A 57,227-nucleotide genomic window follows, 5' to 3' on the forward strand; every position below is an offset into this window, starting at 1 on the left:
AGGCCGAGGACTTGACTACAAAGAAGCTACGCGTCCACTGTGCAACTCCCGACAAACGAACACCCCCACCATGTGGGTTGGGTGTTTGATAAGTCGATAGAGTTACGGCGGTCATGGCGGAGGGGAAACGCCCGGTAACATTCCGAACCCGGAAGCTAAGCCCTCCAGCGCCGATGGTACTGCACTCGGGAGGGTGTGGGAGAGTAGGACGCCGCCGGACAACCATTCCATTCAGGCCCACCCCTATAAGGGGTGGGCCTGAATGCGTTCCCCAACAAATCTCCAGCACGGCCCCGCAGAGCCCCGGAAGCGGGCACCGGAACCGGCCGGCCCACTCGACCCGTCGCTCCCGGCCTCGACGCCCGCGCCCCCGGCCACGCGACTTGGGGCCCAGGCAGCCCGGCGTTCGGCCCGTGCCCGTGGGGCGTGGGTGGGGCCGGCGTCGAAAAGGCCATGTCCGTTCGGTGAATCGGCTGGCGGCCGTTAGGGGTCGTCGCCGGAGTGACGGGGCCGTCTGCGACGTGTCCCAGGGTGATGGCGAAACGTGTGCACACATAAGCGGCGAGAGGTGCCCGCGCATAAGCCTGAGAGCTGTGGCCGTCGGCCGGGAAAGCAGGCCGCGGCGAGCGGGCCGTTGAGCCGTCGCCGCGGCGGGAGACGTCAGTCGCGGGTCTGGACGACGTCGCGGATGTCCCGGAAGAGCTGTCCGGCGTCGTCCACGGACCGGTTGGGGAACATGGCCATCGCGACGCTGCCGTGGTCGGCCCAGCCGCACACCGCGAAGTCGCCGCCGTCGCCGCTGGTTGTGCCGCACTTCATCACGCCGCCGTGCCCACCTGCCGGGACGTCGCGTACTCCGGTGACCTTGCCCGTCTCGTCGGCCATCAGGCCGAAGAGGGTGTCCAGGTCCCGCTCCGGCTGCCAGAGCAGGGTGGTGCCGCCGAAGAGCAGCACGACCCGCTTCTCGTCCGCCGGATCGCGGTAGACGGTGCCGAAGCTGCGGTCCAGGTCGATGTCCGCGGCGAACCCGCTGCGCAGGTAGTCGGCGGTGCTCCGGGCCCGCTCCGAGTCGTCCCGTACCAGCCCGGCCACCCGCTCGGGGGCGGCGAGGCGGGTGTCCTTCTGCTGTGCCACCCGCCAGCCGGCCGTGCCGAGGGCGGCGGCGCCGGCGAGACCGACGAGGAGCGCCACGGCCAGGGCGACCTTCCGCCGGCGGGAGGACCGGGGGCGGCGCTCCGGGTCCTGCTCCGGGTCGGCGCCGCGCAGTCGGATCGGTTCCTCGGTCAGCTCGACCGGTTCGGGGCCTCCGACGAGCTGACGCTCGGTGAGATGTGCGTCGGACATGTCCGCCACCGTACGCGAATGACAGGTGGCGCACGTCAGGTCCGTCGAAGCGCTCCGTAGACTTTCAGGGTGACCGAGAGACTGGATGCCCGACGCCCCGACGCCCCGACCCTTGCCGGCCAGTACCAGCCCGGCGAGGTAGAGCAGCGACGGTACGAGCAGTGGGTAGCCGCCGGCCACTTCCGGGCGTCGGCGGAGAGCGACAAGCCGCCCTTCACCATCGTCATCCCGCCGCCGAACGTCACCGGCTCGCTGCACATGGGCCACGCCTTCGAGCACACGCTGATGGACGCCCTCAACCGGCGCAAGCGGATGCAGGGCTTCGAGGCGCTCTGGCTGCCCGGCATGGACCACGCCGGCATCGCCACCCAGAACCTGGTCGAGCGGCAGCTCGCCGGCGAGGGGCTGTCCCGCCACGACCTGGGCCGGGAGAAGTTCGTCGAGCGGGTCTGGCAGTGGAAGGCGGAGTCCGGCGGGGCGATCCTGGGCCAGATGCGCCGCCTCGGCGACGCCGTGGACTGGGACCGCGAGCGCTTCACCATGGACGGGGGCCTCTCCCGGGCCGTGCAGACCATGTTCAAGAAGCTTTTCGACGACGGCCTGATCTACCGGGCCAACCGGATCATCAACTGGTGCCCGCGCTGCCTGACCGCCCTGTCGGACATCGAGGTGGAGCACACCGACGACGACGGTGAGCTGATCTCGATCCGCTACAGCGACGAGGTGGTGGTCGCCACCACCCGGGCCGAGACGATGCTCGGCGACACCGCGGTGGCCGTCCACCCGGACGACCCGCGCTACCGGCACCTGATCGGCACCGAGGTCGCTGTCCCGCTGACCGACCGGCGGATCCCGATCGTCGCCGACGAGCACGTCGACCCGGCCTTCGGCACCGGCATGGTGAAGGTGACCCCGGCGCACGACCCGAACGACTTCGAGATCGGCCAGCGGCACGACCTGCCGGCGCTGACGATCATGGACGAGCGGGGCATCATCACCGCGCACGGGCCCTTCCAGGGCCTGGACCGGTACGAGGCCCGCCCGGCGATCGTCGCCGCGCTGCGCGAGCAGGGCCTGATCGTGGCCGAGAAGCGGCCCTACGTGCACGCGGTGGGGCACTGCTCCCGGTGCAAGACCACCGTCGAGCCGCGGCTGTCGCTCCAGTGGTTCGTCAACACCGCGCCGCTGGCCAAGGCGGCCGGCGACGCGGTCCGCGACGGCCGGGTGAAGATCGAGCCGGCCGACCTGGCCAAGCGCTACTTCGCCTGGGTCGACAACATGCACGACTGGTGCATCTCCCGACAGCTCTGGTGGGGCCACCGCATCCCGGTCTGGTACGGCCCGGACGGCGAGATCGTCTGCGTCGGCCCGGACGAGGCGCCGCCGAGCGGCGAGGGCTGGCACCAGGACGAGGACGTCCTCGACACCTGGTTCTCCAGCGGCCTGTGGCCGTTCTCCACTCTCGGCTGGCCGGAGCGCACCCCGGACCTGGCCAAGTTCTACCCGACCAGCGTGCTGGTGACCGGCTACGACATCCTCTTCTTCTGGGTCGCCCGGATGATGATGTTCGGCCTGTACGCGATGGACGGCGTCCAGCCCTTCGACGTGGTCGCGCTGCACGGCATGGTCCGCGACGAGCACGGCAAGAAGATGTCCAAGTCGTTCGGCAACGTCGTCGACCCGCTGGACTGGATCGACCGGTTCGGCGCCGACGCCACCCGCTTCACCCTGGCCCGCGGTGCCAACCCGGGGCAGGACGTGCCGGTGAGCGAGGAGTGGTGCCAGGGCTCCCGCAACTTCTGCAACAAGCTCTGGAACGCCACTCGGTTCGCCCTGATGAACGGCGCGCACACCGACGGGCCGCTGCCGGCCCCCGAGGAGCTGTCGACCGTCGACCGGTGGATCCTGTCCCGGCTGGCGCACGTCACCGCCGAGGTGGACGAGCAGTTCGAGGCGTACGAGTTCGCGAAGGTCTGCGACCTGCTGTACCACTTCGCCTGGGACGACGTCTGCGACTGGTACGTGGAGCTGAGCAAGCCGGTGCTCGCCGAGGGCGGGGCGGCGGCCGACGCCACCCGCCGGGTGCTCGGGCACGTGCTGGACCAGTTGCTGCGGCTGCTGCACCCGGTGATCCCGTTCGTCACCGAGGAGCTGTGGATCGCCCTCACCGGCGGCGAGACCGTCATGACCGCCGCCTGGCCGGTCGCCGACCGTACCCGGATCGACGACGCCGCGGAGGGCGAGGTCGGCACCGTCCAGCGGGTGGTGACCGAGATCAGGCGGTTCCGCTCGGACCAGGGGCTGCGGCCGACCCAGCGGGTCGGGGCGCGCCTCGACGGCCTCGCCGTCGCCGGGATCGCCGCGCACGAGCCGCTGATCCGGTCGCTGGTCCGGCTCGACGCCCCGGGCGACGACTTCCAGGCCAGCGCCACCCTCGCCATGCCGGGCGAGGTCAGCGTCGCCCTGGACACCCGGGGTTCGATCGACGTGGCCGCCGAGCGGGCCCGACTCACCAAGGACCGCGCGGCGGCCGAGAAGGAGGTCGCGCAGGCCCGGGCGAAGCTCGACAACCCGGCCTTCGTCGGCAAGGCCCCCGAGCCGGTGGTCGCCAAGATCCGTGACCGGCTCGCGGTGGCCGAGGCCGACCTGGTCCGGATCGACGCTGCCCTGGAGGCGCTGCCCTCGTGAGCGACCACACCGAATTCGCCGCGGTCGACGCCGAGCTGACCGGGCGGGGCTTCACCCGCATGGTCTTCGAGCTGGACCGGATCTCCAACCTGCTCGACCTGCTCGGCAGTCCGCAGCGGGCGTACCCGTCGATCCACCTGACCGGGACCAACGGCAAGACCTCGACCGCCCGCATGATCGACTCGTTGCTGCGGGCGTTCGGGCTGCACACCGGGCGGTACACCAGCCCGCACCTGGAGACGGTGCGGGAACGGATCAGCCTGGACGGGCAGGCGGTCAGTGAGGAGCGCTTTGTCGCCACGTACCGCGAGGTGGCGCCGCTGGCCGAGCTGGTGGACCGGAGCTCGTCGGAGCCGCTGACCTACTTCGACATGACCACGGCGCTGGCGTTCGCCACCTTCGCCGACGCGCCGGTCGACGTGGCCGTGGTCGAGGTGGGGCTCGGTGGCGCCGAGGACGCCACCAACGTGCTCCAGGCCGGGGTGGCCGTGCTGACCCCGATCGGCCTGGACCACACCGAGTGGCTCGGCGACACGCTGGAGGACATCGCCCTGCACAAGGCGGGGATCATCCATCCCGGCGCCACGGTGATCTGCGCCGCCCAGGACGACGAGGCGGCCCGGCCGATCGTGGAACGCTGCGTCGAGGTGGGCGCCACCATCGCCCGGGAGGGCACCGAGTTCGGGGTGCTGCGCCGCGCCGTCGCCGTCGGCGGGCAGGTGCTCAGCATCCAGGGCCTCGGCGGGGTCTACGACGAGGTGTTCCTGCCGCTGCACGGCGCCCACCAGGCGCAGAACGCGGCGGTGGCGCTCGCCGCGGTGGAGGCGTTCCTGGGGGCGGGGAACAAGCGGCAGCTGGACGTGGATACGGTCCGGGAGGGCTTCGCCACGGCCAGCTCGCCGGGGCGGCTGGAGAAGGTCCGCACCGCGCCGACGATCCTGCTCGACGGGGCGCACAACCCGCACGGCATGACCGCGACGGTCACCGCGCTGCAGGAGGAGTTCGCGTTCAGCAAGCTGGTCGGCGTGCTCGCCGTACTCGCCGACAAGGACGCGGCCAGCCTGCTGGAGCTGCTCGAACCGGTGCTGGACTCGGTGGTGGTCACCGGCAACAGCTCGCCCCGGGCGATGCCCGCCGACGAGCTGGCCGAGCTGGCCCGGGAGGTCTTCGGACCGGAGCGGGTGGAGGTCGCCGAGGAGATGCCGGACGCGATCGAGGCGGCCGTCGCCGAGGCCGAGTCCGACGTGCCCGGTGAGCTGTCCGGGGTCGGCGTGCTGATCACCGGTTCGGTGGTGACCGTGGCCGACGCCCGCCGGCTGCTGAAGCGATGAGCGTCCCGGACGAGGACCGCCCGACCACGGGCGCCGGGCAGCCGGCCCCCGACGGTGGGGAGGGGCCCGCGGGCCGGCGACGCTCCGGGCTGCGGAATCCGACGGCCGCCGTACGGGGGCTGGGGGCGGGCACGCTGGCGCTGGAGGCGCTGGTGCTGCTGCTGGCCATCCAGCCGATCCGGGTGGTCGGCGGCGACCTGAGCGGCGCGGCGATCGCGGTGATCGTCGCGCTGGCGGTGGCCTGCGTGGTGCTCGCCGGCATGATGCGCCGGACCTGGGCGTGGCACGCCGGCACGGTGGTGCAGGCGCTGCTGCTGCTCTCCGGGCTGCTGCACTGGTCGCTGTTCGGGCTGGGTGTCATCTTCGCCCTGGTGTGGGCGTACGCGCTGCACGTGCGCCGGGTGATCCTCGGCTGAGCGGCGAGGCGTCGACGGGAGGGCCACCGGGTGACCGGCGGCCCTCCCGTCGTATCAGGCGTCGGCGCGTTCGCGCCACTGGGTGAGGGCGATGCCGTGGCCGTCGGGGTCGCGGAAGGCCGCCGCCCACACCTCCAGCCGGCTGCCCCGGTTGACCACCCGGGGAGCGTAGGTGAAGCGCACCCCGGACTCCTTGAGCCGCCGGTACGCGGCATCGATGTCGCTCACGTCGAGGTTGACGTGCACCAGCCGACGGCTCATCGGCGCGGCGCCGGTCACCTCGCGCAGCACCAGCCGGGTGTTGCCGGAGGCGAGCACGGCGTTGCCGGAGCCCCGGTCGACCTCGGTGAAGCCGAGCCGGTCGCGGTAGAAGTCCAGCGACCGGGACAGGTCGGTGACCAGCAGGGTGAGCCCGACCCCGCTGATCGGGGCGGCCGGGTCGTCGGGGTCGCCGTCCGGGTCGGCGGGGCCGGCGGCCGGGTCGTAGCCGAAGATCGCCTCGTCCAGCTCGTCCGGGTCGGGTCGCCGCTCCGCGGCCGGGTCGTCCAACGGCACGTCGACCGGGTCGACGATCGGCGCGTCGAGGCGCTCCTCGGCGGGCGTACGCGGGGACGGGGTGGCCGCCCGGCGGGGCAGCGGCCCGGCCGCCGGCTGCTCGACGAAGGTGCCCTCCAGCACGACCGGGCCGCCGGCGCGCTGGTGCATCACCACCGGTTCACGCTCCTCCGGCAGCACCACCGGCTCGTCGCGCAGCGGGTCGGCCGGCGGCGGGTCACGGAGGTCGTCGCGGAGGTTGTCACGCAGGTCGTCGTGGAAGTCGTCGTCGGCGGTCCGGCCGGCCCACGGCGGGGCCTCCTGCGGGATGAGCACCTCGTCGACCACCGGCTCGGCGCCCGCGTACTCCGGGGGAAGGTCGGCGGCCGCGGCGGCGGTCTCGGCGTGGGTGGGCACGTCGTCCCAGAGCACCCGGACGTGCCGCTGGTCGTCCAGGGCCACCCGGATCGGCAGGGTCTGCCCGAGCGACGGCCACTTCGCCACCGGCACCCGCGGCTCGATGATCTTCTTGGAGCGGGGCGGCAGACCCGGCGCGTCGATCACCAGTTGCAGCTCGCACCGGCCGAAGGCGTACTGGGTGGGGGGCTCGGAGGCGCTGTGCACGTGCCCGACGCCGACCACCCAGGTGCGCCCGCCACCGCGGACCGTGGCCATGGCGATCGCCAGCACCAGCAGGGCCACCCCGAGGGCCACGATGGCCCAGCTGGTCATGCCCAGCCCGAACAGGACCACGAAGGTGGCCACGGTGCCCAGTACCGCGGCGATCAACTTGCGTACCGGCGCGATGGTGCGGTTCCCGCCATTCGCCACAGTGGACCTCCCAGGGGTCAGGGCCAGGCTAGGCCGGACCGGCAACCGAGGGAAAGAGCAGCCGCCGCGCCGACGCCGGGACCGGGTCGCTAGGCTGACCGTACCCAGCCGAACCGCCTTCCGCGCACAGGAGGAACCCAGCGTGTCCAGCAGCAGCCCGGATGAGCGCACGCTCGTACTGATCAAGCCCGACGCGGTCCGCCGCGGCCTGGTGGGCGAGATCGTCTCCCGCTTCGAGCGCAAGGGCCTGCGGATCGACGCGATGGAGACCCGGACGTTGGACGGGGACTTCGCCGACCAGCACTACGCCGAGCACGTCGACAAGCCGTTCTACCCGCCGCTGAAGGCGTTCATGACCGGTGGTCCGCTGGTCGCGCTGGTGCTCTCCGGCGACCAGGTGATCGAGGTGGTGCGGGGCATGATCGGCGCCACCGACGGCCGGAAGGCCGCCGCCGGCACCATCCGCGGTGACCTCTCCCTGTCGAACCGGGAGAACCTGGTGCACGCCTCGGACTCCACCGACAGCGCCAAGCGCGAGATCGGCCTCTGGTTCCCCCAGCTGGGCTGAACGCCACCGGCCCCGACCCCGGTCGGGGCCGTCTGCTGTCTCAGGCGGGCAGCCGGGACAGCTTCGTCGGGTTGCCGACCAGGTAGAACCCGGTGATCCGCCCGTCGGCCGTGGCCACGGTCAGCGTGTAGCGGGCCCCGTCGGACCAGCGGATCAGCAGCGCCGGCTCGCCGTTCAGCTCGGCGGGCGTCGCCGTCACGGCGCGCGGCCGGGCGTAGATGCCGGCGAAGAACCGGGCGATGCGGTCCGCGCCGTGCACCGGGTTGATCGCCGCGCGGGCCACGCCGCCGCCGTCGGTCCAGGCGACCGCGTCGCCCGCCACCAACCCGGTCAGTCGCCCCAGGTCCCCGTCGCGGGCGGCGGCCAGGAAGGCGTCCAGCAGCCGCCGCTGCTCGGCGGGGTCGGCGGTGAACCGGCGGCGGTCGTCGGCGATCCGTGCGGCCGCCCGGTGGTGCAACTGCCGGCAGTCGGCCGCCGACCGGTCCAGGATGTCGCCGATCTCGGCGTACGGCATGGCGAACGCGGTGTGCAGCACGTAGACCGCGCGCTCCGGCGGGGTGAGCCGTTCCAGCAGGTGCAGCAGCGCCATCGAGACGGAGTCCCGCAGCTCGACGCTGTCCAGCGGGCCGAACGGCGACGGCTCGGTCGGCACCGGCTCGGGCAGCCACGGCCCGACGTACGTCTCCCGGGCGGCCTGCCGGGCCCGCAGCCGGTCCAGCGCCAGCCGGGTCACCACCCGGGACAGGTAGCGGCGCGGCTCGGCCACCGACGCCCGGTCCACGTCGAGCCAGCGCAGGTACGCCTCCTGGAGCACGTCCTCCGCGTCGTGCAGGCTGCCCAGCAGCCGGTACGCCAGCCCGAGCAGCATCGGCCGGTGCGCGGTGAGCGCACCGGCCGCCTGCGCCGCCCCGCTGGTCGTCACACCTCGAGCGGCGGCTGGCTCTGACTGGTCACGGCGATCCGGTTCCACACGTTGATTGTCGCAATCGCGATGACCAGGTCGGCCAGCTCCTTCTCCGACCACACCTTCGCCGCGGCGTCCCACACCTCGTCCGGCACGCCGTGCTGGCCGAGCTGGGTGACCGCGTCGGTCAGCGCCAGCGCGGTCCGCTCCTTCTCGTCGAAGAACGGCGCCTCGCGCCAGGCGGCGACGGCGAAGAGCCGGCGGCTGTCCTCGCCCGCCGCGAGCGCGTCCCGGCTGTGCATGTCCACGCAGAACGAGCAGCCGTTCAGCATCGACGCCCGCAGCTTCACCAGCTCCAGCACGGTGTGGTCGACGTTCGCCTGGGCGTACTTCTCCAGCGCGAACACCGCCCGGTACGCCTCCGGCGCCACCTTCGCCATGTTGATCCGACTCATCTCGGCCTCCCTCAGCAGGTACGGATTCACCCGTACGACGGAACGCGGCGGCGGCGATGTGACGGCTTGGAGCTGTGACGGTGGTCATGTCGCCGCGCCCCGGGGCGGGGGGATTACTCGGGGGCGATCTTCGAGGCCGATCGAGTACGCTTGTGCACACAGGCGACGACCCGGCCATCACCGGTGAGCCTCCGGAAGAACAGCCGGGTGACCGGCCCAGTAGAACCGGACGGGACGGCCCGTCACAGCCGGCCAACGAGCGGGCGGTCGCACCTCGACCGCCAAGCGGGGTGGTACCGCGGGCCGCTCGGGCGACGCCGTCGAGGCGTACCCGAAGGGCTCGTCCTCGCAGACCACAGATGAGTGAGCTGCGCGAGGAGAGCGACCCCCGATGGCCTATCCGTTGCACGACCCGACCGCCGCCGGTGTCCCGGCGAGCCCGGACCTGCCCGCGGTCGAGCGCCGGGTGCTGGAGCACTGGACGGCCGACAAGACCTTCGAGGCGTCCGTGGAGGCCCGTCCGGCCGGCGCGGATGGTAAGAACGAGTACGTCTTCTACGACGGCCCGCCGTTCGCCAACGGCCTGCCCCACTACGGCCACCTCTTCACCGGGTACGTCAAGGACGTGGTGCCGCGCTACCAGACCATGCGCGGCCGGCACGTCGAGCGGCGCTTCGGCTGGGACTGCCACGGCCTGCCCGCCGAGGTGGTCGCCGAGAAGCAGCTCGGCATCACCAGCAAGGCCGAGATCCTCGACCTCGGCGTGGCCCGGTTCAACGAGGCGTGCCGCACCTCCGTGCTGGAGTTCACCCAGGACTGGGAGCGCTACGTCACCCGGCAGGCCCGCTGGGTCGACTTCGCCAACGACTACAAGACCCTCGACCTGGACTACATGGAAAGCGTCATGTGGGCCTTCAAGACCCTGCACGACAAGGGCCTGGTCTACGAGGGTTTCCGGGTGCTGGCGTACTGCTGGCGCTGCGAGACGCCGCTGTCGAACACCGAGACCCGGATGGACGACGTCTACCGGGACCGGCACGACCCCACGCTGTCGGTCTGGTTCGGTCTCACCCCGGACGAGAACGCGCCGGAGCTGGTGCGCGGGCCGGTGAAGCTGGGCGTCTGGACCACCACCCCGTGGACCCTGCCGTCGAACCTGGCGCTCGCCGTCGGCCCGGACATCGAGTACGCGGTGCTGGAGCGCGACGGGGACCGCTTCGTCGTCGGCGCGGCCCGGCTGGCCGCGTACGCCAAGGAGCTGGAGTCCTACGAGCACCTCGGCACGGTGTACGGCCGGGACCTGGTCGGGCGCCGGTACACGCCGCTCTACGACTTCCTCGTCGAGCAGGCCGGGGAGAACGCGTACCAGGTGCTCGGGGCGGACTTCGTCACCACCGAGGACGGCACCGGGATCGTCCACTTGGCCCCCGCCTTCGGTGAGGACGACCAGAACGTCTGCAACGCCGCCGGCATCCCCACCGTCGTCACCGTGGACGACCACACCCGGTTCACCGCGCTGGTCCCGCCCTACCAGGGTGAGCAGGTCTTCGACGTCAACAAGCCGGTGATCCGGGAGCTCAAGGAGCGGGGGGTGGTGCTCAAGCAGGACACCTACACCCACTCGTACCCGCACTGCTGGCGCTGCGACACCCCGCTGGTCTACAAGGCGGTGTCGTCCTGGTTCGTCGCGGTGACGCAGTTCAAGGACCGGATGGTCGAGCTGAACCAGCAGATCAACTGGACGCCGGGGCACATCAAGGACGGCTCGTTCGGCAAGTGGCTGGCCAACGCCCGCGACTGGTCGATCAGCCGGAACCGGTTCTGGGGCTCGCCGATCCCGGTGTGGAAGTCCGACGACCCGAACTACCCGCGGGTCGACGTGTACGGCTCGCTGGAGCAGATCGAGCAGGACTTCGGCGTACGCCTGACCGACCTGCACCGGCCGGCGGTGGACGACCTGGTCCGCCCCAACCCGGACGACCCTACGGGTGCGTCGATGATGCGCCGGGTGCCGGAGGTGCTGGACTGCTGGTTCGAGTCCGGCTCGATGCCGTTCGCCCAGGTGCACTACCCGTTCGAGAACCGTGACTGGTTCGAGCACCACTACCCGGGCGACTTCATCGTCGAGTACATCGGACAGACCCGCGGCTGGTTTTACACCATGCACGTGCTGGCCACCGCGCTGTTCGACCGGCCGGCGTTCCGCAACTGCCTCAGCCACGGCATCCTGCTCGGCTCGGACGGGCGCAAGATGTCCAAGAGCCTGCGCAACTACCCGGACGTCTACCACGTCTTCGACGCGTACGGCTCGGACGCGATGCGCTGGATGCTGATGTCCTCGCCGGTGCTGCGCGGTGGGGACATGGCGGTCACCGAGGCGGGCATCCGGGACGCCGTCCGGCAGGTGCTGCTGCCACTGTGGAACGTCTGGTACTTCTTCTCGCTCTACGCCAACGCGGACTCGTACCAGGCGCGCCGGCGTACCGACTCGACGCACCTGCTCGACCGGTACGTGCTGGCCAAGACCCGGGAGCTGGTCGAGACGGTCCAGGGGCAGATGGAGGCGTACGACATCTCCGGCGCCTGCGCCACCGTCCGGTCATACCTGGACGCGCTGACCAACTGGTACGTGCGCCGCTCCCGGGACCGGTTCTGGTCCGGTGACGCGGAGGCGTTCGACACCCTGTGGACGGTGCTGGAGACGCTCTGTCGGGTGGTGGCGCCGCTGGCGCCGCTGACCGCGGAGGAGATCTGGCGCGGCCTCACCGGCGAGCGTTCGGTGCACCTGACCGACTGGCCGTCCGCCGAGGAGTTCCCGGCCGACCACGACCTCGTCGCGGCGATGGACGCCACCCGGGAGGTCTGCTCGGCGGCGCTGTCGCTGCGCAAGGCCAAGGGGCTGCGGGTGCGGCTGCCGCTGGCGAAGCTGACCGTCGCCTCGCCGGCGGCGGACCAGCTGCGCCCCTTCGCCGACCTGGTCGCCGACGAGGTCAACGTGAAGGCCGTCGAGTTCACCGGGGAGGTGTCCGCGTACTGCCAGCAGGTGCTGACCGTGGTGCCCCGGGCCCTCGGCCCGCGGGTGGGCAAGCAGGTCCAGCAGGTCATCAAGGCGGTCAAGGCCGGGGAGTGGGAGCTGGTCGACAGCGCCCCGGTCGCCGCCGGGGTGACCCTCGCCGAGGGCGAGTACGAGCTGCGCCTGGTCGCCGCCGACGCCGAGCACTCCGCGCCGCTGCCCGGCGGTGAGGGTGTGGTGGTGCTGGACACCGAGGTCACCCCCGAGCTGGCCGCCGAGGGGCTCGCCCGGGACGTGGTCCGGGTGGTGCAGCAGGCCCGCCGGGACGCCGACCTGGACGTCTCCGACCGGATCGCGGTGCTGGTGTCGGCCTCCGAGGAGGTGCGCGCGGCGGTGTCGGCGTACACCGACTTCGTGGCCCGGGAGGTGCTGGCCGACACCGTCGGCTTCGCCGCCGACCTCGAGGGCTTCGCCGGCGAGGTCGGCGAGGGCGAACCGGTGACGGTGGCCGTCCGCCGGGTATGAGATGACGGTGTGAGCAGGGGGCCCCTGAGCGTCGCCCCGACGCGAAGGGGCCCTCGGCCACCCCCGCTCACCAGTCGGCGGGCGCCGTCGCCACCGGCGTCAGGGCAGCGCGCCGGCGTCCGCTACGGTGACACCGCCTGTTTCAGCACGCGACCGCCGGAGGACCAGTGCCCCTGCTCTACACCATCGGCAAGCTCACCGTGGCGCCCGCGCTCCGGTTGGCGTTCCGTCCGACCGTGGAGGGGCTGGAGCACATCCCGGAGACCGGCGGTGCCATCTTCGCCGGCAACCACCTCTCGGTCGCCGACGAGCTCTTCCTCGGCACGGTCGTCCCCCGGCACCTGGCCTTCTGGGCCAAGTCGGAGTACTTCACCGGCACCGGTCCGAAGGGGGCGCTCTCCAAGTTCGTGCTCACCGGCCTGGGCGCCATCCCGGTGGAACGGGCGGGTGGCCGCGCGGCGCTCTCCGCGTTCGACGCCGCCATTCCGGCGCTCAAGGGCGGCGACCTCGTCGCGGTCTATCCGGAGGGGACCCGCTCGCCCGACGGCCGGCTCTACCGGGGGCGTACCGGCGCGGCCCGGCTGGCGGTCGCGGCCGGCGTGCCGATCATCCCGGTCGGCATGATCGGCACCGACAAGGCCCAGCCGATCGGCACCCGGGTGCCCCGCCCCGGCCGCGCGAAGATCACCGTCCGGTTCGGCAAGCCGCTCGACTTCACCGGCCGACCCGACGACCGCACCTCGCTGCGGGAGATGACCGACGAGCTGATGGCCGAGATCCAGCGGCTAACCGGCCAGGAGTACGTGCCGCGGTACGCCCCGCGCCGCGGCGAGCAGACCCCCGGCGAGACCGCCTGAGCCGGGAGCGGCTCAGGGCGGGTCAGGCCTTGCCCGGGGTGATGATCTGCTCCCGCAGGGTGGCCAGCAGCCGGGCGCTGTCGTCGACCGAGAGCCGGGTGAAGACCGCGGTGGCGCTGCTGCCGTGGTCGACCGAGGTGCAGACCACCACGTCGCTGCCGGCCGAGCTGCCCACCGCGCACCGCTCGTACCGGCCGCGTACGCGGGTCTCCACCGGTTGGGCCTCCCCGAGCTGGTAGGTCTCCTTCAGCCGGGCCAGCGCGTCGTCCGCGTCCGCCTCCGGGCGGAACCGGAAACCCGTGTCGCCGAAGACGGTGACCCGCTTGCCGTCGGTGGTGGTGTAGACACCGGCGAAGGTGTCCTCGGCGAGCAGGTTCGCCTCGCGTACGTCGGCTTCGAGCTCTTTCACCGTGGCCTTGCTGCGGGTGTCCTCGCGCAGGGTCAGGTCGGCCACCTGGCCCGGCAGCGCGGCGCGGGCCGGGTACTGCTCCCACATCGGCTGACCGAACCAGGCCGGGCAGCCGCAGCAGCAGGCCAGGGTGAGCAGCAGCACCCAGGGCCAGCGCCGCCGGCGGCGGACGGGCACCGGGACGTACCCCTTGGGGGCCTGCCATCCGGGCGGTGGGGCGACCGGCTCGGGACGGGCGCGGCGCTGCTTCGGCGCCCGCTTCGGCCTGACCGGCGGCGGGGGAGGGGGCGGCGGGGAGAGCGGCGGCGGTGACACCGGGCGGGCGGCCACCGGCGGCGCCGGGTACGGATGGGCCACCGGCGGCGGCGGGTACGGATGGGCCACCGGCGGCGCCGGGTACGGGTCAGCCGGCGGCGCCGGGTACGGGTGGGCCGGTGGTGGCGCCTCGTAGGGCCGGGTCGGTGGCGGCGTCTCGTAGGGCCGGGTCGGCGGCAGCGCCGGGAGGTCGGCCGGGTGCAGGTCCCAGCCGGTGGTGTCGACCCCCTCCCACGGGTCCACCGGCACCTGGTGCTCCGGCGGGCCCACCGGAAGCGGAGGCGGGGCCGGGGTGGGTTCGGCGGACTCGCCCCAGGCGCGCTTGCGCGGCGGCGGGGGCGGTACGGCCGCCGAGCCGCTCCACCGGGGCGCGGGCGGCTCCGGGGTCTCCACCCGGGTCGCGTCGGGGCGCGCCTCCACCCGGGTCGGGTCGGGACGCGCCTCCACCCGGGTCGGGTCGGGACGCGTCTGAACCCGGGTCGGGTCCGGTCGGTCCGGGGCGGGTACGGCCGCGGCGCCCCGGGCGGGGGTCACCGGCGGGGACGTGGCCGGCGACGGCGGGGGGGCGGCGGCGTCGGGTGACCCGTCGCCGGCGGTGGCCGGCGGGGTCGGTGCGCCGCCCGTCCCGTCCCCGGCGTGGCCCTCGGTCGGCGCGGGGACGTCGCCCACGGGGTCGTCGGTGGGCGCGGGGAGGTCGCGGTCGCCGTCGTGGGTCGTGGCGGTGCCCGCGGGGGCGGAGCTGCCGCCGTCCTGGTCGGGACGGTCCGGCGGGGGCCCGGCGGGGGAGTCGGTGGGCTCGTCGGTCACCGTCGGCTCCTGGTCCCGCCCCGGCACCGGGGTGCTGCTCCCGTCGGCCGGCCGGTCCGTGCCCGGCTGCGGCTCCGGCATCGCGGCAATCTCCTCTCGCGCCGGTGACGAGGTTAGTACCGGTGTGCCACCACCGGCCAATCCGCCCGGCCGGCGGTCACGCCGAGCGGCCGCCGGCCCGGACGCCGACAGGGGGGAGGGTCGGCCGGGCCTGCCGCCGGTGGCCCCGACCAGCCGCGCGGTGCGCCGTGTTGGTCGCCGGGCGGGCGCGTACCCTTGGGCATCATGAGTGCCCCGTCCACGCCGCCGCGCCCCGTCGCGACCAATTCGATCTGGCCCCGGCTGGAGCCGCTGCTGCCCCAGGTGACCAAGCCCATCCAGTACGTCGGTGGCGAGCTGGGCGCGGTGGTCAAGGACTGGGACGCGGCCGTCGTCCGCTGGGCGTTGATGTACCCCGACGCGTACGAGGTCGGCCTGCCCAACCAGGGCGTCCAGATCCTCTACGAGGTGCTCAACGAGCTGCCCGACGTGCTGGCCGAGCGGACCTACGCGGTCTGGCCGGACCTGGAGAAGCTGATGCGCACGCACGACGTGCCGCAGTTCACCGTCGACGCGCACCGCTCGGTGCGCGACTTCGACGTGTTCGGCGTCTCCTTCTCCACCGAGCTGGGCTACACCAACCTGCTCACCGCGATCGACCTGGCCGGCATCCCGATGCTCGCCGCCGACCGCACCGACGCCGACCCGGTGATCGTGGCCGGCGGTCACGCCGCGTTCAACCCGGAGCCGATCGCCGACTTCGTCGACGCCGCCGTGCTCGGTGACGGCGAGGAGGCCGTCCTGGAGATCACCGCGATCGTCCGGGAGTGGAAGGCCGAGGGCTCCCCGGGCGGCCGGGACGAGCTGCTGCTGCGGCTCGCCCGCACCGAGAGCGTCTACGTGCCGCGCTTCTACGACGTGGACTACCTGCCGGACGGCCGGATCCAGCGGGTCGTGCCGAACCGGGCGGACGTGCCGTTCCGGGTGCACAAGCGCACGACGATGGACCTGGACGCCTGGCCGTACCCGAAGAAGCCGCTGGTCCCGCTCGCCGAGACGGTGCACGAGCGGTACGCGGTGGAGATCTTCCGGGGCTGCACCCGGGGCTGCCGGTTCTGCCAGGCCGGCATGATCACCCGCCCGGTGCGGGAGCGCTCGATCACCACCGTCGGCCAGATGGTCCGCGACGGCCTGGAGTTCTCCGGCTTCCACGAGGTGGGCCTGCTGTCGCTGTCGTCGGCCGACCACTCCGAGATCGGCGACATGTGCTCCGGCCTCGCCCAGCAGTACGAGGGCACCAACGTCTCGCTCTCGCTGCCCTCGACCCGGGTCGACGCGTTCAACATCGACCTGGCCCAGGAGTTGTCCCGCAACGGCCGGCGCACCGGTCTGACCTTCGCCCCGGAGGGCGGGTCGGAGCGGATCCGCAAGGTCATCAACAAGATGGTGTCGAAGGAAGACCTGATCCGCACCGTCGTCACCGCGTACACCAACGGCTGGCGACAGGTGAAGCTTTACTTCATGTGCGGCCTGCCCACCGAGACCGACGAGGATGTCCTCGAGATCGCGGACATGGCGCACGAGGTGATCCGGGCGGGTCGGGCGGCGACCGGCTCCAAGGACATCCGCTGCACCGTCTCCATCGGCGGTTTCGTGCCGAAGCCGCACACCCCGTTCCAGTGGGCGGAGATGGCGCGCCCCGAGGTGATCGACCACCGGCTCAGGCTGCTCAAGCAGGCGATCAACTCGGACCGCTCGCTGGGCCGGGCGATCGGCTTCCGCTACCACGACGGCGAGCCGTCGCTGATCGAGGGCCTGCTCAGCCGGGGCGACCGCCGGGTCGGCGCGGTGATCCGCAAGGTCTGGGAGAACGGCGGCCGGTTCGACGGCTGGAGCGAGCACTTCTCGTACCAGCGCTGGGTCGAGGCCGCCGCCGAGGTGCTGCCGACCTTCGGCGTCGACCTGGACTGGTACACCACCCGGGAGCGCGACGAGCTGGAGGTCCTGCCCTGGGACCACCTCGACTCGGGCCTGGACAAGGACTGGCTCTGGCAGGACTGGCAGGACTCGCTCTCGGAGTACGAGCAGGACGACTGCCGGTGGACCCCGTGCTTCGACTGCGGCGTCTGCCCGTCGATGGACACCGAGATCCAGATCGGCCCCACCGGCAAGAAGCTCCTCCCGCTCACCCCGCTGGGCGGCAACGGCCTGAAGGTGCCGGCGGGCGACCCCTCCGCGTAGCCGCGGGTGGCGACGGACCACCACCCTCCACGATCGACAGCCGCCCACCGGGTCCACGCCCGGTGGGCGGCCGCGTGGTCGGGCGTGGAGGGCCTCGCGCAACCCGTCCCGGCCGCACCGCAGACATCGACGACCGTTGTCCGCGATGTCACGCCGGGTGGGGCTGCCCGGACTTGGCGTCAGTCGATACGCTGCCTCCGAGATGGACCGACCCGACGGGTTGGCAACGGGGAGGAAGCGCATGGGCGACATCAGGCCACCGGACACGGGTGATCTCACCGTCAGCGTGGCGGACCTGGACGCCGCCGCCGCCTACGTCGAGCGCCTGAAGCAGTACGTCGACGACACCATCGGCTACCAGATGCAGCGCATCCAGGAGCGGATGAAGGGTGACGGCGGTGCGGCCGGGGCGCCCGGAGCGAACGGCACGCCGTTCGGCGGCTTCGAGGACGCCCGGTTGCAGTGGCAGGCGCTGGTCCGGTCGACCGCGCACATGGAGTCGCACATCCAGCAGCTCTCCCAGAAGCTCAGCGCGCTCAAGCAGGGCACCGAGGACATCGCCAAGGCGTTCCGGGACGTCGAGGAGCGCAACGCCGCCAACGGCGCGCAGATCGAGCGGCTGCTGGAGTCGGCCACACCGCCTCCGCCGGCCGGCTCGCCGCCGACCTACCCGTACACCGCCTGAGGGGGACGAGCATGGCAGGGAGCTGGGAGCGCTGCGTCCGCGAGGTGACGCTGACCGCCGACCCGGAGACGGTCAGCGACGTGGGCAACGGGTGGAACGGCCTGGCCAGCGCCCTGAACCACCTCCGCGACGCGTTGACCGGACGGTCGATGATCGGCCCGGTCGCGCCGGGCGCCGAGCGGCCGCAGGTCGGCGGCCTCAGCGGCCTGCTCGGCGGCTGGCAGGGCGGTGGTGGCGACGCGTACCGGGAGCACCTCGACAAGCTCGGCCGGGAGATCCAGGAGCTGGCCACCCACGCGAGCACGGTGAGCGGCGCGCTGCACCGGATCTCCGGGGACATCAGCAGGTCGATCGCGAGCATCCCGATCCCGATGATGGACGACTTCGGCCTGAACGAGTGGAGCCTGCCCGGCGGCACCGAGCTGGACGACAGCGGCGACGGGGAGAACGCGGCCGGGTTCCTGGCGGCGCTGCGCGCCGACTACGCCAGCAACCCCGCCCTGTACGAGGACGGGGCGTTCCGGGCGAAGGCCGACGAGCTCGAGGCGACCATGAAGGTCGACGGCCGGGCCGCCGACAACGAGCGGGGTGGCTGGTGGGACACCAAGTCCCACCTGGACAACTGGTACCGGGACAACCAGAACGCGGCCAACACCGCGATGTCGCCGCTGCCCCAGGCGGTCATGGACGAGCGACCCAAGCTGGTCGTCCCCCAGCCGGACGGTACCGGCATGCACCATGAGCGGGACCGGGAGCAGCCGCGCGGGCTGCCGGACGGGACCGGCTCCGGCATCGGGTCGGGCACGGGCGGCGGGGGCGGTGGCGGGGCGTCGATCGGCAGCATGCCGGGAGCAGGCGGGCTGGACGGCGGGCGCGGCCCCTCGTCCGGTGGGCCGTCCTCCGGTGGGCTCGGGTCGTTCGACCCGCCGGCCACCGGGGGGCCGGGCGGTGCCGGCTCCTACTCCCCGCCGACCACCGGGGCCGGTTACGCCGACTACCCGACCGGTGACGAGGACTACCAGTCCGGTCTGGCCGGCGCCGGTGGCGGCGTCGGCGTGGGTGGCGTGGGCGGGGGCTACGGCGCCGGCCCGGGCAGCGGCGGGCTCGGTGGTGGGCTCGGCGGCGCCGGTGGCGGCTTCGGCGGCGGCTCGGCCGGGGTCGGCTCGGCCGGCGGGCTCGGCGGCGGTGGCCTCGGGGCCGCCGCTGGCGTCGGGATGGCCGGTGTGCCCGGCATGGTCGGCGGGGGCAACGGCAAGGTGCCGCCGATGACCAGTGCGGCCAGCGCCCTGCGCAACGCGACCGGAGCCGGTGCCGGGGCCGGTGGCCTCCGCGGCGGTGCCGGCGGCGCGGGGATGATGGGCGGTGCCGGCATGATGGGCGGTGGACCCGGCGCGGGCGGGCGCGGTGGCGGGGGCGGGGAGCACTCGTCGTGGTTGACTGAGGACGACGATCCGTGGGGCACGGACGACGGTGCCTCCCCCGGCATCCTGCGTTGAGGACGGACGCGTGAAGGTGGACATCCGCACACTTCGGCCGGTCCCGGCCACCCTGCTCGCCGTGCTCATGGTGGTCGGGGTCGCCGCGCCGGCGGGCGCCGCGCCCCGGCGGGCCGAGCAGTGGTACCTCGACTCGCTGCGGATCGAGGAGGTCCACCGGCAGTCGTCCGGCCGGGGTGTGGTGGTGGCCGTGGTGGACACCGGCGTCGACCCCCGGCATCCCGACCTGGCCGGTCAGGTCCTGCCCGGCTTCGGCACCGCCGGCGTGAGCGGCGACAGCCGCGACGAGGACGGGCACGGCACCCACCTGGCCGGCATCATCGCCGCCCGCAAGGCCGGACCCGACGGGGTGCTGGGGATCGCTCCGGGGGCGAAGATCCTCCCGGTGAAGGCCACCGGCGACTCCGCGAAGGTCACCGACTCCGCGGGCGCCATGGCCATCCGGATGGCGGCGGACCGCGGCGCGAAGGTGATCAACCTGGCGTACGGCGGTGTCGGCACCGCCTCGCCGGATGTGGTCGAGGCGATCCGGTACGCCCTCGGGCGGGACGCCGTGGTGGTCGCCTCCGCCGGCAACACCGCGCTGGGCGAGCGAGAGGTGATCTCCCCGGCGAACGTTCCCGGGGTGATCGCGGTGACCGGGACCAACCGGCGGGGGTCGTTCTGGTCCGGCTCGGTCCAGGGCCCGGAGGCGGTCGTCGCCGCCCCCGGCGAGCGGATCCTCAACGCCGACATCCCGCTCTCCGGGAGCACCCCCTACTCGTACGGCAACGGCACCTCCGACTCGGCGGCGATCGTCTCCGGGGTGGCCGCGCTGATCCGCGCGAAGTACCCGGAACTCGACGCCCCGAACGTGATCAACCGGATCATCCGGACCGCCCGGGACGCCGGGGCGCCGGGCCGCGACCCGCAGTACGGCTTCGGCGTGGTGAACCCGTTGGCCGCGCTCACCCAGGGGGTGCCCAGCATCGGCGCCAACCCGCTGCTGGGGCCCGGCGCGGCGGCGGAGCCGTCCGTGGAGGCGGCTGAGGAGGGCGAGTTCGACGTCACGCAGTACGGCGACCGGGGCGGCCCGACCGACCAGCAGGTCATGATCATCGGCATCGGCATCGCGGTGCTGCTCGTCCTGCTCCTGGCGACCGTGGTGTGGCTGGTGCTGCGCCGGCGGGCCCGGCGCCGGGCGCGCGGCACCCCGGCCGGCCCGTACCCGCCGGGCATGGCGCCCGGCCAGGGCCCGCCCCCCGTGCACCGCGCCGACCAGGCCGTCCCGCCGGTGCCGGCCGGTCACGGCCCACCCGCCCCCGGTGGGTACGGCGTCGCGCCCGGCACGCCGGGCGGGTACGCCCCGCCGGGGCAGCCCGGCCCCGGGCAGCCGCCGCCGGGTTACGGCCCGCCGGGCGGTTCCTCGTCCTGACGCCGTGGCCGGTTCCGCCTGACGTCCGCGTCGCCGGGCCGGCCATCGCGTGACCCCGGCGGCGTGACCCGACCGCGGTGTCCCGATCCGGATCGCCCGCACGGTCACTTCCGGCCGCCCCGGCTGCGGGGCGGCCGGAGCGCTGCGCCAGGATGGGTCGGACACGCAGGCAGAATCCGAGGAGCACACGATCGCCAGAAAGCCTCAACCGGAGGGCGGCCAGGCACCGGTCGTCCAGCGGGTCCGGATCCGGTACGCCAAGCGGGGCCCGTTGCGGTTCACCTCACACCGGGACTTCGCCCGGGCGTTCGAGCGCGCGTTGCGCCGCGCCGCCGTACCGGTCGCCTTCTCGCAGGGCTTCACCCCGCACCCCAAGATCTCCTACGCCAGCGCGGCCCCGACCGGTGTCGCCAGCGAGGCGGAGTACCTGGAGGTCGGTCTCCAGGCGCCGGTCGACCCGGACCAGTTGCGCGCCGCGCTGGACGCCGCGCTCTCGCCGGGTCTCGACGTGGTGGACGTGGTGGTCGCCACCGGGGGCAGCCTCGCCGACCGGATCGAGGCGTCGCACTGGCGGATCGAGCTGCCGGAGGTCGACCGGAGCGTCCTGGAACGGGCGGTTTCCGCCTTCGTGGCCGCCGACGAGGTGCAGGTCGAACGGATGACCAAGCAGGGGCGACGGACCTTCGACGCCCGCGCCGCCGTCATCAGCATCGATGTGCTGCCGACGCCGGAGACGCCTTCCGGGGAGCCGGACGTGTCGTGTGCGATACTCGAACTGGTCGTGCGGCAGGTCACCCCGTCCGTACGGCCCGATGACGTCCTTTCCGGCCTCCGCGTGGTGGCCGACCTGGAGCCGCCGGTCTCACCCAGGGTGATCCGGCTGGCGCAGGGCACGCTGACCGCGCAGGGCGCGATCGTGGATCCGCTCGACGCGGACCGCGACGGGACAGCCATCGGAGAGCGCTGACCCCACGGTCAGTGTTCTGGCAGGCAGACTTCGGCGGTCGCGTACCTCACGCGCCCGGCGGAAACACTTTTGCGGCAACCCTGCGTGGCAGCGCTCAACCGCGCCCGGGGCAGCCAGAACTGGAGAACGTCCATGCTCGAGAACGAGCCCGAGGGCGGCGAACTGACCGGTTCACAGCCGGCCGGCGAACCCGCTGCAAGCACCACCGACAGCACCGCGGAGCCGGCGCCGACCCGTCGGCGCACCACCCGGCGTCGGGCCGCCCCGCTGAGCCAGCCGGAGCAGGCCGAGACGCCGGCCGAGGCGCCGACCGCCGCCGCGTCGGCGACCGACGAGACGCAGCAGGCCGAGGTGATCGCTCCGGTCGCCGGTGAACTGGACACCGCGCCGAAGACCACCCGCCGCCGGCGCAAGGCCACGCCCGCGAAGGCCGCCGAGGAGCCGGTGGTCGTCACCGGTGCGGAGGAGGCCGGCGCCGAGGTCGTACCGCCGGTGAAGGTGACCCGTACCCGGCGGAAGAAGGCCACCGCCCCGGCGGCGGCCGAGCCGCCCGCGGACGTCCCCGCCGAGCAGGCCGCGGCGGCGCCACCGGAGGCCGGGCCGGTCGAGGAGCCCGCCGTCGAGGCGGCGGCGCCCACCGAGCCCACCGCGGCCGACGAGCCGCTCGCCGAGGAGGCCGCCGCCGAGGAGACCGAGGGGGCCGCGCCCGCCGCGCCGGCCGTCGCGGTGTCCGGCGCGGAGAGCCGGGCCGGGGAGGTGCCGCCCGGCGTGTCGGTGCCCGGCGGCGAGCAGCCGGCGGAGCCGGCCGCGCCGGAGCCGCGTACCCGCCGCCGGCGGGCCGTCATCGCCGCGCCCACCGTGCTCTTCATGGCCCCGCAGCCCGACGAGCTGCCGACCGTGCGCGTGGTCGAGCCGGCCGTCGAGGAGCCCGCCGTGGAGGAGCCGGCCGAGACCGGTCGCCGCCGGCGCCGCGGTCGGCGCGAGGTCGAGCCGGTCGAGGTCGAGGTCGAGGTCGAGGTCGAGGAGGAGCCCACCGGCGAGGCCGAGGAGGAGCCCGAGACCGAGGACGAGGACGAGGAGAGCGCCGCCGCGCGGCGCCGGCGTCGTCGGGGCCGTCGGGGCCGCGGTCGTGGCAAGGGCGGCGCGGAGGACAGCGACGAGGACGAGGCCGAGGAGACCGCCGAGGCGGAGGCTGAGGCAGAGGCCGAGGAGGCCGACGAGGAGGAGGGCGAGGGCGACGGCCTGACCCGCCGCCGGCGCCGTCGCCGCCGTCGGGGCGCCGGGGACACCGAGGGGGCCGCCGACGACGGCGTGCCCACGGTTGTCAAGATCCGTGAGCCCCGCAAGGCCGTCGACGAGGTGCAGGGCGTCTCCGGCTCGACCCGGCTGGAGGCCAAGCGCCAGCGTCGCCGGGACGGCCGCGAGCAGCGTCGTACCCGCCCGCCGATCCTCAGCGAGTCGGAGTTCCTGGCCCGCCGGGAGGCGGTCGACCGGGTGATGGCGGTACGCCAGCGCGGCGACCGCACCCAGATCGCGGTCCTGGAGGACGGCGTGCTGGTCGAGCACTACGTCACCCGCAGCTCCTCCGGCACCATGGCCGGCAACGTCTACCTGGGCAAGGTGCAGAACGTCCTGCCCAGCATGGAGGCGGCCTTCGTCGACATCGGGCGCGGCCGCAACGCCGTCCTGTACGCCGGCGAGGTGAACTGGGACACCACCGGTCTGGAGGGGCGGGCCCGCTCGATCGAGCAGGCGCTGCGCTCCGGCGACTCGGTGCTGGTGCAGGTCACCAAGGACCCGATCGGGCACAAGGGCGCCCGGCTGACCAGCCACATCGCGCTCTCCGGTCGGCACCTGGTCTACGTGCCGAACGGCAACGCCTCCGGTATCAGCCGCAAGCTGCCGGACACCGAGCGCAAGCGGCTGCGTGACGTGCTCAAGAAGCTGGTGCCGGACGGCGCCGGCGTGATCGTCCGGACGGCCGCCGAGGGCGCCAGCGAGGACGAACTGGCCCGCGACGTGAAGCGGCTCCAGGCACAGTGGGAGGACATCCAGGCCAAGGCGGCCGAGGGTGGCGCCCCGGTGCTGCTCTACGAGGAGCCTGACCTGGTGATCCGGGTGGTCCGGGACCTCTTCAACGAGGACTTCCGCGAGCTGGTCATCGAGGGCGAGCAGTCGTACGACATCGTCGAGTCGTACCTGTCGCACGTCTCGCCGGACCTGGTCGCCCGGCTGCGCCGGCACGTCGGCACCACCGACGTGTTCGCCGAGTACCGGATCGACGAGCAGATCATCAAGGGGCTGGACCGCAAGGTCTTCCTCCCCTCCGGTGGTTCGCTGGTGATCGACCGGACCGAGGCGATGACCGTCGTCGACGTGAACACCGGCAAGTACACCGGCTCCGGGGGCAACCTGGAGGAGACGGTGACCCGCAACAACCTGGAGGCGGCCGAGGAGATCGTCCGCCAGCTCCGGCTGCGCGACATCGGCGGCATCGTCGTGATCGACTTCATCGACATGGTGCTGGAGTCGAACCGCGAGCTGGTGCTCCGCCGGCTGACCGAGTGCCTGGGGCGGGACCGCACCAAGCACCAGGTCACCGAGATCACCTCGCTCGGTCTGGTGCAGATGACCCGCAAGCGGATCGGCGCGGGGCTGCTGGAGGCGTTCAGCGAGCCCTGCGAGTGCTGCAAGGGCCGCGGTCTGGTCATCCACACCGAGCCGGTGCCGGAGAAGCCGCGCTCCGGCGGCCCCGGCGCGGGGGAGAAGGTCAAGGCGGTCGCCTCGGCGGTGACCGCGCCCGCTCCGGCGACCGAGCAGTCCGGCACCGCGTCGCGGCGCCGCTCCCGCAAGGCCGCCGCCACCGCGGAGCGCACGGTGGTGGAGACCACCGAGAACGCCGAGACCGCCGGGCCCGCCGACGCCGGGACCGACGCCGAGTACCACGACACCATGGGTTACGACCTGTCCCGGTACGAGGCGGAGACGGCGGCCGCGCCGGCCGTCGCCGACGCCCAGGAGGGCGAGTCGGCCCGGCTGGCCGGGGCGGACGACCCGGACGCGCTGGCCGACGGCGACGCCGACGAGGAGAGCGGCGAGGGCGGCTCCGGCCGGCGCCGGTCCCGCCGGGGCGGCGCCCGACGGCGGACCCGCCCGTGACCGGCTGAGCAGCGCGACGTTTCGCGGGGCCCCTTCCCCGGCAACTGTGCCGGGGAAGGGGTCCTGTCGCGTCATCGGCCCCGGCTACGATCGGTCACCCCCGGCTAGGAGAAGAAGATGCGCCGCCTGTTCGCCGCCACCGTGGTGACCACCGTCCTGCTGACCGGCGCCGGCTGCACCGGCGACGACGGCCGGCCGGACGGGGCCGGTTCCGCCGGCTCCGGGGCCCCCGTCCCCGCGTCCACCGCCGCGTCGGTGGTCCCGTCCGCCCCGGTCAGCGTCGCCCCGGCGGGGGGGAACGGTCCGCGGGTCTGCGCCGAGGCGGAGCAGGCCTCCTCGGCGGCCGTGCGGACGTACGTCGAGGAGCTCGGCAAGATGATCGCGGCGGTCGGGGCGAACGACAGCACCGGGGCCGAAACCGCCCGGAAGCGGGCGGAGTCGGCGCTGACCGACTGGCGTTCGGCGCTGCGGCGGCATTCGGCCGAGGCCTCCGACCCGCAGTTGAAGACCCTGCTCACCGACCTCGCCGCGGAGGTCGGCCGGCTCGGCACCGACGTCGAGGCGATCGACGAGACCGAGCTGGACCGCCTCCAGCAGCGCCTCGACCAGCTCTGCGGGCGCTGACCGGCGGGCCCGGTTTGGGTACCGGGCCGGTCATGGCGTAGTCTTTCCTGCGGCACACTTTGGTGTGCCGAGTTCCCGCGTGCCCGCGCCGCCGGTGTCACTGCTACCCGGCGAGTTGCCGCGGGAACGACCGGCCGGCAACGGTGGGAAAAGACGCTAGCAGCCTCAACGACAGGGAGTCCGCCTCCGATGTACGCGATCGTCAAGACCGGCGGCAAGCAGTACAAGGTCGCCGAGGGCGACGTGATCGAGGTCGAGAAGCTCGCCGGTGCCCCCGGCGACGCGGTGAAGCTCACCGCGGTGCTCCTCGTCGACGGTGACGACCTGGTGACCGACGCGGCGAAGCTTGCCTCGGTCGCGGTGTCCGGCGAGATCGCCGCGCACACCAAGGGCCCGAAGATCCGGATCCACAAGTTCAAGAACAAGACCGGCTACCACAAGCGCCAGGGTCACCGCCAGCCGTTGACCCAGGTCAAGGTGACCGGCATCTCCAGCGGGAAGTAGGTCGTCCTCCAATGGCTCACAAAAAGGGTGCGTCCAGCTCGCGTAACGGTCGTGACTCCGCGGCCCAGCGACTCGGCGTGAAGCGCTTCGGTGGTCAGGTCGTCAGCGCGGGTGAGATCCTCATCCGTCAGCGTGGCACCAAGTTCCACCCCGGTGACCTGGTCGGCCGCGGCGGAGACGACACGCTCTTCGCGCTGGCCCCCGGTGCGGTCCAGTTCGGCACCAAGCGCGGTCGCAAGACCGTCAGCATCGTGCCGCAGCAGTAATTTCCCGGCGAAGCGGGCCGAGGACCTCGTGTCCCGGCCCGCTTCGTCTTTTCGCACGCGGGGGCGTACCCCGCTGGAAGGATTGGCGTCGTGACGACGTTCGTTGACCGGGTCGTCCTGCACATGCAGGCCGGCGACGGCGGGCACGGCTGTGCCTCGATCCACCGGGAGAAGTTCAAGCCGTTCGGCGGCCCGGACGGGGGCAACGGCGGGCACGGCGGCAGCGTGTCGCTGGTGGTCGACCCGCAGGTGACCACGCTGCTCGACTTCCACTTCCGCCCGCACCTCAAGGCCGAGAACGGCAGGGGCGGGGCCGGCTCGAACCGCGACGGCGCCAACGGCCACGACCTCGTCATCAAGGTGCCGAACGGCACCGTGGTGCAGACCCTCGACGGCGAGGTGCTGGCCGACCTGGTCGGCGCGGGCACCACCTTCGAGGCCGCCCGGGGCGGGCGGGGTGGTCGCGGCAACGCGTCGCTGGCCAACGCCCGGCGCAAGGCCCCCGGCTTCGCCGAGCTGGGTGAGCCCGGCGACCGGCTCGACGTGGTGCTGGAGCTCAAGAGCGTCGCCGACGTGGGCCTGGTGGGCTTCCCGTCCGCCGGCAAGTCGTCGCTGATCGCGGTGATCTCCGCGGCCAAGCCGAAGATCGCCGACTACCCGTTCACCACGCTGGTGCCGAACCTCGGCGTGGTCCGGGTCGACAACCACACCTTCACCGTCGCCGACGTGCCGGGCCTGATCCCCGGCGCGGCCACCGGCCGGGGGCTGGGGCTGGAGTTCCTCCGCCACGTCGAGCGCTGCGCCGTGCTGGTGCACGTGGTCGACACCGCGACGCTGGAACCCGGCCGGGACCCGCTGGCCGACATCGACGCCATCGAGTCCGAGCTCACCCAGTACGGCGGCCTCGCCGACCGGCCGCGGCTGGTGGCGCTCAACAAGATCGACGTACCGGACGGGCGGGACCTCGCCGAGATCGTCCGGCCGGACCTGGAGGCGCGGGGCTTCCGGGTCTTCGAGATCTCCACGGCCACCCGCGAGGGGCTCAAGGAGCTGATGTTCGCGATGGCGGAGGTGGTCGAGCAGGCCCGCCGCGCCGCGCCGCCGGCCGAGCCGACCCGGATCGTCATCCGCCCGAAGGCGGTCGACGACGCCGGCTTCACCATCGAGGCGGAGGAGGACGGCTCCTTCACCGTGCGCGGCGTGCGGCCCGAGCGCTGGGTCAAGCAGACCAACTTCGAGAACGACGAGGCCATCGGCTTCCTGGCCGACCGGCTGGCCCGCCTCGGCGTCGAGGACAAGCTGGCCAAGGCCGGCGCCAAGCCGGGTGACCTGGTGCGCATCGGCGAGCGGGAGTTCGACTGGCAGCCCACCCTCTACGCCGGGGCCGACTTCGTCCCCGGCAGCCGGGGCACCGACGTCCGGCTGGAGGAGAAGTCGGCCCGGGCGTCGGCGGCGGAGCGGCTCGCCGCCCGTAAGGCCCGCCGGCAACGCCCCGCCGACGAGGCGGAGGCCGACGGCCTGGACGCCGACGTCTCCGACGACCTGACCGACGACGACGACCTCGACTAGCTCGACGCCGGCCGTGTCCGGGTCGACCAGCGGAAACCTCCGCGAAATCGACCCGGCATAGCGTGTGGCGATGCTGATCGAATCCCGCCCCGCCACCGATCCGGAGATCGACGCCCTGGTCACCGCCCAGCAACGCGAGCTGCGCGACGCCGACGGCGGCCTGGACGGGCAGGTCACCGTCGTCCACGGCGACATCCGCTACCTGGTGGTCTCCGACGGCGGTCGGGCGGTGGCCTGCGGTGGGGTCCAGGCGCTGGACGCCGACACCGGGGAGCTGAAGCGGATGTACGTCCGCCCGGCCTACCGGGGGCGGGGGATCGCCCGGCAGTTGCTCAGCGCGCTGGAGGAGCTGGCCTTCCAGCAGGGGCACTCGGTGCTCCGCCTGGAGACCGGGACGTACCTGCCGGCGGCGATCGGGCTCTACACCTCCTGCGGATACGAGCCGATCCCGGTGTACGGCGAGTACGTCGGCAACCCGTACAGCGTCTGCTTCGCCAAGCGGCTGCCGGTCGCCGCCTGAGCCTCCCTCCGACGTCCCGGCCGGGTCAGGGGCGGTCGATCGGGGTGTCCAGCCGCCCCCCGGTGCCCGCGTCGTTGGAGAGCAGCAGCCCGAGCGCGAGCATGCCGAAGCCGAGCAGCAGGTGCAGCCAGTCGTCCGCGTCGTTGAGCGGCACGAAGTTGGCCACGCTCTCCTGCTCGATCGCGAAGCCGTACAGCCAGAGTCCCAGGTAGGCGACGCCGCCACCGGCGAGGAAGAGCCGCGCGCCGGCGACCCGCCGGGCCATCACCAGGCCGGCCAGGCCGAAGAGCAGGTGCAGGGCGTTGTGCAGGATCGACACCTGGAACAGCCCGAGCAGCTTCGCCTCCGAGTGGTGACCGGCGAAGGTCAGGCCCGCGTAGTCCGTGGTGACGCCCGGGACGAAGCCGAGCACGCCGAGCAGCAGGAAGACGGCGGCCACCACCGCGGCGGCCGGCTGGATCCGCGGCCGAGGGCCGGCCGAGCCGCGTCCGCGCACGTCACGTGCCATCGATGTCACCTCCGTGGCTGAGCCGTCCCCGAAGCCGGGCGACCCTCCATTGTGTGACCGAGAGGTGATCCCTCCGCAGAGAAATGGCGAATCAGGCATGGAGTTGGCGACCGGGGGTAGGTGATTGGACACGCCGACGAAACGGCCGGCGTGACCCCCAGAAGCAGAACCGCGACGAGTTTTTCGAGCGGAAGGGAAACCATGACTCACGATCTCTCATCCACGTCCTCCACGTACGGGCAGGGACAGAGCAACGGCGGTGGCGTGCGCGACCAGGCCCGCCAGGTCGGCTCCGAGGCGGCCAACGCGGGCGGCGCCGTGGCGCAGACCGCCAAGGAGCAGGGCCGCGAGGTGGCCGACGAGGCCAAGCGCCAGGCCCGCAACCTCTACGGCGAGGCCCGCAACCAGCTCGCCGGCCGGACCAGCGAGCAGCAGCGCCGCGCCGCCGGTGGCCTGCGTTCGCTGGCCGAGGAGGTGCGCTCGATGGCACAGAACGGCGGCAGCGCCGGACCGGTCACCGAGCTCGCCCACCAGGCGGCCGACCGGGTGCACGGTGTCGCCGGCTGGCTGGAGGAGCGGGAGCCGGGCGACCTGCTCAACGAGGTGAAGAACTACGCCCGCCGCAACCCGGGCACCTTCCTGGTCGGCGCGGCCCTGCTCGGCGTGGTCGCCGGCCGGCTCACCAAGGGCCTCACGTCGGCCTCGGACGGCCCGAGCGACACCCACGGCCTGTACGGCTCGACCAACGGCTACGACCCGGACCGTACGGCGGTCATCCCGACCCCGCCCGCGCCGCGCGCCGGCTCGGAGACCATCCCGCCGGGCGGCTACCTCGACCCGGCCCCGGGCTACTCCGGCCAGGGTGCGGCCTACCCGGACAGCGGGACCACCACCGGCTACGCCGACCCGGCCGGTGGCGTCGGCCAGCCGCTGCCGCCGGTGACCCGTACCGATCCGCTGCCGGGTGTGCCGTCCAGCGGCACCAACCGTCCGTGAGCGTTCGAGCCATCCGAAGGGAGGCGGCGGCATGAGCACGCCGACGCAGGGGTCCGGACTGGACTCCGGGTACCACCCCGCGGGTGCACCGCACACCGCGGACGAGGTCAGGGGCAGCTCCCTCGGTGAGCTGATGCGGTCGGTCACCACCGACCTGTCCACCCTGATGCGCCAGGAGGTGGAGCTGGCCAAGGCGGAGATCCGCCAGGAGGGCAAGAAGGCGGGCAAGGCCGCCGGCCTCTTCGGCGGCGCCGGTTTCGGCGGCTACATGGTCGCGCTCTTCCTGTCCCTCGCCCTCTGGGCCGGGCTGTCCAACGTGATGGACGCCGGCTGGGCCGCGCTGATCGTCGCCGTCATCTGGGCGGCCATCGCCGGGGTCCTCTACAGCATGGCCAAGAAGAACGCCGAGCGGATTCGCGGCCTCAAGCAGACCAACGACAGCGTGCAGCGGATCCCCGACGCGCTCAAGCCCCACCCGGAGGGAGTCACCCGATGAGCACCGATCCCGACCAGATCCGCCGGGAGATCGAGGCCACCCGCAACAGCCTCAGCACCGACGTGGACGCGCTGGCGTACAAGGTCAGCCCGAGCCGCATCGTCGAAGACCGCAAGCAGCGGGCGCGCAACGCCCTGCAGAAGGTGAGGGACACGGTTATGGGAAGCGCTTCCGACCTGGGCCACGGCGGCAGCCACGCCGCCCACTCGGTGGGCGGGCACGCCTCGTCGGCGGCCGCCACGGTCAGCGACAAGGCCCACTCGGCCGCGTCCACCGTCAGCGACAAGGCCCACTCGGCCGCGTCCACGGTGAGTGACGCCGCCCAGCGGGCGCCGCAGGTGATCCGGCAGAAGTCCGAGGGCAACCCGCTGGCGGCCGGCCTGATCGCGTTCGGCGCCGGCATGCTGATCTCCTCGCTGATCCCGGCCAGCCGGCGCGAGCAGGAGCTGGCCACCCAGGTCAAGGAGAAGGCCACCGAGCACAGCGGGGCGGTGAAGGAGAAGCTGGGCGAGGTCGCCAACGAGATCAAGGAGGAGCTGCGCGAGCCGGCGCAGCAGGCCACCCAGTCGGTGAAGTCCACCGCCCAGGACGCCGTGCAGGCGGTGAAGGACGACACCAAGTCGGCCGCCTCCGACGTCAAGGACCAGGCGCAGCAGTCCCGCGAACAGGTGCGGAACTGAGCGAGGACCGTCGTACGCCGCAGCTCGCGGCCACTCCCGGCAGCGCCGGAGAGTGGCCGCGAGCTGCCGTGTGCGGCCCGTCGGCCGTGCCGGGGTCCGCCGCCTACCCGACAGGCGTCGACCGGGTGGCCTTCCTGGCGCGCAGGGTGCGTTCGGAGTGGGCGGCGAGGCGGACCCGACCGCCGGCGTAGCGGACGCCGCCGAGCAGGAGGCGTCGGCCGAGGGCCAGCCAGCTGCACGTGCCGCGTTCCAGCAACCAGAGCGGGGCGGCCAGGGCGGCGGTGCGGGGGAAGACTGCGGCGCCGCCGGCCCGCCGCCGGCCACTCTCGGCCAGCGCCACCGTCACCGCGCCCGCCGCGAGCAGCAGCCCGGGCCGGCGGGCCACCAGCGCCGCCGCCACGCCGGGCAGCACCGCCAGCGCGGTGAGCAGCCGCACCGGCTGGGCCAGATCGTCGTACGCCTGGCGGACCCGCTGGCCGCGGAAGTGCGCGCTGGTCGGCGGCAGCCGGCGGACGTACAGCCCGGGCGGGGCGGCCTCGGTGCCGCCGTACGCCCGCACCGTGCGGATCAGCTCCAGGTTCTCGAAGAGCACGTCCGGGTCGTAGCCGCCCATCGCCTCGAAGGTGCTCCGGCGCACCGCCAGGGTGCCCGGGTAGTCCGCGCCCAGCGCCCGGTTGAGCAGGATGCGGCCGGTGTCCCACCAGGCGTGCCAGGGCACCGGGTCGAAGTGGTTCTGCGGCCGGACCAGGTCGGCGGCGTCCAGCAGCCGGTGTACCGCCCGCAGCCCCGCCGCGTCGTAGCGGACGTCGTCGTCGGCGATCACCACGTGCTCGTGCCGGGCCGTCGCGACGCCGGTGAGCACGCCGCGGACCTTGCCGTTGACGCCGCGTACCGCCGGGTCGGGGGCCACGTGCCGGACCGCGCCGCGCCACGCGGCGGCGTGCCGGGCGAAGACCTCCGGCGGGGACCCGTCCACCACGGTCACGTCGACCAGCGCGGCGATCGAGCGCAGGTACCCGGTCAGCTCGGCCAGGCCGGCGTCATCGGACCAGCGCAACGGTAGGACGTACTCGACGGGGAGCCGGGCCCGCGACCCCGCCGGGGTCGCGGGCCCGGGCCCGGTGGAGCCCGTCCGCGCGGCGGGCGCTGCCGCCTCGGCCGCGCCGCCGCCCGGCCGGTGCCGGGCCGGGGCGCTCACGCCGACTCCGGGCGCCGGTAGACCGACACGTGGTCCCGGCTGTCGTCGGTGAAGGCGGCGCCCGACCAGTCGGCCCATCGGTGTTCCCGTTCCATCCCGGCCAGCCGGGCCATCAGGTCCAGTTCGGTGGGCCACGCGTAGCGGTGGTTGGCGGGCAGCAGCCGCACCCCGTCGTTGCCCAGCCGGATCTTGGTGGTCTCCATCCGCTGCTCGGCCGGGTACAGCCGGGCCGCCTCCAGCAGCACCGCGTCCTGGGCCACGTGCACCGGGCGCAGCGCCGTGCCGCCCCGGAACGCGCCGGGGTCCGGCACCCACGCCTCCACCACGAACCGGCCCCCGGGCCGCAGGTGCGCGGCGGCGTTGCGGAAGCAGGCGACCTGGGCGTCCTGGTCCGGCAGCGCGAAGATCGTGTTGAACACGAGCAGCACCAGGGCGAACTCGCCGGGGACCCGGGTCGTGGTGAAGTCGCCGAGCGCCACCTCGATCCGCTCCCCGCCGGGTTTGGCCCGCAGCCCGGCCGCCATCTCCGCCGACCCCTCGATCCCGGCGACGGTGAGCCCTCGCTCGCGCAGCGGCAGGGCCAGCCGGCCGGTGCCGATGCCGAACTCGCAGACCGGGCCGCCCTCGGCGAGCGCTGCCAGGCGTGCCACCGCCGCCTCGGGGGAGAGGTGGGCGAACGCCACGTCGTAGACGTCGGCGGGAATGTGTCGACCGTACTCGCTCGCGTCGAAGGGCAACGCTGCCTCCCGGGAATGGGTGTTCGTGGCGGCATGCCCGGAAACCGACCGATCAAACGGGGCGTTTCGACGGGTTCACGCCGGGTAGCGCACCGGATGCGGACGACCATCCCCGGGCGTCCCAGCGGAGGAGACGTGATGACCAGCAACGGAACGAGGTGGGCCCTGCTCGGCGTGACCACCGTGACGGCGGTGGGGGTCGGTCGGCTGGTGGCCCGGCGGCGGCGACGCCACCAGCCGGACCGGCGCAACGGCTGGTACGTGGTGCGGCGCGGGATCACCGTGGACCGCCCGATGGACGCCGTGATCGGATTCTGGACCGACCGGGAGCGGCTGGACCGCGCCCTCGCCGAATGGGCCACCCTCGAACAGCTCGGCGAGAACCGGTGGCGCTGCGTGGCCAGCGACCCCGTCGGCGGCGGCACCGAGTGGCGGGCCGAGATCACCGTCGACGGGCCGGGCCGGCTCAGCTGGCGGGTCACCGACGGCCCCGTACCGCAGGAGGGACACGTCGACCTGACCTCCGCCCCGCAGGACCGGGGCACGGAGATCCGGGCCGAGCTGCGCTACCGCGGCGGCGGGCCGCTGCGCCGGGCGCTCGGGCTGGCCCGGGGCCGGGGCGACGGGCCCGACCTGGCGCTGCGGGACGCGCTGCGGCGGATCAAGTCGCTGATCGAGAGCGGCCAGGTGATCGACACCCGGCACGACCCGTCCGGGCGGACCGCGGCGCAGGAGAAGGCGACCGACCCGGTGCGCGAGCGGCTGACGACGGGGGGACGGGCGTGAGGGCGCTCTGCTGGGAAGGCGTCGGCAAGCTGGCGGTGCGGGACGTGCCCGAACCCCGGATCCGCGCCGACGGGGACATCATCGTCAAGGTCCGGGCCAGCAGCGTCTGCGGCTCCGACCTGCACCTGATCAACGGTTTCCTGCCGGCGATGCGGGAGGGGGACATCCTCGGCCACGAGTTCATGGGCGAGGTGGTGGAGACCGGGCGTGGCGTGCAGCGGCTGCGCGTCGGCGACCGGGTGGTGGTCGGCTCGGTGGTGGCCTGCGGCGGCTGCTGGTACTGCCGCACCGAGCAGTACTCGCTCTGCGACAACTCCAACCCGCAGCCGGTCCTGCCCGAGAAGCTCTGGGGCCACTCGGCGGCCGGCATCCTCGGCTACTCGCACGCCGCCGGCGGCTACTCCGGCAGCCACGCCGAGTACATCCGGGTGCCGTTCGGCGACGTCGGGGCGTTCAAGATCCCCGACGGGGTGGCCGACGACGCGGCGGTCTTCGCCTCCGACGCCATGCCCACCGGCTGGATGGCCGCCGAGTTCTGCGGCCTCTCCGGCGGCGAGGTGGTGGCGGTCTGGGGAGCCGGCGGGGTCGGCCACATGGCCGCCCGCGCCGCCCAGCTGCTCGGCGCCGGCCGGGTGATCGTCATCGACCGGCTGCCGGAGCGGCTCGGCACGGCCGCCGAGCGGCTCGGTGTGGAGACGATCAACTACGCCGAGACCGACGTGCTGGAGGCGCTGCGGGAGATGACCGCCGGCCGGGGCCCGGACGCCTGCATCGAGGCGGTCGGCATGGAGGCGCACGACGTCGGCCCGATCTACGCGTACGACAAGGCCAAGCAGACCGCCCGGTTGCAGTCCGACCGCCCCACCTCCGTCCGGCAGGCCATCATGGCGTGCCGCAAGGGCGGCACGGTGAGCATCGTCGGCGTCTACGGCGGGCTGGTCGACAAGTTCCCCCTCGGCGCGGCGATGAACAAGGCCCTGGTGCTGCGGATGGGGCAGATGCACGCCCAGCGCTACATCCCGATGCTGCTGGACCGGCTCGCCGCCGGCGAGATCGACCCCGGCTACCTGGCGACCCACCCGATGTCGCTGGAGGAGGGCGTCCGCGGCTACGAGATCTTCGAGAAGAAGGAGGACGCCTGCCTGCGCAGCGTCCTGCACCCGGCGGCGGCCTGACCGGCCCCGCCACCGTGGCCGCCGGGCAGGGGGACAGCGCTCCCCTCCCGGGGGCCGGGGGCGACGCCCGCCGGCGACGCGGTACGCGGATCAGCCGGTCCGGCGGACCTTCTCGATCAGGAAGCCGCTGGGCGGCAGCGTCGGCATCCGGCTCAGGCGCACCGCCAGGTTCTGCGGCGGCACCTCGTACCGCATCCCGGTGGTCAGCAGGGTCACCGCCTGCTTCATCAGCTCGATGGTGAGCCACTCGCCGGCGCAGCGGTGTCCGCCCAGGTGCGGGCCGGCGCCCTGCGGCACGAAACCGTACGGGTCGTCGCGCCAACCGGTGAACCGCTCGGGGCGGAACCGTTCCGGCTCCGGCCAGAGCTCGGGGTGGTGGTTGGTGCCGTACAGGTCGAGCAGCACCCGCCGCCCACGGGGGAAGTGGTGGCCCTGCCAGTCGAAGGAGCGCCGGACCCGGGCGGCCGCCACCGGGAAGAACGGGTAGTAGCGGCGGACCTCCTGCACGAAGCACTCGGTCGCCTTCTCGTCGGCGCGGACCCGCTCCCGCCAGGCCGGGTGGTCGTGCAGGGCCAGCGCGGCGAAGACCACGAACCGGTCGACGGCGACGGTGGGGCGCAGCACGTTGAGCACCTCCACCGCGGCGACCCGGCGGGGGAGCAGCCGACCCCGCTCGTCCCGGTGCGCGGCGATCACGTGCAGCGCGCTGCCCTCGGGGGCCGGCAGCGTGCCGGCCCGGACCCGCCGCACCACGTCGGCGATCCAGCGCTCGCCCCGGCGACGGCCCAGCAGGCCCCGCCAGTGCCGGGGTCCCAGCGCGGCCGGCGCGTCGATCATCGCGTGCAGGGTGTCGGTGCGCCGGGCGACCGCCCCCTCGGCCAGCGGCACACCCGCCCAGGCGCACACCGCCCGGGTCAGCAGCCGCCCGACCTCGTCGTAGAGCACCACCGGCCCGAGCCGCTCCCAGATCGGGAGGCGGGCCCGCCACTCGTCGGCGAAGAGCTGACCGAGCTGCCGGACGGCGCTCGGCGTCATGATCGACATCAGCATCGCCTTGCGGTGGGCGTGCGCCGAGCCGTCGAGGCCCTGCACGCCGCCGCGGCCGGTCAGGGTGCGCCGACCCCGCCTCGGCATCGCGCCCTCGCGCTGGAACCGTTCGGGGTCGTAGAAGAGCACCGCGGCCGCCCGGCCGCGCAGGCAGATGGTCGGTTGCAGCAGCAGCCGGGTGGAGAAGATGTCGCTGTCGTAGCGCTCGCACCGGGCGCTGATGAACCGGTACCCCTCGCGCAGGAACGACAGCGAACTCTCCGGGCTGCGGTCGGCGGGGGTGGTGGCCATCGGGCTCTCCCTGACACGGACGACGACGGGCGGCCGAGGTCGTCTACCCGGGCCGGGGCCGCTGAATCCCTCCGGCGCGGGCCGTCGTGCCCCGCGCCGCCGCAGGTCGGTGGATGTGGGCCAGCGAGCGGGCCGCCGGCTGGCCCCTCCCAGGACGCCGGAAACCTGGTTTTCTCGTCTCCGGGCCGGCAGCGCTGTCCGGCCGGCGAGCGACGACGGGGAGGACCGATGGGGGACAACAGGCCACCGCAGTGGCGGCAGCGCCGGGTGATGCAGGGAATCGGTCGGGGCCGGGCCGCCCGCCCCGACGAGCCGTTGATCTCACCGCCCCGGCGGGCGCCCCGGCCGCCCCGCCGCTTCACCGCCCACCTCGGCTTCGAGGCGGACGGGCCCGAGCAGGCCCGCGACCTCGCCGTGACGTACGCCGAGGCGTTGGGCCTGCTCCGGCCGGAACTGGCGCTCGGCGCGGCCACCGTCTCCCCGGCCGACGCCTGGCACCGGGCCGAGCCGCTCTTCTGCGGGGCGGTCGGCCCCGACGGCGAGCGCTGCGCGGACGTCGCCGGTCATCCCGGCTTCCACCACGCTCCCGGCCCGGGCGGGCTCGGCTGGGGCGAGGGCGACCGGTGAGCGCCGCCGGCCACTCAGTCCAGGTCGAACTCGCCGTCCTGGGCGCCGGCGACGAAGGCGTCCCACTCGGCCTGGGTGAAGACCAGCACCGGGCCGTCCGGCTCGGCGGAGTTGCGCATGCCGATCAGGTCGTCGACAAAGGCGACCTCGACGGCGCTGTCGGAGCTGTCGCCCTCGGCCCGCTGCCAGACCGCCCGGGACAGGTCGAAATCGCCCTTGGGGTGCTGACCCATTGTTCGTCCTCCATCACCATGCGTTCACGACAGGCCCGTCCCGGGCCCCGTCGGGCAGGATAAGCGGATGCCGAGCCTGACCCGTGTAGAGGCGACCGCGCGTCGCGCGCTGATCACCGTCGAGTCCTACCAGGTGGACCTCGACCTGACCGGTGGCGGCGAGCGGTTCCGCTCGACCGTCACCATCCGGTTCCGGGCCACCGCCGGCGCCGAGACCTTCGCCGAGGTCAAACCCGCCCGACTGCTGGCGGTACGCCTCAACGACCGCGACCTCGACCCGGCCTCGCTGGTCGACAACCGGCTGCCGCTGACCGGGCTGGCCGAGGAGAACGCGCTCACCGTCACCGCTGAGATGGCCTACTCGAACACCGGCGAGGGGATGCACCGCTTCGTCGACCCGGCCGACGGCGAGACCTACCTCTACGCGATGTCCTTCCTCGACGACGTGCAGCGCCTCTTCGCCGCCTTCGACCAGCCCGACCTGAAGGCCCCGGTGACCCTGTCGGTCACCGCCCCGCCGGAGTGGACGGTCGCGGCCAACGGGCAGCTCGCCGCCAGTCCCCGGCCGGGGCGCTGGGAGTTCACCCCGACCGCCCCGCTGGCCACGTACCTCGTCTCGCTGATCGCCGGCCCCTGGCACGTGCGGCGGGACTCCCACGACGGCATCCCGCTCGGCGTCTACTGCCGGCGCTCCCTGGCCGCCCACCTGGACGCCGACATCGACGAGATCCTCACCGTCACCAAGCAGTGCCTCGACCGCTTCCACCAGCTCTTCGACGAGCGCTACCCGTTCGGCAAGTACGACCAGGCGTTCGTGCCCGAGTTCAACGCCGGCGCGATGGAGAACCCGGGCCTGGTCACCTTCCGGGACGACTACGTCTTCCGCTCGGCGGTCACCGACACCCAGCGCGAGCTGCGGGCCACCACCATCGCCCACGAGATGGCGCACATGTGGTTCGGCGACCTGGTCACCATGCGCTGGTGGGACGACCTGTGGCTCAACGAGTCCTTCGCGGAGTACCTGGGCACCCGGGTCACCGCCGAGGCGACCCGCTTCGACCGGGCCTGGACGACCTTCGCCATCCGCCGCAAGGCCTGGGGCTACACCGCCGACCAGCGCCCGTCGACCCACCCCGTCGCCCCGGAGCAGGTCACCGACGCCGCCGAGGGCCTGCTCAACTTCGACGGCATCTCGTACGCCAAGGGCGCCAGCGTGCTGCGGCAACTGGTCGCCTGGCTCGGCGACGAGACCTTCCTGGCCGGCCTCAACGCCCACTTCGCCGCCCACCGGTTCGGCAACGCCACCCTGGCCGACCTCCTCGCCGCCCTGAGCACCGCCAGCGGCCGGGACCTCACCGACTGGGCGGAGCGCTGGCTGCGCCGACCCCAGGTCAACACCCTGCGGATGGAGACGGCGGTGGACGCCGACGGCCGCTGGACCACCGCGGCCGTGGTGCAGACCGCCCCGGCGGCGCACCCGGTGCTGCGTCCGCACCGCATCGGCGTCGGTCGGTACGCGGCCGACGGCTCGGCGCGGCGGTTCGAGGTGGATCTCGACCCGGACGCCGACAAGGGCCGCATCGAGCTGACCGAACTGGTCGGCGAGCCGGCCACCGGCCTGCTGCTGCCCAACGACGGTGACCTGACCTTCGCCAAGATCCGCCTCGACCCCGCGTCCGCGGACGCGGTGCCGATGCTGCTGCCGGGGCTGGACGACCCGCTGGCCCGCGCGCTGCTCTGGGCCGAGGCGCTGGACGCGGCCACCGACGGGGAGCGGCCGGTGACCGGCCTGGTCGGGTTGATCGCGGCGGCGCTGCCCGCCGAGACCGAGGTGATCATCGCGGAGGAGGTGCTGACGCTGAGCCGCCGCCTGATCGACCGCTACCTCGACCCGCTCGCCCGGGAGGCCGCCCTGCTCCGGGTCGCCGGGGCCTGCGCCGCGCTGCTCGCCGGGGCGCCGGCGGGCGGGTCGTTGCAGCTCGCCGCGGCGCGGGGCCTGATCGCCGCCAGCACCGACACCGGGCTGCTCGCCGGCTGGCTGGCCGGTGCCGGCGTACCGGAGGGATTGGCGGTCGACGCGGACCTGCGCTGGTCGCTCCTGCTGCGCCTGGTGGTGCTGGGCGCGGCCGGTGAGCCGGAGATCGCCGCCGAGGCGGCCGCCGACCGGAGCGCCACCGGGGCGGAGCGGGCCGCGTGCTGCCGGGCGGCGCTGCCGGACGCCGCCGCGAAGCGGGTCGCCTGGGAGATCGTGACCACCAGCACCGAGTTGTCCAACCGGCTGGTCGAGGCGACCGCCGAGGGCTTCTGGCAGCCCGAACAGGCCGCGCTGACCGCGCCGTACGTCGAACGGTACTTCGCCGACATGCCGGCTGCGGCGCGGCTGCGTACCGCCTGGGCGGCCGACCAGGTCACCATCCTGGCCTTCCCCCGCTACGCCGTGGCGCAGCCCACCCGGGAGCTGGCCGCGGCGCTGCTGGCCCGCGACGACCTCACGCCCGGGCTGCGCCGCTGGGTGACGGACCTGGACGACGACCTGCGCCGCGCGTTGGTCGCCCGGACGGCGGTGGCCGCCGCGTCCGCCTGAACGGGCCCGCGGGATGGGACGGTCCGGCGGCCCGCACCAGGGCGCCGGCCGTCCCCGGCCTACGATCGTCGGGTGGAGGAAGACATCCGGCGGATCGGGATCATGGGCGGGACCTTCGACCCGATCCATCACGGGCACCTCGTGGCGGCGAGCGAGGTCGCCGACCGGTTCGGCCTGGACGAGGTCGTCTTCGTGCCGACCGGTCAGCCCTGGCAGAAGGCCGACGAGCCGGTCAGCCCTGCCGAGGACCGCTACCTGATGACGGTCATCGCCACCGCCTCCAACCCGCGCTTCCAGGTCAGCCGGGTCGACATCGACCGCGGTGGCCCCACCTACACCGTCGACACCCTGCGCGACCTGCACGCGCTCTACGGCCCGAAGGTGCAGCTGTACTTCATCACCGGCGCCGACGCGCTGGAGCGGATCCTCTCCTGGAAGGACCTGGACGAGATCTTCGAGCTGGCCCACTTCATCGGGGTCACCCGGCCCGGGTTCGAGCTCTCCGACAAGCACCTGCCCGCCGACACGGTGAGCCTGGTGCAGGTGCCGGCGATGGCCATCTCGTCCACCGACTGCCGGGCCCGGGTGGCCCGCGGGGAGCCGGTCTGGTACCTGATCCCCGACGGTGTGGTGCAGTACATCGCCAAACGGCGCCTCTACCAGCGGTGAATCCGGCGGATATGCGAGTTTCTGTCCGGGTAATCGACCAGAACTGACAAGTCGTCTCCCCGCCGGGTGTGAGACGCTTGGAGGGTCGCACGGTTGATCGAAGGAGAACGGTGACAGTTTCCGAACGCGCTCACGAGCTGGCGATGGCCGCCGCCCAGGCCGCTGCCGACAAGAAGGCACAGGACATCGTCATCATCGACGTGGGCGACCAGATCGCCATCACCGACGCCTTCCTGGTCGCCTCGGCCCCCAACGAGCGTCAGGTGCTGGCCATCGTCGACGCCATCGAGGAGCGGCTGCTCGAGCTGCCGGAGAAGGCCAAGCCGGTCCGCCGCGAGGGCGAGCGGGGCGGCCGCTGGGTGCTGCTCGACTACGTCGACATCGTGGTGCACGTCCAGCACACCGAGGAGCGCGAGTTCTACGCCCTCGACCGGCTCTGGAAGGACTGCCCGCAGATCCCGTTCGTCGACCGGGACCTCGTCGAGGCCGACGCCTCCGCCGTCGAATGACCCGTCTGATCGTCTGGCGGCACGGCAACACCGACTGGAACGCCGGCGGGCGGGTGCAGGGGCAGACCGACGTCCCGCTCAACGACCTGGGTCGGGAGCAGGCCCGGGGCGCCGCGCCGCTGCTCGCGGCGCTGCGCCCCGACGTCATCGTCGCCTCCGACCTCAGCCGGGCCGCGGACACCGCCGCCGCGCTCGCCCAGCTCACCGGTCTTCCGGTCCGCACCGACCTCCGGCTGCGCGAGCGGTACTTCGGCCGGTGGCAGGGGCTCGCCCTCACCGAGGCCGCCGCCCGCTACCCCGACGAGTACGCGCGCTGGCGGGCCGGTGACCCGGACCCCGGCGCCGAGATCGAGACCCTCGACGACCTGGGCAAGCGGGTCGGGGCGGCGTTCCAGGACGCGGCCGACCTCGCCCCCGGCGGCACCGTGGTGGTGACCACCCACGGCGGCGGGGCCCGGCAGGGCGTCGGCCACCTGCTCGGCTGGGACCACACCGTGCTGCGCAGCGTCGGGTCGCTCGCCAACTGCCACTGGTCCGACCTGCGTCACGACGACGCCCGGGGCTGGCACCTGCGCGCGCACAATGTCGGCCTGATCACCCAGCCGGCGCTGACCGAGCCGGTCTGAGTCCTCCGGCCCGGGCGTCCGGCCCGGACATCGGCTAGCGTGCCGGGCATGCCCGTCGCGGTCGTCACCGACTCCACCGCCTACCTTCCGCCCGAGCTGGTGCAGGCGCACCGGCTGACCGTGGTGCCGCTGACCGTCGTGCTCAACGGCGCGGAGGGGCTGGAGGGGGTGGAGACCTTCCCCGCCGACGCGACCCGGGTGCTCAGCGGCCGGCGGGTCACCGTCAGCACCTCCCGCCCCGCCCCGGAGCAGTTCGCGCGGACGTACCGCGAGCTGCTGGCGGCCGGCGCGGACGGGGTGGTGTCGGTGCACCTGTCGGCGGAGCTTTCCGGCACGGTCGAGGCGGCACAGCTCGCCGCCGCCGAGGTCGGCGACCGGGTCACGGTGGTCGACAGCCGCGCCACCGGCATGGCCCTGGGCTTTCCGGTGCTCGCCGCCGCCACGGCCGCCGGCTCCGGCGCCGACCTGGCCGGGGTACGCGACGCGGCGCTGGCCGCCGTGGCCCGCACCACCATCTGGTTCTACGTCGACACCCTGGAGTTCCTGCGCCGCGGCGGCCGGATCAACGCGGCCGAGGCGCTGCTCGGCACCGCCTTCTCGGTGAAGCCGATCATGCACATGCCGGACGGGGCGATCGTGCTCCGGGACAAGGTCCGCACCGCCAGCCGGGGCATCGCCCGACTGGTCGACCTGGCCGTCGAGGCGGCTGGCGACGACGACGTCGACCTGGCGGTGCACCACCTCGCCGCGCCGCAACGCGCCGAGCAGCTCGTCGAGGCGCTGACCGCCCGGTTCGGCGACCGGCTGCACCACATCCACGTCACCGAGGCCGGTGCGGTGGTCGCCGCCCACGCCGGCCCCGGTTTGGCCAGCGTGGTCGTCCACCGGCGCTCCGATCCGGCATCCTGAACCCTCGGGCCGGTCGCCGTGCGGCCGGCGGGAAACGGGGGAGCGGCATGTCGTACGTGGTGACCGGCGGTGGCCGCGGTATCGGCCGCGCCGTGGTGGAGCGACTGCTCGCCGACGGCGGCCCGGTGGTGGTGGTCGAGCGGGACCCGGACGCCCTGGCCTGGCTGCCCGCGCACCCCGCTGCCGACCGGCTGGCCCCGGTCGTCGGCGACGCGGCCGACGAGCGGGTCGCCGGGCGGGCCGCGGACCTGGCCGAGGGTTTCGCGCCGCTGGCCGGCTGGGTCAACAACGCGGCGGTGTTCCGGGACGCCTTGGTGGAGTCCGCGACGGCGGTCGAGGTGTGGGAGCTGATCGGCCTCAACCTGCGCCCCGCCGTGGTCGGCGCGGCGACGGCGGTGCGCCGGTTCCTCGCCGCCGGCACCGGTGGCGCCGTCGTCAACGTCTCGTCCCACCAGGCCCGCCGGCCGGTGCCGGGCTGCCTGCCGTACGCCACCGCGAAGGCGGCCGTCGAGGGGCTGACCCGGGCGCTGGCCGTCGAGTACGGGCCACGGGGGATCCGGTGCAACGCCGTCGCGCTCGGCTCGATCGTCACCGAACGGCACCTCGCCTTCCTGGCCGAGCGGGAGCCCGCCGAGGCGACGTGGATCGGCACGGAGCTGGCCCGGCTGCACCCGGTCGGCCGGCCCGGCCGGGTCGACGAGGTGGCCGACGCGGTGGCGTACCTGCTCTCCGCCACCTTCGTCAACGGCGTGACCCTGCCGGTCGACGGAGGGCGGGCGGTGCTCGGCCTGGACCCCGAAGCCCGCTGACCCGGCCTAGCCGCATGCCCTCAAGGAGCCATCAACCAGTGAACCCGCTGACTCCCGGCTCGTCGGTGATCGGCCTTCCATCCGGACCTGGACAGGAAGAAGCGCCGCCCCGGGTGCGAACGGCGCTGCTGAACGGTGGGAACCTGGGCCCGTCCGCCTCAGTCGTCCTCGCGCATGATCTGGTCGAACTCCTGCGGCGTGATCATGCCCAGGCGGAGCATCCGGGCGTGCGCCGCGAACTTGCCGACCTTCTTGTGGACGGGCAACTGCCCCGGCGTCGCCAGCCCGGCGCGGACCATCATCGCCTCGAACTCGTCCCTGACTTCCTTCGGGTTCCCCATATCCATCCGATGATCATGGCCGCTTCAGGGCTTCAACGCATCCCACGGACGGCCAACTGGCCGGCCTTCTCCGTATGAAGAAGCCTCAACACCGTGGCTACCTCGAGATCGGCGTGAAGTCGCAGAAGCTCCGCGCCTAGCACAACCGCGCATGATCAGGCGGTTGTCCACAGGGCGACGGCTCGTCCACAATCGACGATGCTCGGGCGGCGACCGGGCCGGGTCCCACCTAGGTTCGCCTCGTGTCAGACGACGAGGAGACGATGGTGCGCCGGCGGCTCTTCCGCCTGGTCGAGGCGGTGTGGCCGGAGGGCGGGGCGGAGCCGTCCCCTTCCGCACCGCCGCCACTCGCCGCTCCGTCACCGTCGGCCGGTCCGGCGCCGCACACTGCTCCCTCGGCCCACGCCGGCCGGGCCGTCGACGCGACGTCAGGGCCGGGGACCGGCGAGGCGGCACCCACCTCGGCGGGGTCGCTGCTGCCGGGGCCCGGCGCCTTCGACCCGGGCCGCCGGGGAGTGCGTGCCCTGGCCGCCGTCGCGGTGGTCGTGGTGCTCGGCGCCGGGTTCTGGGCCTGGCGGTCCCGGCCCCAGGCGGAACCGGTGGCCCCCACCTCGGCGGTCTCGGTGACCGGTCCGTCCACCGCGGCGCAGGCGGCCACGACGCCCGGCGGCGAGCTGGTGGTCGCGGTCGCCGGCAAGGTCCGCCGCCCCGGGCTGGTCCGGGTGCCCGCCGGCGCGCGGGTCGCCGACGCGGTGCAGGCGGCCGGTGGGGCGCTGCCCGGGGTCGACGTGGCGCTGCTCAACCCGGCCCGGAAGGTCGCCGACGGGGAGCTGATCCTGGTCGGTGTCGCCGCGCCGCCCGGCCAGCCCGCGCCGCCCGGCGGTCCGCCGGCCGCCGGTGGAGCACCCGGGCCGGGTGGCCTGCTCAACCTGAACACCGCGACGCTGGCGCAGCTCGACGCCCTTCCCGGCGTCGGTCCGGTGCTCGCCCAACGCATCCTGACCCACCGTGACCAGCAGGGCGGCTTCCGGTCGGTCGGCGACCTGCGTCAGGTCGACGGCATCGGCGACGCCCGGTACGAGCAGCTGAAGGACCTGGTGACGGTGTGAGGCGGGCAGCCGTGCCGGACGGGTCCGGCAGCCAGCCCACCGAGGACGTCCCCGACCTGCGGTTGGCCGGGCTGGCGGTGGCCGCCTGGCTGGCCGCACTGGCCTGCCTGCACCTCACCGCCCCGGTCGCCGCGCTGCTCGCGGCCGTCGCCGCGGGGCTCGCCGGGCTGCTCGGCGCGCACCTGCTCGGGATCCTCGGCCGACCCGCCGCCCCGGCCCGCAGGTACGGCTGGATCGTCGCGGCGGTGCTGATCGGCGTGGTCTGCGGCGCCAGCGCCACCGCCGCCCGGCTGCACGTCCGGGACGCGGCCCCGCTGCGCGGCCTCGTCGACGAGCGGGCCCGGGTCACCGCCGAGATCGTCCTGCGCGACGATCCCCGCCCGGTGCGCGGCGCGCCGGGTCGCCCCACGACCCTGCTGGTCGCGGCCGAGCTGGTCCGCCTCACCGGCCCGGACGGGCGGCGGGTCGGCGGACCGGTCCGGGTGCTGGTGCTCGCCACCGACCCGGCCTGGCGGGGACGGTTGCCGGGGCAGCGACTCACCGCAGAGGGCCGGTTGACCGCCCCGCGCGGCGGCGACCTCACCGCCGCCGTGCTGACCGTGGCGGGCCCGCCGGTGCCGCACGGGCCCCCGCCGTGGCTCCAGCGGGCCGCCGGCACGCTCCGCGCCGGGTTGCAACGGGCCTGCGCGCCGCTGCCCGACGAGCAGGGTGGCCTGCTGCCCGGCCTCGTGGTCGGCGACACCAGCCGGCTGCCGGCGACGGTCGAGGAGGACTTCCGGGCCACCGGGATGACCCACCTCAACGCGGTCTCCGGCTCCAATGTCGCCATCGTGGTGGGTGCGGTGCTGCTGCTGGCCCGCTGGGCGCGGGCCGGTCCGCGGGCCGCCGCCCTGCTCTGCGTACTGGCGCTGGTCGGCTTCGTGGTCCTGGTCCGCCCGTCGCCGAGCGTGGTGCGGGCCGCGGCCATGGGCGCGATCGGGCTGGCGGCGCTCGCCGCCGGGCGCGGCCGGGCGGCGTTGCCCGCGCTGGGCGCGGCGGTGACCGTCCTGGTGCTGGTCGACCCGGAGTTGGCCGGAGACCCCGGCTTCGCGCTCTCCGTGCTGGCCACCGGCGGTCTGCTGCTGCTGGCACCCGGGTGGCGGGACGCGCTGCGGCGGCGGCGCGTGCCGGTGGGGCTGGCGGAGGCGTTGGCCGTCCCGGCGGCGGCGCAGCTCGCCTGCGCACCCGTGGTAGCCGGCCTGTCCGGGACGGTCAGCCTGGTCGCCGTACCGGCGAACCTGCTGGCCGTGCCGGCCATCGCGCCCGCCACGGTGCTCGGTGTGGCGGCGGCGGCCGTCTCCCCGGTCTGGCCGGCCGGTGCCGAGTTCGCCGCCTGGCTGGCGAGTTGGCCGGCGTGGTGGCTGGTGACGGTGGCCCGGGTCGGCGCGCGCCTGCCGGCGGGCACCGTGCCCTGGCCGGGTGGGGTGCCGGGCGCACTGCTGCTGGCCGGGCTGACCGTGGCGCTGCTGGTCGCCGCCCGCCGTCCGGTGGTCCGTCGCCTGGTGGCGGTCGGCACCGTGGCGGTGGTCGTCGGCACGCTGCCGGTCCGGCTGGTCGCCAGCGGCTGGCCGCCGCCCGGCTGGGTGCTGGTGGGCTGCGCGGTGGGCCAGGGGGACGCCCTGGTGCTGCCCGTGTCGGCCGGTCGCGCGGTGGTGGTCGACGCCGGCCCGGAGCCCTCCGCCGTGGACGGCTGCCTGCGCCGGCTGGGCGTACGGGAGGTCACGCTGCTGGTGGTGAGCCACTTCCACGTCGACCACGTCGGCGGGGTGGCCGGGGTGTTCCGGGGGCGACGGGTGGCGGCCGTGCTCACCCCGGCGCTCACCGAGCCGGCGACCGGACGGGAGTTGGTCACCGGGGCGGCGGCCGGGGTGGCCGAGGTGCGACCGGCGACGGCCGGGTGGTCGTACCGGGCCGGTGGGGTGGAGTTGGCCGTCGTCGGCCCGCCGTACCCGATGCGGGGCACCCGGTCCGACGCGAACAACAACTCGGTGGTGCTCCGGGCCGTGGTGGCGGGGGTGCGCATGCTGCTCGCCGGGGACGCCGAGACCGAGGAGCAACGCGCGCTGCTCGACCGGCTCCCGCCCGACGCGCTCCGCGCCGAGGTGCTGAAGGTGGCCCACCACGGCAGCGCCTACCAGGATCCCGCGTTCCTCGACGCGGTGCGGCCGGCCGTCGCGGTGGTGCCGGTCGGCGCCGGCAACGACTACGGGCACCCGAGCCCGTCCATCCTGGGCCGGCTGTCCCGCGGCGGCGCCCGGGTGCTGCGGACCGACACCGACGGTGACGTGGCCGTGGTGACCGGGCGGCACGGGCTGGCCGTGGTGGCCCGGGGCCAGGCGCCCGGACGACGCTGAGCCGCCACCCCGGATCGATCCAAATTACTCCATTAGGCGGCGCAATCCCGATAAATGTCTGGATTTGCGCTGACTGCGGGGTGCGCCGTCACAGCCGCCGATGACCAGGCCCGATCCCGCAGTGGACCGTGCCAAGATGGGCGACGTGACCGCCGCCAGCCTCGCTCCCATTCTGCTCGTCCTCGGCGACGAGGAGTTGCTCGCCACGCGCGCGGTGACCGAGGCGGTGGCGACGGTGCGCGGCGTCGACCCGAACGTGGACGTGCGGGAGTACCAGGCCGGGCAGCTCACCGTCGGCGAGATCGCCGAGATGCTCAGCCCGTCCCTCTTCGGCGGGCGGCGGGTGCTCGTGCTCCGCGCCGCGCAGGACGCCCGCAAGGACCTGGTGACCGCGCTGCTGGCGTACGCGAAGAATCCCGACCTCGACGTGCAGCTGGTGGTGCTGCACGTCGGCGGCGCCAAGGGCAAGGCGTTCGCCGACGGCCTGAAGGCGGCCGGCGCCACCGTGGTGCCGGCGGCGAAGCTCAAGGGGCACCGGGAACGGGTCGCCTTCGTCCGCGACGAGATCCGCCGGGGCGGGGGGAGGTGCGGCGACGACGCGGCCGAGGCGTTGATCGCCGCGGTCGGCACCGACCTGCGCGAACTCGCCGCCGCCTGCTCCCAGCTGATCGCCGACACCGACGGGCGGATCGGCGCCGACACGGTGGCCCGCTACTACCGGGGGCGGGTCGAGGTGACCGGCTTCACGGTCGCCGACGCGACCATGATCGGCGACGTCCCGGCGGCGCTGGAGGCGTTGCGCTGGGCCCTGCACGTCGGGGTGGACCCGGTGCCGATCGCCGACGCCCTCGCCGACGGGGTGCGCACCGTGGCCCGGGTCGCCGCGGCCGGCCGGGGCGACCCGTACCAGCTGGCCAGCACGCTCGGCATGCCGGCCTGGAAGATCAAGAACGCGCAGCAACGGGCCCGGGGCTGGACCCCGGAGGGCCTGGTCGAGGCGATGCGGGCCGCCGCCGAGTGCAACGCGGCGGTCAAGGGCGGCGCGGACGACCGGGCGTACGCGTTGGAGAAGGCGGTCTTCTCGGTCGCGGCCGCGCGGCGGGGCGGCGCCCGGTGACCGGAACCACCCGTACGGCGTGGAGCACCGTGCCGAGCGAGGAGGAGCGGTACCGGCCGCTCTACGCCCGGGCGCTGGGGCTGCGCTTTGTCAACCCGGGCGGGGTGCTCTGCTTCCTCTTCTTCGAGGGCGCCGTGGCGCTCGCCGCGCTGCTCGCCCTGGCCGAGCTGGTGAGCTGGTGGACGGTGGTGGTGCTGCCCGTCGCCGTCGCCGCGATGGTCAAGCTGAACGACGTGGTGGCCGAGTGGGTGGTCCGCTCGGCGGCGCTGGTGCCGGAGCAGGAGCGGGACCGGTTCCGGCGGCAGATGGAGCCGGTGGTCGGACGGGCCCGGGTGCCCCGGACCGTGCCCGGTGTGGTGGTTGCCACCGAGCCCCAGCGCGTCCCGGCGTGGCAGCGGCGGCAGGCGCAAGGGCCGTCGGAACCGCGTCGGCCTGCCGGCCCGGGCGGACACCCCGCCGACCGCCCCTGACCCGATCCACCCTGACCCGGCCGCCCTGCGGTCGAGGCGGTGACGGGTGCGTCCGACCTCACGGCAAGCACCGCACCGCGTGCAGTGCCGTCCCCGCACGCCGCGCCGTATCCGGCTCCCGCCTTCCATGATCACGCTCGACCCGCGCCGCCTTCCATGATTGCGCTGGATCCAGGAAGTAGTGGCTTCCCCGCGGGTCCGAGGCCACTGTTTCCTGGATCGAGCGCGATCTTGGCGGGTGCGCCGCAGCGCGGGTGGTCGGACGCGGGATGGCGTGCCCGGGGGTGGGGGGACCAGCACCAGCACCAAGGGGCGCCCAGGGCGGTGGCGGGCGCGGGGCGGGGCCCGTCCAGCGCCGGTGGGTGGACAGGCTGAAGCCCCGGGCGTCGGCCCGGGGCTTCAGGTTAGGTCTGTGGTCGCTCGGTCAGACCGAGAGCGAGCCGACGCGCTTGGCGATCGCCGACTTCCGGTTGGCCGCCTGGTTGGCGTGGATGACGCCCTTGCTGGCGGCCTTGTCCAGCTTGCGGGCGGCGTCACGCATGAGAACGGTGGCCTTCTCGGCGTCACCGGCCTCCGCAGCCTCGTTGAACTTCCGGATGGCGGTCTTCAGCGACGACTTGACCGACTTGTTACGCAGCCGGCGCTTCTCGTTCTGCCGGTTGCGCTTGATCTGGGACTTGATGTTCGCCACGCGACAGCCTCGTCTTGATAGCTCGGTTTGGTCTGCTTCCGCGCGCGACGAGCAGGGTTCATCGCTGCGCGAAGAGCCAGGTTACCAGGTCGGCCGGGACGAGCCAAAACGGCTCGGCCCCGGCCCCGTCGGGCGAGCGCCGGCCCATCGCTGAACCGGTGGTGCGCCGCGCCCTCAGGAGAGACCGAGGGTACGCCCGGAACCGCCCCGGCGGGGTGGCTCGGGGCCTCGGCGGTCGAGGTGGGGAAGGGGCCAAACGCGGCCAGGGGCACGTCCGGTGGCGCGTCGGCCGTGGCCGGGTGGCCGGCGAAGACGGTGCCGGAGTCCGGTCGCCGGCGTACCCGGTGGGCCAGCAGGCCGGCGCCCACCACTCCGGCGCTGCCGGCCGGCGCCCGGCCCGAGGTCTGCCAGACTGCCAAGCCATGAGGACCGACGACTTCTGGCAGTTGATCGACCGCGCGCGGGCCGGCGGCGGGGGCGAGCCGGGCGCGGTCGCCGCCCGGGCCGTCGCCCTGCTCGCCGAGCGCGATCCGGAGGACATCGTCGGGTACGCCCACCACCAGGCCCGGGTACTGGCCGCCTCGCACAAGGCGGATCTGTGGGGAGCGGCGTACCTGATCAACGGCGGCGTCTCCGACGACGGTTTCCACAGCTTCCGGGGCTGGCTGATGACCCAGGGGCGGGAGGTCTTCGCCCGCGCGGTCGCCGCCCCGGACTCCCTGGCCGAGCTGCCCCGGGTGCGTGCCGCCGCGCTCAGCGGCGAGGAGTTCTCCGCGGCGGAGATGCTGGCGGTGCCGTGGGACGCGTACCGGAAGGCCACCGCGACCGAGCTGCCCGGTGACCGCGACCCGGTGCCGGTGCCGGACCTCAACGACCTGTGGGACTTCGACGACGAGGGTGAGGCACGGCGGCGGCTGCCGAAGTTGGCGGCGCTCTTCGTGGAGCCACCCGAGGAGTGAGCCCCGGGGGAGTGCGCCCGGGGCGGGTCGCGGCACCCGAGGAGTGATCGGACCGCTTCCGGAGCGACGTGGGAGCATAGAGGGGGCCGGCGTCGCGCCGGCCCGCTCGCTCACGTCAGCCGACCAGAACGGACCGCTGTGCCACCGACGCTCGATCCCGGCGCTCACGCTCCTGGTGCCACCGACCCGGCGCGCATCAGGAACTTCGGCATCATCGCCCACATCGACCACGGCAAGTCGACCCTGGCCGACCGGATGTTGCAGCTCACCGGCGTGGTCGACCCCCGGCAGATGCGGGCGCAGTACCTCGACCGGATGGACATCGAGCGCGAGCGCGGCATCACCATCAAGAGCCAGGCCGTCCGGATGCCGTGGACCATCCGCGAGGGCGACCGCACCGGCGAGCAGGCCGTGCTCAACATGATCGACACCCCGGGCCACGTCGACTTCACCTACGAGGTCTCCCGCTCGCTGGCCGCCTGCGAGGGCGCGGTCCTGCTGGTCGACGCCGCGCAGGGCATCGAGGCGCAGACGCTGGCCAACCTCTACCTCGCGCTCGAGAACGACCTGCGCATCATCCCGGTGCTCAACAAGATCGACCTGCCGGCGGCGCAGCCGGAGAAGTACGCCGAGGAACTGGCCCACCTGATCGGCGGGGACCCGGCCGACTGCATCCGGGTCTCCGGCAAGACCGGCGAGGGCGTGCCGCACCTGCTCGACGAGATCGTCCGGCAGTTCGTTCCGCCGGTCGGCGAGGCGGACGAGCCTGCCCGGGCCATGATCTTCGACTCGGTGTACGACGTGTACCGGGGCGTGGTCACCTACGTCCGGGTGATCGACGGCCGGATCAGCGCCCGGGACCGGATCAAGATGATGTCCACCGGCGCCGTGCACGAGCTGCTGGAGATCGGCGTCATCTCGCCGGAGATGGTGAAGGCCGACGCGCTCGGTGTCGGTGAGGTGGGTTACCTGATCACCGGCGTGAAGGACGTCCGTCAGTCCCGGGTCGGTGACACGGTCACCATCAACTCGCGGCCGGCGCGGGAGGCCCTGGGCGGCTACAAGGACCCGAAGCCGATGGTCTACTCCGGGCTGTACCCGATCGACGGCTCCGACTACCCCAACCTGCGTGAGGCACTGGACAAGCTCAAGCTCAACGACGCCGCGCTCGACTACGAGCCGGAGACCTCGGGGGCGCTCGGCTTCGGCTTCCGCTGCGGCTTCCTCGGCCTGCTGCACCTGGAGATCATCCGGGAGCGGCTGGAGCGGGAGTACAACCTCGATCTGATCTCCACCGCGCCGAACGTGGTCTACCGGGCCATCACGGAGGACGGTCAGGAGATCGTCGTGACCAACCCGAGCGAGTACCCGACCGGCAAGATCGCCGAGGTGTTCGAGCCGGTCGTGCGGGCCACCGTGCTGACCCCGAACGACTACGTCGGCGCGGTGATGGAGCTCTGCCAGGGCCGCCGGGGCACCCTGCTCGGCATGGAGTACCTCTCCGCCGACCGGGTGGAGCTGCGCTACACGCTGCCCCTCGCGGAGATCATCTTCGACTTCTTCGACCAGTTGAAGAGCCGGACCAAGGGCTACGCCTCGCTGGACTACGAGCCCTCCGGCGAGCAGGCGTCCGACCTGGTGAAGGTGGACATCCTGCTGCACGGCGAGCCGGTGGACGCGTTCAGCGCGATCGTGCACAAGGACAAGGCGTACAACTACGGGGTCACGATCGCCGCGAAGCTGCGCAACCTGATCCCGCGCCAGCAGTTCGAGGTGCCGATCCAGGCCGCCATCGGCAGCCGGGTCATCGCCCGGGAGACCATCCGTGCCATCCGCAAGGACGTGCTCGCCAAGTGCTACGGCGGTGACATCAGCCGTAAGCGCAAGCTGCTGGAGAAGCAGAAGGAAGGCAAGAAGCGGATGAAGATGGTCGGCCGGGTGGAGGTCCCGCAGGAGGCCTTCATCGCCGCGCTCTCTTCCGACGGCGACGCCAAGGCGCCCGGCAAGAAGTAGTTCCTCCACCGCCACGACGAAGCGGCCGGCGCCCCCGTACCCACGGGACGCCGGCCGTTCGCCGTGCGCGCTCCCAACTGTCGTACCGATGAATTTCTGCGGTGTCCGGCGGGCCGGCGGCCGGCGCTCCGTGCCCGCCCTGAGCTGCGCGGACATCCCGGCGGGGGGCAACCGACGCGGTATCGGAGCATTGACGACGGACGACAGCGACGGTGATGAGTCGGTTTGGATTTTCGGCGGTTCGGGCATCTACCGGTCACGACAGGAACCACACACATCGTGTGACTCATCTTGAGGAGGAGGGCGACCGTGGAGCTCACCGTTTGGGGCATCATCACCGCCATCGTTGTTGGTCTCATCGTCGGCGCTCTGGGCCGCCTGGTCGTGCCGGGCCGCCAGAACATGCCGATCTGGCTGCACATGCTGATCGGCGTCGGCGCCGCGCTGCTCGGTACCGTCCTCGCCCGGGCGATGGGCATCGCCACCGAGACCGCCGGTATCGACTGGGGCGAGCTGCTGGTCCAGGTCGTGCTCGCGGCCATCGCCGTGGCCCTGGTGGCCGGTGTGGGTCGTCGCCGTAGCGTCACCCACCGGTAATCGCCGTACCGCACGCTCAGCGGGCGCTCGTTCCCCTCGGGGGCGGGCGCCCGCTCGCGTCCGCCCCCGTTCCGGCCGGGCGGGAGGAACAGCCCCGATCGTTCCCGAAGTCGGTTTGGAGTTTCCCGCGTACGGGAATCTATCGATCACGACAGCAACCGCGCATCGTATGACATACCTACCTGAAGGAGGACGGTCGTGGAGCTCACCGTCTGGGGCATCATCACCGCCATCGTTGTTGGTCTCATCGTCGGCGCTCTGGGCCGCCTGGTCGTGCCGGGCCGCCAGAACATGCCGATCTGGCTGCACATGCTGATCGGCGTCGGCGCCGCGCTGCTCGGTACCGTCCTCGCCCGGGCGATGGGCATCGCCACCGAGACCGCCGGTATCGACTGGGGCGAGCTGCTGGTCCAGGTCGTGCTCGCGGCCATCGCCGTGGCCCTGGTGGCCGGCGTGGGCCGTCGCCGCAGCGTCACCCACCGGTAGTTCGCGCCAACTCGCTTCGCGGGCGCCCGACCCCCAGGGGGCGGGCGCCCGCTCGTGTCCGCCCGAGCGCTGCTCAGCGGCGCCCGCCGCCCCGTGCCACCCGCCCTCGGCTGCGATACGGTCGCCTCGCCCCCGACGGCCCCCTGTCGTAAAGGAATTTTTCCTACTAGGGTGCGGCAGAGAAGGTTAGTGCCAGACGGGCGCGAGGGAGATATGGCGTGAACAGGTGGAAGCGGCTGGCCCCGGTAACCGCCGTCGTGGCCTCGGCCGCGATGGTGCTCACCGGTTGCGGTGGCTCCGGCGACGACGAAGCCGCCGACAAGAGCAAGCTGACGGTCTGGATGATGGGCGAGGGGAGCGACGCCCAGACGAAGTTCCTCGACCGCGTCGAGACCGAGTTCCGGCAGAAGCACCCCGACACCGACGTGGTGGTCCAGTACATCCCCTGGCTGGAGGCGCCGAAGAAGTTCCAGGCGGCGCTCGCCGGCGGTGAGGGCCCGGACGTCACCGAGCTGGGCAACACCGAGACCCAGGGCTGGGCGGCCCAGGAGGCGCTCGCCGACGTCACCGGGAAGATGTCCGGCTGGGCGGAGAGCAAGGACATCCTGCCGGACCTGGTGAAGAACGCCCAGCTCGACGGCAAGCAGTACGGCGTCCCCTGGTACGCCGGCGTCCGCGGCATCTACTACCGCACCGACTGGTTCGCCGAGGCCGGCGTGAAGACGCCGACGAACTGGGAGGAGCTGGTCGCCGCCGCCAAGGCCGTGCAGGCCAAGAAGCCGGGCACCTACGGCATCGCGCTGCCGGGCAACTCCGAGCTGCCCTTCTACTCGTTCCTCTGGGGCGCCGGCGGCGAGATCGCCACCAACCAGGGCGGCACCTGGAAGTCCGGCTACACCAGCCCGGAGGCCCAGAAGGCGGTCAAGTTCTGGACCGACATGGTCACCGTGCACAAGGTCGCCCCGCCGGCCGCCGCCGGCTGGAACGAGATCGACGCCCGCACCCAGTTCGCCACCGGCAAGGCCGCGATGGCCTTCGCCGGCAGCTGGCAGGGCGGCGCCATCAAGAAGGACAACCCCGACATCGAGAAGGTCTGGGGCACCTTCCCCATCCCCGGCCCGGACGGCAAGCCGGCCCCCGCCTTCGCCGGCGGCTCGGACATCGCACTGTGGAAGGACAGCAAGAAGCAGGACCTGGCGTGGGACTACCTCACCGTCCTGCTGAACAAGAAGAACGCCAAGACCTTCGCCAGCAGCCTGAACTTCTTCCCGGTCTACTCCGACCTGGTCAGCGGCGGCGAGTACGCCAACGACAAGATCATGGCCGCGTTCGCCACCACCCTTCAGAACACCAAGGTCACCCCGCTGACCCCGAAGTGGGTGGAGGTCAGCCGCACCAAGACGGTGACCCAGGCGATGAACAGCTCGGTCATCAAGGGTCAGAAGACGGTCGAGCAGGCCACCGCCGACGCGGCCGCCGAGATGGAAAGCATTCTCAACGCCAAGTGAGCACCCTGACCAAGGCCACCGGGACGGCCGCCGCGCGGGAGACCCCCGCTCGGCGGCCCTCCCGCGTGGACCGCCTTCCGTACCTGCTCCTGCTGCCCTGCCTGCTGGTCATCGGGGTGCTGCTGCTCTGGCCGCTCGGCCAGGTGGTGGCGATGTCGTTCTACAAGCTGGACAGCGTCCGGCAGTTGCGCGGCGACCGCGAGTGGCCGTGGGTGGGGCTGGCCAACTACACCCAGATCCTCGGCGATCCGTTCTTCCGTACGGTGCTGCGCAACACCGTGCTCTTCGCCGCGGCGAACGTGGTGCTGACGATGATCCTGGGCACCCTGGTCGGGCTGCTGCTCAACCGGTTGGGCCGGAAGATGGCCACCTTCGTCGCCAGTTGCGTGATGCTCGCCTGGGCCACCCCCGCGCTCACCGGCACGATCGTCTGGAAATGGATCTTCGACGACACCAGCGGCCTGGTCACCTGGCTGTTCAACGCGCTACCGGACGGGCTGTCGACCGCGCTCTTCGGGCGCAGCGACTGGACCGGCTACGGCTGGTTCAACTCGCCGCTGCACTTCTTCGCCATCCTCACCCTGGTGGTGGTCTGGCACTCGTTCCCGTTCATCGCGGTGAGCGTGCTCGCCGGGCTCAAGAGCGTGCCGAGCGAGCTGCACGAGGCGGCCCGGGTCGACGGGGCCGGGCCGTGGAAGGTGTTCTGGAAGATCACCTTCCCGCTGCTCCGGCCGGTCTTCGGGATCCTGATCGTGCTCTCCACGATCTGGGACTTCAAGGTCTTCACCCAGCAGTTCGTGCTGGCCGGCGGCACCCAGGACCGGCCGACGTTCATGCTCTCCATCTACTCGTACGCCGAGGCTTTCTCGCCGCCCCCCAAGTACGGCGTGGGCTCGGCCATCGCGGTCATCCTCACCCTCATCCTGCTGGTGGTGACCGGTCTCTACGTCCGCATGGTGCTCAAACAGGAGGACGAGTCGTGAAGAAGATCGCCCTCAACGGCGCGGGCCTGCTGGTGGCCCTCTTCGCGGCGTTCCCGGTCTACTGGATGATCGCCACGTCGTTGAAGCCGAACCAGGAGATCTTCTCGGCGACACCCCGCCCGGTGCCGGCGGAGCCGACCCTGGCGCACTACCGGGAGATCCTCACCGGCAACCTGATCCCCGGCGTGACGTTCGCCGACTTCTTCCTCAACAGCGTCCTCGTCGCGGTGAGCACGGTGCTGCTCAGCGGCCTGGTGGCGCTGCTGGCCGCCACCGCGGTGGCCCGGTTCCGGTTCCGGCTGCGGACCAGCTTCCTGATCATGCTGCTGGTGGTGCAGATGATTCCGCTGGAGGCGCTGGTCATCCCGCTCTTCCTGATGATCCAGCGGCTCGGCCTGTACAACACCCTGCCCAGCCTGATCCTGACCTACCTGGGCTTCTCCCTGCCCTTCGCGGTCTGGATGCTGCGCGGCTTCGTCGCCGCCGTGCCCAAGGAGCTGGAGGAGGCGGCCGCGATCGACGGGGCCAGCCGCGCCCAGACCTTCCGGCGGATCCTCTTCCCGCTGGTCGCGCCCGGCCTGGTGGCGACGAGCATCTTCTCGTTCATCACCGCCTGGAACGAGCTCATCTTCGCGTTGACCTTCGTCAACGACCAGGACCGGTACACCCTGCCGGTGGCGATGACCTTCTTCTTCGGGCGGGACGACACCGCCTGGGGGCCGGTGATGGCGGCCTCGACGCTGTTCACCCTGCCGGTGATCATCTTCTTCCTGCTGGTGCAGCGCCGGATGGTCTCCGGTCTGGTGGCCGGCGCCGTCAAGGGCTGAGGCGCGGGGAGGGCCCCGGGTCGACGCCTTCGGCGGCGGCGGGGGCCCCACCGCGCGCCCATCGCAAGATCCACAAGACGCCGCCGCCCCGGCGCGGCGACTAGGCTGACCGCCATGACGGGCAGGGTGGCGGCGGTGAACCTCGGCATGGTGACCGAGGCGGAGTGGGCGGGCGACGCGAGCGGCCGCAGCGGCATCGACAAGCGGCCGGTCGACGGCCCGGTGCTGCTGCGCGTGGACGGTGTCGCCGGGGACTTCATCGGCGAGCGCGCCCACCACGGCGGTCCCGACCAGGCGGTCTACGCCTACGCCGAGGAGGACGCCCAGTGGTGGGCCGACGAGCTGGGCCGGGGCATCCGGCCCGGCGGCTTC

53 protein-coding genes and 1 rRNA gene (1 of these 54 running past the window's edge) are annotated in these 57,227 nt (G+C 73.4%); 42 read left to right on the forward strand and 12 right to left on the reverse strand.

The window, feature by feature from the left end:
• Positions 1–103: 103 nt before the first annotated feature.
• Positions 104–220 (forward strand): 5S ribosomal RNA (gene rrf, locus V6U79_RS18295).
• A 440-nt stretch (positions 221–660) separates the two neighbouring features.
• On the opposite strand, the gene V6U79_RS18300 is transcribed toward rrf, so the two are convergent.
• A complete protein-coding gene (locus V6U79_RS18300; protein ID WP_334533318.1) occupies positions 661–1,344 on the reverse strand; it encodes a hypothetical protein in 684 nt (227 codons plus the stop codon).
• A 69-nt stretch (positions 1,345–1,413) separates the two neighbouring features.
• On the opposite strand from V6U79_RS18300, the gene V6U79_RS18305 reads away from it, so the two are divergent.
• Genes V6U79_RS18305 through V6U79_RS18315 form a run of 3 tightly spaced genes read left to right on the forward strand, consistent with a single transcriptional unit; the run spans position 1,414 to position 5,779 of the window.
• Positions 1,414–4,032 (forward strand): valine--tRNA ligase, encoded by a 2,619-nt coding sequence (locus V6U79_RS18305; RefSeq protein WP_334615291.1) that lies wholly within the window; start codon positions 1,414–1,416, stop codon positions 4,030–4,032.
• Positions 4,029–5,363: a bifunctional folylpolyglutamate synthase/dihydrofolate synthase gene (locus V6U79_RS18310; RefSeq protein ID WP_334533312.1), complete on the forward strand. Its 1,335-nt coding sequence runs from the start codon at positions 4,029–4,031 to the stop codon at positions 5,361–5,363. The genes V6U79_RS18305 and V6U79_RS18310 overlap by 4 nt, the downstream gene beginning before the upstream one ends.
• Positions 5,360–5,779, forward strand: a complete 420-nt coding sequence (locus V6U79_RS18315) for a DUF4233 domain-containing protein (protein ID WP_334615292.1) — start codon at positions 5,360–5,362, stop codon at positions 5,777–5,779. Before V6U79_RS18310 ends, V6U79_RS18315 begins: the two co-directional genes overlap by 4 nt.
• 54 nt (positions 5,780–5,833) lie before the next feature.
• Here V6U79_RS18315 and V6U79_RS18320 read toward each other — a convergent pair whose 3' ends face one another.
• Entirely contained in the window at positions 5,834–7,144 is a 1,311-nt protein-coding gene (locus V6U79_RS18320; RefSeq protein WP_334533306.1) for a VOC family protein, read from the reverse strand.
• A gap of 142 nt (positions 7,145–7,286) precedes the next feature.
• On the opposite strand from V6U79_RS18320, the gene ndk reads away from it, so the two are divergent.
• On the forward strand, positions 7,287–7,712 hold the full coding sequence (gene ndk, locus V6U79_RS18325; RefSeq protein WP_334533304.1) for a nucleoside-diphosphate kinase: 426 nt from the start codon (positions 7,287–7,289) through the stop codon (positions 7,710–7,712).
• A 40-nt stretch (positions 7,713–7,752) separates the two neighbouring features.
• Here the strand turns inward: ndk and sigJ are convergent, their stop codons facing one another.
• Positions 7,753–8,634, reverse strand: coding sequence for an RNA polymerase sigma factor SigJ (sigJ, locus tag V6U79_RS18330; protein WP_334533302.1), 882 nt, complete (start codon positions 8,632–8,634; stop codon positions 7,753–7,755).
• Positions 8,631–9,071, reverse strand: coding sequence for a carboxymuconolactone decarboxylase family protein (locus tag V6U79_RS18335; RefSeq protein WP_334533299.1), 441 nt, complete (start codon positions 9,069–9,071; stop codon positions 8,631–8,633). Before V6U79_RS18335 ends, sigJ begins: the two co-directional genes overlap by 4 nt.
• Before the next feature lie 391 nt (positions 9,072–9,462).
• On the opposite strand from V6U79_RS18335, the gene ileS reads away from it, so the two are divergent.
• On the forward strand, positions 9,463–12,609 hold the full coding sequence (gene ileS, locus V6U79_RS18340; RefSeq protein ID WP_334615293.1) for an isoleucine--tRNA ligase: 3,147 nt from the start codon (positions 9,463–9,465) through the stop codon (positions 12,607–12,609).
• 167 nt (positions 12,610–12,776) lie between these two features.
• Positions 12,777–13,466, forward strand: a complete 690-nt coding sequence (locus V6U79_RS18345) for a lysophospholipid acyltransferase family protein (protein WP_334533293.1) — start codon at positions 12,777–12,779, stop codon at positions 13,464–13,466.
• A 22-nt stretch (positions 13,467–13,488) separates the two neighbouring features.
• Here the strand turns inward: V6U79_RS18345 and V6U79_RS18350 are convergent, their stop codons facing one another.
• A complete protein-coding gene (locus V6U79_RS18350) occupies positions 13,489–15,078 on the reverse strand; it encodes a hypothetical protein (RefSeq protein WP_334615294.1) in 1,590 nt (529 codons plus the stop codon).
• A gap of 204 nt (positions 15,079–15,282) precedes the next feature.
• Between V6U79_RS18350 and V6U79_RS18355 the strand changes: the two genes are divergently transcribed.
• The 11 genes from V6U79_RS18355 (at position 15,283) to V6U79_RS18405 (ending at position 28,481) form a co-directional block, all read left to right on the forward strand.
• Positions 15,283–17,277 (forward strand): TIGR03960 family B12-binding radical SAM protein, encoded by a 1,995-nt coding sequence (locus V6U79_RS18355; protein ID WP_334533289.1) that lies wholly within the window; start codon positions 15,283–15,285, stop codon positions 17,275–17,277.
• 241 nt (positions 17,278–17,518) lie between these two features.
• Entirely contained in the window at positions 17,519–17,962 is a 444-nt protein-coding gene (locus V6U79_RS18360; protein ID WP_334533286.1) for a DUF2563 family protein, read from the forward strand.
• An 11-nt stretch (positions 17,963–17,973) separates the two neighbouring features.
• The gene (locus V6U79_RS18365) at positions 17,974–19,458 is read left to right on the forward strand and encodes a hypothetical protein (RefSeq protein ID WP_334533283.1); all 1,485 of its coding nucleotides are present in this window, start codon (positions 17,974–17,976) and stop codon (positions 19,456–19,458) included.
• A gap of 10 nt (positions 19,459–19,468) precedes the next feature.
• Positions 19,469–20,872, forward strand: a complete 1,404-nt coding sequence (gene mycP, locus V6U79_RS18370) for a type VII secretion-associated serine protease mycosin (RefSeq protein ID WP_334615295.1) — start codon at positions 19,469–19,471, stop codon at positions 20,870–20,872.
• Positions 20,873–21,119: 247 nt separating this feature from the next.
• Entirely contained in the window at positions 21,120–21,839 is a 720-nt protein-coding gene (locus tag V6U79_RS18375; RefSeq protein ID WP_334533320.1) for a TIGR03936 family radical SAM-associated protein, read from the forward strand.
• Between the two features lie 132 nt (positions 21,840–21,971).
• A complete protein-coding gene (locus V6U79_RS18380; protein ID WP_334615296.1) occupies positions 21,972–24,998 on the forward strand; it encodes an Rne/Rng family ribonuclease in 3,027 nt (1,008 codons plus the stop codon).
• Between the two features lie 117 nt (positions 24,999–25,115).
• The gene (locus V6U79_RS18385; RefSeq protein WP_334615297.1) at positions 25,116–25,622 is read left to right on the forward strand and encodes a hypothetical protein; all 507 of its coding nucleotides are present in this window, start codon (positions 25,116–25,118) and stop codon (positions 25,620–25,622) included.
• Between the two features lie 189 nt (positions 25,623–25,811).
• Positions 25,812–26,126 (forward strand): 50S ribosomal protein L21, encoded by a 315-nt coding sequence (rplU, locus tag V6U79_RS18390; RefSeq protein ID WP_088960746.1) that lies wholly within the window; start codon positions 25,812–25,814, stop codon positions 26,124–26,126.
• An 11-nt stretch (positions 26,127–26,137) separates the two neighbouring features.
• Positions 26,138–26,392: a 50S ribosomal protein L27 gene (rpmA, locus tag V6U79_RS18395; RefSeq protein ID WP_334533271.1), complete on the forward strand. Its 255-nt coding sequence runs from the start codon at positions 26,138–26,140 to the stop codon at positions 26,390–26,392.
• A 90-nt stretch (positions 26,393–26,482) separates the two neighbouring features.
• Positions 26,483–27,961: a GTPase ObgE gene (gene obgE, locus V6U79_RS18400; protein ID WP_334533269.1), complete on the forward strand. Its 1,479-nt coding sequence runs from the start codon at positions 26,483–26,485 to the stop codon at positions 27,959–27,961.
• A gap of 70 nt (positions 27,962–28,031) precedes the next feature.
• On the forward strand, positions 28,032–28,481 hold the full coding sequence (locus tag V6U79_RS18405; RefSeq protein WP_334533266.1) for a GNAT family N-acetyltransferase: 450 nt from the start codon (positions 28,032–28,034) through the stop codon (positions 28,479–28,481).
• Between the two features lie 25 nt (positions 28,482–28,506).
• On the opposite strand, the gene V6U79_RS18410 is transcribed toward V6U79_RS18405, so the two are convergent.
• Positions 28,507–28,989, reverse strand: coding sequence for a DUF4383 domain-containing protein (locus V6U79_RS18410; protein ID WP_334615298.1), 483 nt, complete (start codon positions 28,987–28,989; stop codon positions 28,507–28,509).
• Between the two features lie 201 nt (positions 28,990–29,190).
• Between V6U79_RS18410 and V6U79_RS18415 the strand changes: the two genes are divergently transcribed.
• The 3 genes from V6U79_RS18415 to V6U79_RS18425 are packed head-to-tail and all read left to right on the forward strand — an operon-like array spanning position 29,191 to position 31,161.
• Positions 29,191–29,985 carry a hypothetical protein gene (locus V6U79_RS18415; protein ID WP_334533262.1) on the forward strand — a complete coding sequence of 265 codons (795 nt, stop codon included), beginning with the start codon at positions 29,191–29,193 and terminating at the stop codon, positions 29,983–29,985.
• Between the two features lie 31 nt (positions 29,986–30,016).
• Positions 30,017–30,481, forward strand: a complete 465-nt coding sequence (locus V6U79_RS18420) for a phage holin family protein (RefSeq protein ID WP_334533260.1) — start codon at positions 30,017–30,019, stop codon at positions 30,479–30,481.
• Positions 30,478–31,161: a DUF3618 domain-containing protein gene (locus V6U79_RS18425; protein ID WP_334533258.1), complete on the forward strand. Its 684-nt coding sequence runs from the start codon at positions 30,478–30,480 to the stop codon at positions 31,159–31,161. Before V6U79_RS18420 ends, V6U79_RS18425 begins: the two co-directional genes overlap by 4 nt.
• 103 nt (positions 31,162–31,264) lie before the next feature.
• Here V6U79_RS18425 and V6U79_RS18430 read toward each other — a convergent pair whose 3' ends face one another.
• Complete coding sequence (locus V6U79_RS18430; RefSeq protein ID WP_334615299.1) at positions 31,265–32,359, reverse strand: glycosyltransferase family 2 protein; 1,095 nt, start codon at positions 32,357–32,359, stop codon at positions 31,265–31,267.
• The gene (locus tag V6U79_RS18435; RefSeq protein ID WP_334534002.1) at positions 32,356–33,096 is read right to left on the reverse strand and encodes a class I SAM-dependent DNA methyltransferase; all 741 of its coding nucleotides are present in this window, start codon (positions 33,094–33,096) and stop codon (positions 32,356–32,358) included. Before V6U79_RS18435 ends, V6U79_RS18430 begins: the two co-directional genes overlap by 4 nt.
• Positions 33,097–33,234: 138 nt before the next feature.
• Here V6U79_RS18435 and V6U79_RS18440 point away from each other — a divergent pair, with 138 nt between their 5' ends.
• Entirely contained in the window at positions 33,235–33,882 is a 648-nt protein-coding gene (locus V6U79_RS18440) for an SRPBCC family protein (RefSeq protein WP_334533999.1), read from the forward strand.
• Positions 33,879–35,057, forward strand: coding sequence for a zinc-dependent alcohol dehydrogenase (locus V6U79_RS18445; RefSeq protein WP_334533996.1), 1,179 nt, complete (start codon positions 33,879–33,881; stop codon positions 35,055–35,057). Before V6U79_RS18440 ends, V6U79_RS18445 begins: the two co-directional genes overlap by 4 nt.
• 90 nt (positions 35,058–35,147) lie before the next feature.
• Here the strand turns inward: V6U79_RS18445 and V6U79_RS18450 are convergent, their stop codons facing one another.
• On the reverse strand, positions 35,148–36,395 hold the full coding sequence (locus tag V6U79_RS18450) for a cytochrome P450 (RefSeq protein WP_334615300.1): 1,248 nt from the start codon (positions 36,393–36,395) through the stop codon (positions 35,148–35,150).
• A 228-nt stretch (positions 36,396–36,623) separates the two neighbouring features.
• Here V6U79_RS18450 and V6U79_RS18455 point away from each other — a divergent pair, with 228 nt between their 5' ends.
• The gene (locus tag V6U79_RS18455; protein WP_334615301.1) at positions 36,624–37,022 is read left to right on the forward strand and encodes a hypothetical protein; all 399 of its coding nucleotides are present in this window, start codon (positions 36,624–36,626) and stop codon (positions 37,020–37,022) included.
• A gap of 14 nt (positions 37,023–37,036) precedes the next feature.
• Here V6U79_RS18455 and V6U79_RS18460 read toward each other — a convergent pair whose 3' ends face one another.
• On the reverse strand, positions 37,037–37,255 hold the full coding sequence (locus V6U79_RS18460) for a DUF397 domain-containing protein (protein ID WP_334533988.1): 219 nt from the start codon (positions 37,253–37,255) through the stop codon (positions 37,037–37,039).
• 67 nt (positions 37,256–37,322) lie between these two features.
• Between V6U79_RS18460 and pepN the strand changes: the two genes are divergently transcribed.
• The 6 genes from pepN (at position 37,323) to V6U79_RS18490 (ending at position 43,361) form a co-directional block, all read left to right on the forward strand.
• A complete protein-coding gene (pepN, locus tag V6U79_RS18465; RefSeq protein WP_334615302.1) occupies positions 37,323–39,839 on the forward strand; it encodes an aminopeptidase N in 2,517 nt (838 codons plus the stop codon).
• A 72-nt stretch (positions 39,840–39,911) separates the two neighbouring features.
• Positions 39,912–40,508, forward strand: coding sequence for a nicotinate-nucleotide adenylyltransferase (nadD, locus tag V6U79_RS18470; protein ID WP_334615303.1), 597 nt, complete (start codon positions 39,912–39,914; stop codon positions 40,506–40,508).
• A gap of 110 nt (positions 40,509–40,618) precedes the next feature.
• On the forward strand, positions 40,619–41,017 hold the full coding sequence (gene rsfS / locus V6U79_RS18475) for a ribosome silencing factor (protein ID WP_334533980.1): 399 nt from the start codon (positions 40,619–40,621) through the stop codon (positions 41,015–41,017).
• The gene (locus tag V6U79_RS18480) at positions 41,014–41,643 is read left to right on the forward strand and encodes a histidine phosphatase family protein (RefSeq protein WP_334533977.1); all 630 of its coding nucleotides are present in this window, start codon (positions 41,014–41,016) and stop codon (positions 41,641–41,643) included. The genes rsfS and V6U79_RS18480 overlap by 4 nt, the downstream gene beginning before the upstream one ends.
• 48 nt (positions 41,644–41,691) lie before the next feature.
• On the forward strand, positions 41,692–42,552 hold the full coding sequence (locus tag V6U79_RS18485; RefSeq protein WP_334615304.1) for a DegV family protein: 861 nt from the start codon (positions 41,692–41,694) through the stop codon (positions 42,550–42,552).
• A 47-nt stretch (positions 42,553–42,599) separates the two neighbouring features.
• The gene (locus tag V6U79_RS18490; protein WP_334615305.1) at positions 42,600–43,361 is read left to right on the forward strand and encodes an SDR family NAD(P)-dependent oxidoreductase; all 762 of its coding nucleotides are present in this window, start codon (positions 42,600–42,602) and stop codon (positions 43,359–43,361) included.
• A 158-nt stretch (positions 43,362–43,519) separates the two neighbouring features.
• Here V6U79_RS18490 and V6U79_RS18495 read toward each other — a convergent pair whose 3' ends face one another.
• Positions 43,520–43,708: a hypothetical protein gene (locus V6U79_RS18495; protein ID WP_334615306.1), complete on the reverse strand. Its 189-nt coding sequence runs from the start codon at positions 43,706–43,708 to the stop codon at positions 43,520–43,522.
• A gap of 236 nt (positions 43,709–43,944) precedes the next feature.
• Between V6U79_RS18495 and V6U79_RS18500 the strand changes: the two genes are divergently transcribed.
• The 4 genes from V6U79_RS18500 (at position 43,945) to V6U79_RS18515 (ending at position 48,791) form a co-directional block, all read left to right on the forward strand.
• A complete protein-coding gene (locus tag V6U79_RS18500; RefSeq protein WP_334533965.1) occupies positions 43,945–44,811 on the forward strand; it encodes a ComEA family DNA-binding protein in 867 nt (288 codons plus the stop codon).
• Positions 44,808–47,204, forward strand: coding sequence for a ComEC/Rec2 family competence protein (locus tag V6U79_RS18505; RefSeq protein WP_334615307.1), 2,397 nt, complete (start codon positions 44,808–44,810; stop codon positions 47,202–47,204). Before V6U79_RS18500 ends, V6U79_RS18505 begins: the two co-directional genes overlap by 4 nt.
• Before the next feature lie 136 nt (positions 47,205–47,340).
• Positions 47,341–48,321, forward strand: a complete 981-nt coding sequence (holA, locus tag V6U79_RS18510; RefSeq protein ID WP_334615309.1) for a DNA polymerase III subunit delta — start codon at positions 47,341–47,343, stop codon at positions 48,319–48,321.
• Complete coding sequence (locus V6U79_RS18515) at positions 48,318–48,791, forward strand: hypothetical protein (RefSeq protein WP_334615310.1); 474 nt, start codon at positions 48,318–48,320, stop codon at positions 48,789–48,791. The genes holA and V6U79_RS18515 overlap by 4 nt, the downstream gene beginning before the upstream one ends.
• A gap of 424 nt (positions 48,792–49,215) precedes the next feature.
• On the opposite strand, the gene rpsT is transcribed toward V6U79_RS18515, so the two are convergent.
• Positions 49,216–49,482: a 30S ribosomal protein S20 gene (gene rpsT / locus V6U79_RS18520; protein ID WP_334533953.1), complete on the reverse strand. Its 267-nt coding sequence runs from the start codon at positions 49,480–49,482 to the stop codon at positions 49,216–49,218.
• 422 nt (positions 49,483–49,904) lie between these two features.
• Between rpsT and V6U79_RS18525 the strand changes: the two genes are divergently transcribed.
• The 8 genes from V6U79_RS18525 to V6U79_RS18560 form a co-directional block, all read left to right on the forward strand.
• Positions 49,905–50,441 carry a DUF4240 domain-containing protein gene (locus V6U79_RS18525; protein ID WP_334615311.1) on the forward strand — a complete coding sequence of 179 codons (537 nt, stop codon included), beginning with the start codon at positions 49,905–49,907 and terminating at the stop codon, positions 50,439–50,441.
• A gap of 138 nt (positions 50,442–50,579) precedes the next feature.
• Entirely contained in the window at positions 50,580–52,454 is a 1,875-nt protein-coding gene (gene lepA, locus V6U79_RS18530) for a translation elongation factor 4 (protein ID WP_334533948.1), read from the forward strand.
• Between the two features lie 309 nt (positions 52,455–52,763).
• Positions 52,764–53,051, forward strand: a complete 288-nt coding sequence (locus V6U79_RS18535) for a GlsB/YeaQ/YmgE family stress response membrane protein (protein WP_334615312.1) — start codon at positions 52,764–52,766, stop codon at positions 53,049–53,051.
• Between the two features lie 198 nt (positions 53,052–53,249).
• A complete protein-coding gene (locus V6U79_RS18540) occupies positions 53,250–53,537 on the forward strand; it encodes a GlsB/YeaQ/YmgE family stress response membrane protein (protein ID WP_334615312.1) in 288 nt (95 codons plus the stop codon).
• A 218-nt stretch (positions 53,538–53,755) separates the two neighbouring features.
• A complete protein-coding gene (locus V6U79_RS18545) occupies positions 53,756–55,045 on the forward strand; it encodes a sugar ABC transporter substrate-binding protein (protein WP_334615314.1) in 1,290 nt (429 codons plus the stop codon).
• Positions 55,042–56,028 carry a carbohydrate ABC transporter permease gene (locus V6U79_RS18550; RefSeq protein WP_334527984.1) on the forward strand — a complete coding sequence of 329 codons (987 nt, stop codon included), beginning with the start codon at positions 55,042–55,044 and terminating at the stop codon, positions 56,026–56,028. Before V6U79_RS18545 ends, V6U79_RS18550 begins: the two co-directional genes overlap by 4 nt.
• Positions 56,025–56,855 (forward strand): carbohydrate ABC transporter permease, encoded by an 831-nt coding sequence (locus V6U79_RS18555; protein ID WP_334527987.1) that lies wholly within the window; start codon positions 56,025–56,027, stop codon positions 56,853–56,855. Before V6U79_RS18550 ends, V6U79_RS18555 begins: the two co-directional genes overlap by 4 nt.
• A 114-nt stretch (positions 56,856–56,969) precedes the next feature.
• A protein-coding gene (locus V6U79_RS18560; RefSeq protein ID WP_442933342.1) for an MOSC domain-containing protein crosses the window boundary here: on the forward strand, positions 56,970–57,227 show its start. Its footprint extends 384 nt past the window's final position; only the first 258 of its 642 coding nucleotides appear in the window; the start codon lies at positions 56,970–56,972; its stop codon lies off the right edge, out of view.

It is taken from the genome of Micromonospora psammae, assembly GCF_036902725.1.
In the GTDB taxonomy this organism is placed as follows: Bacteria; Actinomycetota; Actinomycetes; order Mycobacteriales; family Micromonosporaceae; genus Micromonospora.

Coding starts and splice junctions, on each gene's coding strand:
- V6U79_RS18300 (WP_334533318.1), bottom strand. CDS start 1,344: ATGTCCGACGCACATCTCACCGAGCGTCAGCTCGTCGGAGGCCCCGAA.
- V6U79_RS18315 (WP_334615292.1), top strand. CDS start 5,360: ATGAGCGTCCCGGACGAGGACCGCCCGACCACGGGCGCCGGGCAGCCG.
- V6U79_RS18335 (WP_334533299.1), bottom strand. CDS start 9,071: ATGAGTCGGATCAACATGGCGAAGGTGGCGCCGGAGGCGTACCGGGCG.
- ileS (WP_334615293.1), top strand. CDS start 9,463: ATGGCCTATCCGTTGCACGACCCGACCGCCGCCGGTGTCCCGGCGAGC.
- V6U79_RS18350 (WP_334615294.1), bottom strand. CDS start 15,078: ATGCCGGAGCCGCAGCCGGGCACGGACCGGCCGGCCGACGGGAGCAGC.
- V6U79_RS18355 (WP_334533289.1), top strand. CDS start 15,283: ATGAGTGCCCCGTCCACGCCGCCGCGCCCCGTCGCGACCAATTCGATC.
- V6U79_RS18360 (WP_334533286.1), top strand. CDS start 17,519: ATGGGCGACATCAGGCCACCGGACACGGGTGATCTCACCGTCAGCGTG.
- V6U79_RS18365 (WP_334533283.1), top strand. CDS start 17,974: ATGGCAGGGAGCTGGGAGCGCTGCGTCCGCGAGGTGACGCTGACCGCC.
- V6U79_RS18380 (WP_334615296.1), top strand. CDS start 21,972: ATGCTCGAGAACGAGCCCGAGGGCGGCGAACTGACCGGTTCACAGCCG.
- V6U79_RS18385 (WP_334615297.1), top strand. CDS start 25,116: ATGCGCCGCCTGTTCGCCGCCACCGTGGTGACCACCGTCCTGCTGACC.
- rplU (WP_088960746.1), top strand. CDS start 25,812: ATGTACGCGATCGTCAAGACCGGCGGCAAGCAGTACAAGGTCGCCGAG.
- rpmA (WP_334533271.1), top strand. CDS start 26,138: ATGGCTCACAAAAAGGGTGCGTCCAGCTCGCGTAACGGTCGTGACTCC.
- V6U79_RS18405 (WP_334533266.1), top strand. CDS start 28,032: ATGCTGATCGAATCCCGCCCCGCCACCGATCCGGAGATCGACGCCCTG.
- V6U79_RS18410 (WP_334615298.1), bottom strand. CDS start 28,989: ATGGCACGTGACGTGCGCGGACGCGGCTCGGCCGGCCCTCGGCCGCGG.
- V6U79_RS18415 (WP_334533262.1), top strand. CDS start 29,191: ATGACTCACGATCTCTCATCCACGTCCTCCACGTACGGGCAGGGACAG.
- V6U79_RS18420 (WP_334533260.1), top strand. CDS start 30,017: ATGAGCACGCCGACGCAGGGGTCCGGACTGGACTCCGGGTACCACCCC.
- V6U79_RS18425 (WP_334533258.1), top strand. CDS start 30,478: ATGAGCACCGATCCCGACCAGATCCGCCGGGAGATCGAGGCCACCCGC.
- V6U79_RS18440 (WP_334533999.1), top strand. CDS start 33,235: ATGACCAGCAACGGAACGAGGTGGGCCCTGCTCGGCGTGACCACCGTG.
- V6U79_RS18450 (WP_334615300.1), bottom strand. CDS start 36,395: ATGGCCACCACCCCCGCCGACCGCAGCCCGGAGAGTTCGCTGTCGTTC.
- V6U79_RS18455 (WP_334615301.1), top strand. CDS start 36,624: ATGGGGGACAACAGGCCACCGCAGTGGCGGCAGCGCCGGGTGATGCAG.
- V6U79_RS18460 (WP_334533988.1), bottom strand. CDS start 37,255: ATGGGTCAGCACCCCAAGGGCGATTTCGACCTGTCCCGGGCGGTCTGG.
- pepN (WP_334615302.1), top strand. CDS start 37,323: ATGCCGAGCCTGACCCGTGTAGAGGCGACCGCGCGTCGCGCGCTGATC.
- V6U79_RS18480 (WP_334533977.1), top strand. CDS start 41,014: ATGACCCGTCTGATCGTCTGGCGGCACGGCAACACCGACTGGAACGCC.
- V6U79_RS18485 (WP_334615304.1), top strand. CDS start 41,692: ATGCCCGTCGCGGTCGTCACCGACTCCACCGCCTACCTTCCGCCCGAG.
- V6U79_RS18490 (WP_334615305.1), top strand. CDS start 42,600: ATGTCGTACGTGGTGACCGGCGGTGGCCGCGGTATCGGCCGCGCCGTG.
- V6U79_RS18495 (WP_334615306.1), bottom strand. CDS start 43,708: ATGGATATGGGGAACCCGAAGGAAGTCAGGGACGAGTTCGAGGCGATG.
- holA (WP_334615309.1), top strand. CDS start 47,341: ATGGGCGACGTGACCGCCGCCAGCCTCGCTCCCATTCTGCTCGTCCTC.
- V6U79_RS18525 (WP_334615311.1), top strand. CDS start 49,905: ATGAGGACCGACGACTTCTGGCAGTTGATCGACCGCGCGCGGGCCGGC.